The organism is Actinomadura oligospora ATCC 43269, assembly GCF_000518265.1.
GTDB lineage: Bacteria > Actinomycetota > Actinomycetes > Streptosporangiales > Streptosporangiaceae > Spirillospora > Spirillospora oligospora.
In genome coordinates this window covers 115,343-170,311 of sequence record NZ_JADG01000020.1, presented here as the reverse complement: position 1 = coordinate 170,311, position 54,969 = coordinate 115,343, and the positions used below count along the sequence as shown (strand labels likewise).

45 protein-coding genes and 1 rRNA gene (1 of these 46 running past the window's edge) are annotated in these 54,969 nt (G+C 74.3%); 13 read left to right on the top strand and 33 right to left on the bottom strand.

The features are described from left to right. Nucleotides 1-217: 217 nt before the first annotated feature. Nucleotides 218-334 (top strand): 5S ribosomal RNA (gene rrf / locus P696_RS0128445). Nucleotides 335-447: 113 nt separating this feature from the next. Here rrf and P696_RS0128440 read toward each other — a convergent pair. Further along, entirely contained in the window at nt 448-819 is a 372-nt protein-coding gene (locus P696_RS0128440) for a hypothetical protein (protein WP_026414979.1), read from the bottom strand. Nucleotides 820-921: 102 nt separating this feature from the next. On the opposite strand from P696_RS0128440, the gene P696_RS0128435 reads away from it, so the two are divergent. After that, on the top strand, nt 922-1,302 hold the full coding sequence (locus P696_RS0128435; RefSeq protein WP_026414978.1) for a VOC family protein: 381 nt from the start codon (nt 922-924) through the stop codon (nt 1,300-1,302). Between the two features lie 10 nt (nt 1,303-1,312). Here P696_RS0128435 and P696_RS0128430 read toward each other — a convergent pair whose 3' ends face one another. The 7 genes from P696_RS0128430 to P696_RS0128400 form a co-directional block, all read right to left on the bottom strand. Next, nucleotides 1,313-1,552, bottom strand: coding sequence for a hypothetical protein (locus P696_RS0128430; protein ID WP_051468288.1), 240 nt, complete (start codon nt 1,550-1,552; stop codon nt 1,313-1,315). A 123-nt stretch (nt 1,553-1,675) separates the two neighbouring features. After that, nucleotides 1,676-2,851, bottom strand: coding sequence for a tetratricopeptide repeat protein (locus P696_RS0128425; RefSeq protein WP_157429971.1), 1,176 nt, complete (start codon nt 2,849-2,851; stop codon nt 1,676-1,678). 110 nt (nt 2,852-2,961) lie between these two features. Continuing rightward, a complete protein-coding gene (locus P696_RS0128420) occupies nt 2,962-4,149 on the bottom strand; it encodes an MFS transporter (RefSeq protein WP_026414975.1) in 1,188 nt (395 codons plus the stop codon). 92 nt (nt 4,150-4,241) lie between these two features. Then, on the bottom strand, nt 4,242-5,234 hold the full coding sequence (locus P696_RS53055; RefSeq protein WP_026414974.1) for a hypothetical protein: 993 nt from the start codon (nt 5,232-5,234) through the stop codon (nt 4,242-4,244). After that, nucleotides 5,231-6,127, bottom strand: coding sequence for an ABC transporter ATP-binding protein (locus P696_RS0128410; RefSeq protein ID WP_026414973.1), 897 nt, complete (start codon nt 6,125-6,127; stop codon nt 5,231-5,233). The genes P696_RS53055 and P696_RS0128410 overlap by 4 nt, the downstream gene beginning before the upstream one ends. Next, nucleotides 6,124-6,573 (bottom strand): GntR family transcriptional regulator, encoded by a 450-nt coding sequence (locus P696_RS0128405; RefSeq protein ID WP_026414972.1) that lies wholly within the window; start codon nt 6,571-6,573, stop codon nt 6,124-6,126. Before P696_RS0128405 ends, P696_RS0128410 begins: the two co-directional genes overlap by 4 nt. Nucleotides 6,574-6,645: 72 nt before the next feature. After that, on the bottom strand, nt 6,646-7,311 hold the full coding sequence (locus P696_RS0128400; RefSeq protein WP_034487476.1) for a helix-turn-helix transcriptional regulator: 666 nt from the start codon (nt 7,309-7,311) through the stop codon (nt 6,646-6,648). A gap of 127 nt (nt 7,312-7,438) precedes the next feature. Here P696_RS0128400 and P696_RS0128395 point away from each other — a divergent pair, with 127 nt between their 5' ends. Then, the gene (locus P696_RS0128395) at nt 7,439-8,287 is read left to right on the top strand and encodes an oxidoreductase (protein WP_026414970.1); all 849 of its coding nucleotides are present in this window, start codon (nt 7,439-7,441) and stop codon (nt 8,285-8,287) included. Nucleotides 8,288-8,324: 37 nt separating this feature from the next. Here the strand turns inward: P696_RS0128395 and P696_RS0128390 are convergent, their stop codons facing one another. Continuing rightward, nucleotides 8,325-9,296, bottom strand: coding sequence for a diacylglycerol/lipid kinase family protein (locus P696_RS0128390; protein WP_034487360.1), 972 nt, complete (start codon nt 9,294-9,296; stop codon nt 8,325-8,327). Nucleotides 9,297-9,386: 90 nt separating this feature from the next. Here P696_RS0128390 and P696_RS0128385 point away from each other — a divergent pair, with 90 nt between their 5' ends. Both P696_RS0128385 and P696_RS0128380 read left to right on the top strand, forming a co-directional pair. Next, complete coding sequence (locus P696_RS0128385; protein ID WP_051468287.1) at nt 9,387-10,424, top strand: alpha/beta hydrolase; 1,038 nt, start codon at nt 9,387-9,389, stop codon at nt 10,422-10,424. Between the two features lie 51 nt (nt 10,425-10,475). Beyond that, the gene (locus tag P696_RS0128380) at nt 10,476-11,363 is read left to right on the top strand and encodes an amidohydrolase family protein (RefSeq protein WP_026414967.1); all 888 of its coding nucleotides are present in this window, start codon (nt 10,476-10,478) and stop codon (nt 11,361-11,363) included. Nucleotides 11,364-11,376: 13 nt separating this feature from the next. Here P696_RS0128380 and P696_RS48755 read toward each other — a convergent pair whose 3' ends face one another. The 3 genes from P696_RS48755 to P696_RS53050 are packed head-to-tail and all read right to left on the bottom strand — an operon-like array spanning nt 11,377 to nt 14,043. Then, nucleotides 11,377-12,447 carry a cation diffusion facilitator family transporter gene (locus P696_RS48755; protein ID WP_084338287.1) on the bottom strand — a complete coding sequence of 357 codons (1,071 nt, stop codon included), beginning with the start codon at nt 12,445-12,447 and terminating at the stop codon, nt 11,377-11,379. Next, nucleotides 12,444-12,830, bottom strand: a complete 387-nt coding sequence (locus P696_RS0128370) for an ArsR/SmtB family transcription factor (RefSeq protein ID WP_026414966.1) — start codon at nt 12,828-12,830, stop codon at nt 12,444-12,446. Before P696_RS0128370 ends, P696_RS48755 begins: the two co-directional genes overlap by 4 nt. 25 nt (nt 12,831-12,855) lie before the next feature. After that, nucleotides 12,856-14,043: a DUF6777 domain-containing protein gene (locus P696_RS53050; protein WP_051468286.1), complete on the bottom strand. Its 1,188-nt coding sequence runs from the start codon at nt 14,041-14,043 to the stop codon at nt 12,856-12,858. A 108-nt stretch (nt 14,044-14,151) separates the two neighbouring features. Between P696_RS53050 and P696_RS53045 the strand changes: the two genes are divergently transcribed. After that, nucleotides 14,152-15,450 carry a serine/threonine-protein kinase gene (locus P696_RS53045; protein WP_051468285.1) on the top strand — a complete coding sequence of 433 codons (1,299 nt, stop codon included), beginning with the start codon at nt 14,152-14,154 and terminating at the stop codon, nt 15,448-15,450. A 6-nt stretch (nt 15,451-15,456) separates the two neighbouring features. On the opposite strand, the gene P696_RS0128355 is transcribed toward P696_RS53045, so the two are convergent. The 5 genes from P696_RS0128355 to P696_RS48735 are packed head-to-tail and all read right to left on the bottom strand — an operon-like array spanning nt 15,457 to nt 22,664. Further along, entirely contained in the window at nt 15,457-16,638 is a 1,182-nt protein-coding gene (locus P696_RS0128355; protein WP_026414965.1) for a VWA domain-containing protein, read from the bottom strand. After that, nucleotides 16,635-18,959 (bottom strand): DUF5682 family protein, encoded by a 2,325-nt coding sequence (locus P696_RS0128350; protein WP_026414964.1) that lies wholly within the window; start codon nt 18,957-18,959, stop codon nt 16,635-16,637. The genes P696_RS0128355 and P696_RS0128350 overlap by 4 nt, the downstream gene beginning before the upstream one ends. Next, the gene (locus tag P696_RS0128345) at nt 18,956-20,086 is read right to left on the bottom strand and encodes an AAA family ATPase (RefSeq protein WP_157429973.1); all 1,131 of its coding nucleotides are present in this window, start codon (nt 20,084-20,086) and stop codon (nt 18,956-18,958) included. Before P696_RS0128345 ends, P696_RS0128350 begins: the two co-directional genes overlap by 4 nt. A gap of 2 nt (nt 20,087-20,088) precedes the next feature. Further along, entirely contained in the window at nt 20,089-21,642 is a 1,554-nt protein-coding gene (locus P696_RS48740; RefSeq protein ID WP_051468284.1) for a DUF5691 domain-containing protein, read from the bottom strand. Next, nucleotides 21,639-22,664 (bottom strand): hypothetical protein, encoded by a 1,026-nt coding sequence (locus P696_RS48735; RefSeq protein ID WP_051468283.1) that lies wholly within the window; start codon nt 22,662-22,664, stop codon nt 21,639-21,641. Before P696_RS48735 ends, P696_RS48740 begins: the two co-directional genes overlap by 4 nt. A 340-nt stretch (nt 22,665-23,004) precedes the next feature. Here P696_RS48735 and P696_RS48730 point away from each other — a divergent pair, with 340 nt between their 5' ends. Continuing rightward, the gene (locus P696_RS48730) at nt 23,005-24,144 is read left to right on the top strand and encodes a serine hydrolase domain-containing protein (RefSeq protein ID WP_170026603.1); all 1,140 of its coding nucleotides are present in this window, start codon (nt 23,005-23,007) and stop codon (nt 24,142-24,144) included. A gap of 66 nt (nt 24,145-24,210) precedes the next feature. On the opposite strand, the gene P696_RS0128325 is transcribed toward P696_RS48730, so the two are convergent. Then, entirely contained in the window at nt 24,211-24,921 is a 711-nt protein-coding gene (locus P696_RS0128325; RefSeq protein ID WP_034487452.1) for a M50 family metallopeptidase, read from the bottom strand. Between the two features lie 169 nt (nt 24,922-25,090). Here P696_RS0128325 and P696_RS0128320 point away from each other — a divergent pair, with 169 nt between their 5' ends. Continuing rightward, nucleotides 25,091-25,765, top strand: coding sequence for a hypothetical protein (locus P696_RS0128320; protein WP_026414961.1), 675 nt, complete (start codon nt 25,091-25,093; stop codon nt 25,763-25,765). A 142-nt stretch (nt 25,766-25,907) separates the two neighbouring features. Here the strand turns inward: P696_RS0128320 and P696_RS48725 are convergent, their stop codons facing one another. Then, the gene (locus tag P696_RS48725) at nt 25,908-26,837 is read right to left on the bottom strand and encodes a DUF5996 family protein (RefSeq protein ID WP_034487356.1); all 930 of its coding nucleotides are present in this window, start codon (nt 26,835-26,837) and stop codon (nt 25,908-25,910) included. A gap of 91 nt (nt 26,838-26,928) precedes the next feature. On the opposite strand from P696_RS48725, the gene P696_RS0128310 reads away from it, so the two are divergent. The 4 genes from P696_RS0128310 to P696_RS0128295 all read left to right on the top strand — a co-directional run bounded on the left by P696_RS0128310 (nt 26,929) and on the right by P696_RS0128295 (nt 32,921). After that, entirely contained in the window at nt 26,929-27,900 is a 972-nt protein-coding gene (locus P696_RS0128310) for a threonine ammonia-lyase (RefSeq protein ID WP_026414960.1), read from the top strand. Between the two features lie 203 nt (nt 27,901-28,103). Beyond that, nucleotides 28,104-29,765: a hypothetical protein gene (locus P696_RS0128305; protein ID WP_026414959.1), complete on the top strand. Its 1,662-nt coding sequence runs from the start codon at nt 28,104-28,106 to the stop codon at nt 29,763-29,765. A gap of 31 nt (nt 29,766-29,796) precedes the next feature. Next, a complete protein-coding gene (locus P696_RS0128300) occupies nt 29,797-31,662 on the top strand; it encodes a hypothetical protein (protein WP_157429969.1) in 1,866 nt (621 codons plus the stop codon). A 110-nt stretch (nt 31,663-31,772) separates the two neighbouring features. Then, complete coding sequence (locus P696_RS0128295; RefSeq protein WP_026414957.1) at nt 31,773-32,921, top strand: CaiB/BaiF CoA transferase family protein; 1,149 nt, start codon at nt 31,773-31,775, stop codon at nt 32,919-32,921. Between the two features lie 51 nt (nt 32,922-32,972). Here P696_RS0128295 and P696_RS48720 read toward each other — a convergent pair whose 3' ends face one another. Continuing rightward, complete coding sequence (locus P696_RS48720; RefSeq protein WP_034487350.1) at nt 32,973-33,623, bottom strand: TetR/AcrR family transcriptional regulator; 651 nt, start codon at nt 33,621-33,623, stop codon at nt 32,973-32,975. 70 nt (nt 33,624-33,693) lie between these two features. Here P696_RS48720 and P696_RS0128285 point away from each other — a divergent pair, with 70 nt between their 5' ends. Next, the gene (locus P696_RS0128285; RefSeq protein ID WP_026414956.1) at nt 33,694-33,999 is read left to right on the top strand and encodes a hypothetical protein; all 306 of its coding nucleotides are present in this window, start codon (nt 33,694-33,696) and stop codon (nt 33,997-33,999) included. Here P696_RS0128285 and P696_RS0128280 read toward each other — a convergent pair. From P696_RS0128280 to P696_RS0128220, 13 genes are all read right to left on the bottom strand, one after another. After that, on the bottom strand, nt 33,996-34,643 hold the full coding sequence (locus P696_RS0128280) for a DUF1707 SHOCT-like domain-containing protein (RefSeq protein WP_034487348.1): 648 nt from the start codon (nt 34,641-34,643) through the stop codon (nt 33,996-33,998). The two genes, P696_RS0128285 and P696_RS0128280, sit on opposite strands and share 4 nt — an antisense overlap. 55 nt (nt 34,644-34,698) lie before the next feature. After that, the gene (locus tag P696_RS0128275; protein ID WP_026414954.1) at nt 34,699-37,101 is read right to left on the bottom strand and encodes an ATP-binding protein; all 2,403 of its coding nucleotides are present in this window, start codon (nt 37,099-37,101) and stop codon (nt 34,699-34,701) included. Between the two features lie 334 nt (nt 37,102-37,435). Then, nucleotides 37,436-39,778: an FdhF/YdeP family oxidoreductase gene (locus tag P696_RS48715; protein ID WP_051468294.1), complete on the bottom strand. Its 2,343-nt coding sequence runs from the start codon at nt 39,776-39,778 to the stop codon at nt 37,436-37,438. 143 nt (nt 39,779-39,921) lie between these two features. Further along, on the bottom strand, nt 39,922-42,087 hold the full coding sequence (locus tag P696_RS48710; protein WP_051468281.1) for an ATP-binding protein: 2,166 nt from the start codon (nt 42,085-42,087) through the stop codon (nt 39,922-39,924). Nucleotides 42,088-42,519: 432 nt separating this feature from the next. Further along, nucleotides 42,520-43,668, bottom strand: coding sequence for a S1C family serine protease (locus P696_RS0128260; RefSeq protein WP_034487345.1), 1,149 nt, complete (start codon nt 43,666-43,668; stop codon nt 42,520-42,522). Nucleotides 43,669-43,837: 169 nt separating this feature from the next. After that, nucleotides 43,838-44,821 (bottom strand): phosphotriesterase family protein, encoded by a 984-nt coding sequence (locus tag P696_RS0128255; RefSeq protein WP_026414952.1) that lies wholly within the window; start codon nt 44,819-44,821, stop codon nt 43,838-43,840. 141 nt (nt 44,822-44,962) lie between these two features. Continuing rightward, on the bottom strand, nt 44,963-45,586 hold the full coding sequence (locus P696_RS0128250) for a malonic semialdehyde reductase (protein WP_051468280.1): 624 nt from the start codon (nt 45,584-45,586) through the stop codon (nt 44,963-44,965). A gap of 136 nt (nt 45,587-45,722) precedes the next feature. Continuing rightward, nucleotides 45,723-46,112, bottom strand: a complete 390-nt coding sequence (locus P696_RS0128245; RefSeq protein WP_026414950.1) for a PASTA domain-containing protein — start codon at nt 46,110-46,112, stop codon at nt 45,723-45,725. Nucleotides 46,113-46,242: 130 nt separating this feature from the next. After that, nucleotides 46,243-47,994, bottom strand: coding sequence for a TRAFAC clade GTPase domain-containing protein (locus P696_RS56295; RefSeq protein ID WP_026414949.1), 1,752 nt, complete (start codon nt 47,992-47,994; stop codon nt 46,243-46,245). Nucleotides 47,995-47,998: 4 nt separating this feature from the next. Continuing rightward, nucleotides 47,999-50,302 carry a GAP1-N2 domain-containing protein gene (locus P696_RS0128235; protein ID WP_026414948.1) on the bottom strand — a complete coding sequence of 768 codons (2,304 nt, stop codon included), beginning with the start codon at nt 50,300-50,302 and terminating at the stop codon, nt 47,999-48,001. Between the two features lie 6 nt (nt 50,303-50,308). Continuing rightward, a complete protein-coding gene (locus tag P696_RS0128230) occupies nt 50,309-51,556 on the bottom strand; it encodes a GTPase (protein ID WP_051468279.1) in 1,248 nt (415 codons plus the stop codon). 20 nt (nt 51,557-51,576) lie between these two features. Continuing rightward, nucleotides 51,577-54,408 (bottom strand): SaeA-related protein, encoded by a 2,832-nt coding sequence (locus P696_RS0128225; protein ID WP_026414946.1) that lies wholly within the window; start codon nt 54,406-54,408, stop codon nt 51,577-51,579. A gap of 7 nt (nt 54,409-54,415) precedes the next feature. Then, a protein-coding gene (locus P696_RS0128220) for an Hsp70 family protein (protein WP_026414945.1) crosses the window boundary here: on the bottom strand, nt 54,416-54,969 show its 3' end. The gene runs 1,030 nt beyond the window's last position; the window shows 554 of its 1,584 coding nt (coding positions 1,031-1,584); the start codon falls outside the window, past its right edge; its stop codon occupies nt 54,416-54,418.

Genomic DNA, 54,969 nt, shown 5'->3' with positions numbered 1-54,969 from the left:
AGCACGGTAACGTGTGGAGTCGACCGGTACTAATAGGCCGAGTGGCTTGAACACACTGAACGTTCAAACCAATCGCTGCAAGAAACACGAGATGATTCGCGTCCCTGTGTGGTTCCCAGAAAACAATCCTGGTTGAACCGCTATAAAGTGAATATCCGAGCTTTGACGGCTCGAACGAGACTTGCCAACCTGGTGTTTCAGGGTTGTGCGTTGATCGTTCGGTGGTTATGGCGAGGGGGAAACACCCGGTCCCATCCCGAACCCGGTAGTTAAGCCCCTCAGCGCCGATGGTACTGCATGGGAGACTGTGTGGGAGAGTAGGACGCCGCCGGACACATATTGGGTGAGGCCCCGCCAGAAATGGCGGGGCCTCACTACTTTTTCATGGGCCCCGCCACGGTAGTGGCGGGGCCTTACTGCGTTTCAAGGGTGAATTGGCGGGGCGGGTCAGGTGTAATTCTCGATGCTCAGCGGACGGGATGTGTACTGGGGCTGCGGGTCGTCGACCTGAGGGGTCGGCGGTTCGGTCCGCGGTTGGGGCTCCTTGGCCGTGGAGCGGGCCGAACGTCCGGACGCGGTCGTGCGGGAGGGGCGGCGGAGCCCGAGACGCTTGAGTTCCTTGGGCGTCCAGCCGAGGCGCTCCGCCTCCGCCCAGTCCCGGGTGCGTTCGGCCTGTACCTGGGCGAGCCGTGCCTGGAGGTCCTCTTCGTCATCCTGCGACCGGACGAGCTTCTCGATGACGGCCAGCCGCTCCGCCATCTGCTGCTCGATCAGCTCCCGAGCGGCGTCCCGGACGTCGTTGATCTTCGAGGGGTCCATGGCCGGGCAGCTTAGCGACGGGCGGGCGAGGCCGGAAGCGGCGGACGACCGTGAGGGGCGGGCTCTTGATCATCGGGACGCGGGGCGTCCTAGGGTTGGGGAATGCGTATCGACCGGCTTGATCACCTTGTGCTGACCGTTGCCGACATCGACGTCACGGTGGATTTCTACACCCGCGTCCTCGGCATGGAGGCGGTGACGTTCGGCGCCGGGCGCACCGCTCTCACCTTCGGGAACAGCAAGATCAACCTGCATGGGGCGGGGCGGGAGTTCGAGCCCAAGGCGCATCGTCCGACGCCGGGGAGCGCCGATCTGTGCCTGGTCAGTGCGGAGTCGCTCGAGCAGGTCATCGCGGACTTCGCCGCGCACGGCGTCGAGATCGAGGAAGGGCCGGTGGAGCGTACGGGCGCCACCGGGCCGATCCGCAGCGTCTACGTTCGTGACCCCGACCGGAATCTGATCGAGGTCAGCGTCTACCTCTGAGCGCGGGCGGCTACTCGTAGGAGTCGAGGAGGTCGCGGCGGAGCATGTCGGTGCGGACGGTGAGGGCGCCGAGGAGTTCCTCCTCGTTCAGGCCGTCGGTGACGCGGAAGGACCAGGACGGGTGACCCTTGTCGTCGAGGCATTTCACGAGGACGATCGCCTCGAGGCCGGTCCAGCCCTCGGGGAGGGGGACCACCTTGAGGCCCGTCAACGCCTCGCCGATGTCGACGGGTTTCTCTTCCTTGTTCATGACTTCCGACCTGGGTTGGTTCGTACCGCCTCATGATGCGGGGGTCGCGGGAGCGGCGGCAATCCAATTTGGGGGAGTTCGTGGGGTGGGCGGTTGCCCTCTGGGGCTCTGCCTGCGGAGTTCCTAGGCGGGGAGTGTGGCGGCTTCGCCGGTTGCCGCTGACGCCTCGGCGGCGCGGCCGAGCTGCTGTAGGCAGGCACTCAAGGTGAGCAGGGCGTCGTGCAGGTCCTGTTCGGCTTGACGGACCTCCTTCCGGGAGGACCTCAGCTCCTCGCGTCGCCGCTTGAGCAGGTACGCCTCGGAGTAGCGGTGGTCGTCATCCCAGTCGTCCGCCGCCTCCAGTTTCTGGTGCCGCTCCTGGTGGGCGCGCGTCCGTTCGCGGTAGAGCCGTACCGCTTCCTCACCGGCGGTCAGGGCCGCTTCGGGCGTGCCCAGCGCGAGTAGGCGGACGCCGAAGCTGTGCCAAGCCCTCGCCTGGTAGGTGTCGTGCTTGCGGTGCCGCATCTTTGCGATCGCCTCGACGATGCACGCTTGCGCCTTTTCGGGCTGCCCGCTGCGGACCAGCCGATCGCTGTGCACGTCCACTGCCAGGAGGAAATGGATGGTGGCGTCGGGCTGCTTCCACCAGCCCGCCGTGATCTCGGCGCTCACTTCGGCGGCCTCCGCTACGCGGCCGACCTTGTCCAGACCGTCGGCATAGGCCATCAGTGCGTGGATGAGGTCGAGGCTTGCTGATGGGGCGCCGGAGCGCTGCGGCCGGTTGCGGATCTCGGTCACAGTCTCGGCCGCTGACTCCAATGCCTGCCGGTCGCGGCCGAGTCTGGTGAGGAGCAACGTCCGCCAGGAGCGTGCTTCCGGGGCTTTCGCACGGGCGGAGTGGTGGGATTCCGCCAGCCGCAGGAGTTCCTCGATGACCTCGAGTGCCTCCTCGTACCGCTTGCACTCCACGAGGCTGTCGCGCAGCGCGACCAGGGCGTGGACGACTTGGTCGGTGAACGGGCCTGGCCGTTCGGGGGACAGTGTCCGGTAGACCGCCAGCTGTTCGCGGAGGGCCAGGCAGGTGAGGTCGTCCCATCCCAGTTCGGTCAGCCAGCCGGCGAGCCGGCCCAGCGACTCGGGCAGGGCGTTCCGCTTCGGCCACGTGTCGGGGGACCGCCCGCGCATCAGTGTGACCTGGTCGAGTTCGTCCCTCGCCCATCGCACGGTCTTGTCCTCGCGGACGACACCCCGGTAGCGGGCCGAGTCCACTGGACGCTCGAGCATCACGGGCTGAATCACTTCAGCGTCCGGCTCGTTCATCGTCCGTGTATACCACCGCCCTGAGGGCGTGGCGGGGGCGAGCGGCCAGGGCGGTGCTTTCGGCGGGGGACGGGCGCAGGACGACGGGTTCGATGTGGGACTGCGGGGGGCTATGAGGACTTGGCGGTGCGGAGGGCATGGGGAGTGAGGAGGACCAGGAGCATCAGGGTGGCGGTGGCGCCGCCCAGGAGCATGACCGTGGAGGGGGACGTTCGGTCCACGACCAGGCCGCCTGCCAGCGCTCCGGTGGAGAGGGTGGCCTGGAAGGACGCGGTGAACAGGACCGATGCGGCTTCGGGCGTGCCCGGTGTGGCGGCGGCGAACCATGCCTGTGAGCAGACAGGGACGGCTCCGTAGCCGACTCCCCAGAGCGTGAGGAGGACGGCCGCGGCGGCGTTGCTGTGGCCGACGGCCGGGAGGGCGAGTGTGGCCGTGGCGGTCAGGGCGACCGCGACGGCGGAGGTCAGGGTCGGGCGGTGGGCGATCATCAGGCCGGACAGGAAGTTCCCGGCCACGCCCGCGACGCCGTAGAGCAGGAGGAACGGCGTTGCGGGGGCGCGGGTGACCTCGTCCAGGAAGGGCGTCACGTAGGTGTAGGCGCCGAAATGGGCCAGGACGATCAGGACGGTCAGCACGAGGGCCCGCCAGGTTCCGCGGGTGCGGAGGGCCGAGCCCAGGACCGACAGGCGGGTGGCCTGTTCGGCGGGCAGGGGCGGCAGGAGGACGGCCAGCGCGGCCAGGACGGCCAGGGAGAGCGCGGCCATGGCGGCGAAGCTGGTGCGCCAGCCCGCCGCGTCCCCGATGAGGGTGCCCAGCGGGACGCCGAAGACCGAGCCCAGCGGGACGGACGAGAAGATCACCGCGGTCGCGCGGCGGACGCGGGGCGGGTCGACCAGGCGGCCCGCGAGACCGGCGGCGATCGACCAGAAGCCGCCGATGACGACGCCGACGAGGACGCGGGAGAGCAGCATCGCCCAGAACGCGGGGGCGGTCGCGGCGAGGACGTTGGCGATGGCCAGCAGGAACAGGCACGCGCACAGCATCCGGCGGCGGTCGAGCCGTGCGGTCGCGACGGTCAGGACGGGGGCCGCGACGGCGGCGAGGTAGCCGGGCATGGTCATCATCAGTCCGGCCGTCCCGTCCGAGATGGTGAAGCCGGAGCCGATGGACGTGAGCAGGCCGACGGGCAGGATCTCGGTCGTGACGATGGTGAAGATGCCCATCGTGACCGCGAGCACCGCGGGCCAGCCGGGGGTGCGGGAGCGGGGTGGGGCGGTCGGGGCGGTCGTGGACGTCATGGCCCCGAGCCAACCGCTGCGCGGCCGTCCGGGCTGGCGGGATCACGACCTCATAGTGGGCCCGCGGGGCTGGGCGCGGGCCCGTCGCCCGGTCAGGCGGTGCGGCGGCGCACCATCCAGACGGTCGTGGCGGCGAGGACGGCGGCGAGGGCGAGCATCCAGCCGGCCTCGATGAGCTGGAAGGACCAGAAGCGTCCGGACGGCTGGTAGTGGGTCACGATGCGGTAGTCCCGGGCGGCCAGCCAGTCGCGGAAGCGGGCGTTCGGCCGGTTGAGGTTCTGGGCCTGGAACTGGACGAAGAGCTGGTGCGCTTCGGGCGAGGAGACGGGCCCGCCGGACGGGTTCTGATAGGTGGTGCCGACGCCCCAGTCCCCTCGGCCGATCTTGCCGAGGGTCGTCCGGGCGGGCATGTAGTGCGGGCGGACGAGGAACACGGTCAGCATGCTCAGGCCGAAGGTGATGAGGAAGGACGCGCCGATCCCGACGAGCGTCCGCCGGGCCAGGACGCCCATGAAGACGCCGACGGCGAAGCCGAGGACGGTCTGCGCGGGGAACGCGAGCCCGCCGAACTCGAACGGCAGGTAGGAGCCGAAGCCGCTCGGGAGGGTGCGCTCGAAGGGCGCGTTCCAGTACTTGTAGGCGGGACTGAACGCGGCGCTGACGGCGGCGAGCGCGAGGGTGAGCACCGCCAGCTTGGTAACGAGCCAGCGGGTGCGGCCCGCGCCCTGCGTCCAGGCGAAGCGGAACGTGCCGGTCTCCAGCTCGCGGGCGATGAGGGGGCCGCCGACGAACGCGCCGATCGCCGCGGGCAGCACCAGCAGGAAGATGAGCAGGAGGCTCGCGGTGGCGTACTGGTTGTTGAACTCGATGGAGATCTGGTCGCAGCGCGTGCCCGGGGTGAAGGACGCGCACTTGTCCAGGCCGAGCCGGTGGTAGTCGTCGCGGGCGGTCAGGCCGCCGAGGAGGAGGAGCACGGCGAGGGCGGCCAGCAGCAGGGCGGTGGCGCCGAGCGCGAAGCGGTGCTGCCGCCAGGTGACCCAGGCGGGGCCGAAGCGGGGGAGCGCGGCGGACGGCAGGGTGGTCATCGGGCGACCGCCTTCGGGCCGGGCAGCGCGGCCGCGGCCGGTTCGCGCATGTAGGTCAGGACGATCTCCTCGAGGGTGACCGGGTGGCGCTGCCAGCCCGGCGGGACGGGGACGCTCCGCGGGGTGCGGACGAGCAGGTGCGCCTGCGCGTGGGCGCGCCGCGACCGGACGACCGGGAGCAGGCCGGCGATCTCGTCGGCCTGGTCGGCGGGCCCGACCAGGACGTGGTGCTCGGCGGTCAGGTCCTCGACGTCGCCGGAGACCTGGACCCGGCCGTCCTGCAGGACGACCAGGTGGTCGCAGACGCGCTCCAGCTCGGCGACGACGTGGGACGAGAAGACGACCGAGACGCCGTCCTCGGCGACCGCCGTCATCAGCGAGGCCATGAACTCGTGCCGGGCGAGCGGGTCGAGCGCGGCGAGCGGCTCGTCCAGGACCAGCAGGCCGGGGCGCTTGGCGAGGGCGAGGGACAGCGCGACCTGCGAGCGCTGCCCTCCGGACAGGGCGCCGACGCGGCGGTCGAGCGGGATGCCGAGTTCGGCGAGCCGCTCGCGGGCGGTCCGCTCGTCCCAGCGGCGGTTGAGGCCGCGTCCGACGCGGAGCATGTCGGAGACCGACAGGTTCCGGTAGAGCGCGGCGTCCTGCGCGACGAACGCGACCATGTCGAGCGCGTCGGGGGAGCCCGCCCGGTGCCTGCCGAGCAGGCGGACCTCGCCGGTCGTGGGCGTGGACAGGCCGACGGCCATGTTGAGGAAGGTCGTCTTGCCCGCGCCGTTCGGACCGACCAGCCCGACGACGTGCCCGGCGGGGATGCTCAGGGAGCAGTCGCGGAGCGCCCAGGAGCGGCCGTAGCGCTTGCCGAGGCCGGACGCCTCGATGGCGGCGCCGTTCACGCGATGCCCTCCGCCCGCCCGTCGCGGCCCTCGGGCTCGGTGGCCTTGTGCCGGTCCTGGAGGGCCGCGGTGAACAGGGCGGACATGCCCGCGTCGTCCAGCCCGGCGGCGGACGCGGCGCGCATCCACTCGTTCAGGGACCGGCGCAGGTCGGCCTGCTCGCGGAGCCCGGCGCGGTCGAGGGTGCGCTCGACGAAGGTGCCCTGGCCGCGGCGTCCGGCGACCAGGCCACGGTGCTCGAGCTCGCGGTAGGCCTTCAGGACGGTGTTCGGGTTGATCGCGAGCCCGGCGACGACGTCCCGGACGCGCGGCAGCTGGTCGCCCAGCTGCAGGTGGCCGAGCCGGAGCGCCTGCTCCACCTGCTGGACGAGCTGGAGGTACGTCGGCACCCCCGAGCCGGGGTCGAGCCGGAACACGATCGGCGACGGCCCTTTATCTATAGTCATAGTTATAGAGTTAAATGGCGGAGGTCGAGCGGTGTCAAGCCGGACCGGGACGCGGGGGCCGCCGCGGGGGCGCTACGGGACGAGGCCGAGCGAGCGCGCGCGCAGGCCCGCCTGGAAGCGGGAGTCGGCGTCCAGCAGCTCCATCAGCTCGGCGACCCGGCGGCGGTAGGTGCGCAGGGAGATGCCGAGCCGGTGGCATGCCGCCTCGTCCTTCATGCCGTCCGCGAGCAGGGCGAGGATCTCGCGGCTCTGCTCACCCAGCGCCGGGATCCCGGCGGCGGTGCGCTCGGCGAGGTCGACGGCGGCGTGCCAGGTCGTCCAGTACAGCGCGAGGATGCCCGCGACGACGGCCGGGGTGCGGACGACCGTGAACTCGCGTTCGCCGCCGCGCGCCTCCCCGGCGATCACCGCGACGCGGCGGTCCACGACGATCGTCTCGTGCGGGATCGGGCCGTCCAGGATCCGCACCCGCGGGCCGTGCCCGGCGATGTCGGTCAGCAGCCGGACGGCCGTGTCGTCCGCCAGCACCTCGCTTCCGTACAGCTTGTACGCGCGGACGCCGGGATGCTCGCGCCGTGCGGCGACGATCTGCTCGCGCGCGCCCGGCAGCGCCCACGTGCGCGGATGCGCCGCCGCGCACACGAACTCCTCACGCGCGCCCGCGAACAGCGGCGCGGCGCGCTCCACCAGCTCGCGCTCTCCGCGCAGGACGACGTTCTGATCAAGGTCGGTACTCATCACCACCAGTGTCGGTCAGCGTCCGGGACCTCGCCAGTGGCACCGTCCCGGCAAGGCCCGGACGATGGTTTGGCAGCTTGGTGCCAGCGGCTCGCCGAAACCCGTGCGAGCCGCGAGGCTCTTTCCCATGACGACCTTCGACATCGGTGATGACCTGCGCGTTCGGCGAATGGGCTTCGGCGCCATGCGGCTTCCGGCGAGCGAGCGCGGAGGCCCCGCCAACGACCGCGAGACCGGTCTCGCCGTGCTCCGCCGCGCGGTGGAGCTCGGCGTGAACCACATCGACACCGCCGCGTTCTACTTCTTCGGCGACCTCACCGCCAACGGCATGATCCGGGACGCACTGCACCCCTACTCCGGTGATCTGGTCATCGCGACCAAGGTCGGGCCGCGCCGCGAGCCCGGCGCCCCGATGCCGACCGGACAGCTCGCGGCGGACGAACTGCGCGGCGAGGTCGAGCGCAACCTGCGCGACCTCGGACTGGACCGGCTCGACCTGGTGTACCTGCGGCCCGGCGGGATCGAGGCTCCGGGCGGCGAGTCGATCGCCGAGCGGTTCGAGGTGCTCGCCGCGCTGCGCGAGGAGGGCCTGATCCGGCACCTCGGCGTGAGCCACGTGGACGCGGCGCAGCTCGCCGAGGCGAGCGCGATCGCGCCGGTCGCGGCCCTGCAGAACCGTTTCGACGTCACCCAGCCCGCCGACGTCGAGATGCTCCGGACGTGTGAGCGCGACGGCATCGCCTACGTGCCGTACTTCCCGCTCGGCGGATTCGGGGTGCCGGACGACGCGCGCCTCAAGGCCGTCGCCGCGCGGCGTGATGCCTCGCCCGCGCAGGTGCTGCTGGCCGGGCTGCTGGCGCTGTCGCCGGTGACGCTCGCGATCCCGGGCACGTCCTCGCTCGCGCACCTGGAGGAGAACGTGGCGGCCGGAGGGCTGACGCTCGCCGAGGAGGATCTGCGCGCGCTCCGCTCGTGACCCCGTGCCGTTGTTCTTCTGCTCGGCGGGGACGGTTCTAGGTGTCGACGAAGGACTGCGGGACGATCACGCGCAGCGCGTTGCCGAGCAGCCGGATCGTGACGGGCGTCCGGGCGCGGATCTCGCCGTCGACGTCCACGGGCAGGGGCGGGTCGGTCGCGATCCGGACGTGCTGGGTGGTCAGGAACGCGTCCTCCTCCAGCGTCCGCCACGGCCCGGTCAGGACGTGGCGGGCGGTCGCGGACGCGAGGCGCAGCCGCCGCCCGTCGCCGAGCCGGTAGACCGCGAGGAGCCGGTCGTCGGGGCTCGCGTCCCGGGCGATGCGCTGGCCGCTGTGGTGCGCGCCGTTGGCGATGTTCAGCTGGTGCGTCTCGACCTCGGTGGTCTCGCCGTCGATCTCGATCGTGGCGCGGAAGGCCCGGTGCCGGGGGAGCAGCCGCGCGGCCGTCAGCGCGTAGGCCGGGCGGCCCAGCAGCCGCTTCAGTTCGTGCGGGACGTGCCGCGCGACCTCCACCGACAGGCCCAGGCTGACCATGTTCGCGAACACGTGCCCATCGGACGAGGCGTCGGACGAGGCGTCGGCGGTGCCCTCGAACCAGCCGACGTCCACGTCCGCGACCTTGCCCGAGGCGAGGACGCCGACCGCGCCGCCGAGGTCCATGGGCAGTTCGAGGCTGCGCGCGAAGTTGTTGGTGGTGCCGAGCGGCAGGACGCCGAGCGCCGCGTCCCGGTGCGTCAGGTGCCGGACGGCCTCGGCGACCGTGCCGTCCCCGCCGCCGACGACGACCAGGTCGGGGTCGTCCGCGAGGACGCGGTGGAACACCGGCCGCAGCCCGGCGGGGTCGGTGACCGGGACGACCTCGGCGAACTCCAGGCCCGCGTCCGAGAGCAGCGTCCGCGCCCGGTCGTGCAGGCGGCGGCCGCGCCGGGACCTGGCGTTGACGATCAGCACGGCGCGCCCCGACCCGTCCCGGATCGCGGTCTCCAACTCGGCCTTCGAACGCGGCAAAACAACCCTTTCCGTGATTACCCTGCGTTATAACACCCTTGGCTCGGGGAATAAGTCCCCCAGGGTAGAAGGTTTTGAGCGGGGCGGAACATGCGACGGCGTGGCTGGCTCGGGGCCGGACTGGTCACCGGTGCGGCCCTCGCGGGGCTCGCGGTGACCTCGAGATCGCTGCTGCCACTGACCTCGACGCTGTCCATCGCCCCTGGTGGGCCCGCCCCCGCGTCCGCGCCCGCGGCCGACGACGGCGCGACCGTGGTGGGCGAGCGGCGGCGCGGCGAAAGGGTGCTCGACCTGGCCGTCCGGTCGCCGGTGCTTCCCGACGTCGCGCGCGTCAGGCTGCTGCTGCCGCCCGGCTGGCGGCGCGGCTCGGCGCGCGCCTGGCCGGTGCTGTGGCTGCTGCACGGCATGCGCGGCGACCACGGATCCTGGACCGACCACACCGACGTCGAGCAGCTCACCGCCGATCTCGACGTGCTCGTCGTGATGCCGGACGGCGGGGCCTGCGGCCTCCACACCGACTGGTGGAACGGGGGCGCGGGCGGCCCGCCGAGCTGGGAGACCTTCCACCTGACCGAGCTGCGGCAGATCCTCGAACGCGGGTACGGGGCCGGGACGGCCCGCGCGGTCGCGGGCGCCGGGCACGGCGGACTGGGCGCGCTCGCCTACGCCGCGCGGCATCGCGGACTCTTCCGCGCCGCGGCGTCCTTCAGCGGCCCGCTCCACACCCTCCACAACGACCCGGGCGGCCTGGACGTGTCCGATCTCGTCGAACTCGCCGTCACGATCGGATCGCGCGGCGCCGACTGGACGGACGTCTGGGGCGATCCGGTCGAACAGCGCATCGTGTGGCGCCAGCACAACCCCTACGACCTGGCCGACCGGCTGGCGGGCGTCCGGCTGCACGTGGCGTCCGGCGACGGCGCGCCCGGTCCGTTCGACCCGCTCCCCGCGCCTGGCCCGGACGTCCTGGAGGGCCTGTCCCGCCTGCTCAGCGGCGAGTTCGCCGGGAAGCTGAAGAAACTCGGGATCCCGGTCTCCACGCACTTCTACCGGGGCACGCAGGGCTGGGCCTACTGGCAGCGCGAACTGCGCGCCGCCCTGCCGCTGCTGGTCGCGGAGATCACCTGACTCCGTGAGCCTGAGCACGGGGTTCTCGCCCCGCCCGGCTAGGCTCGCCGCATGACTGAACCGCGTTCGGATTCGTGGGTCGCCGGGGTCTGGCGGGAGCTCGGACTGCCCGGACTGATCGACGTCCACGTCCACTTCATGCCGCCGCGCCTGACCGAGGCCGTCTGGCGCTACTTCGACGCGGCCGGGCCGCTGATCGGGACCGAATGGCCGATCCGCTACAAGTGGCCGGAGGACGAGCGGGTCGAACACCTGCGCTCCCTAGGCGTCCGGGCGTTCACGTCGCTGCTCTACCCGCACAAGCCGGGCATGGCCGACGCGCTGAACGCGTGGGCGTCCGAGTTCGCGGCGCGCGTGCCGGAGTGCGTGCCCACCGGGACGTTCTATCCCGAGCCGTCCGCGGCGTCCTATGTGCGGCGCGCCCTGGACGCCGGGACGAAGGTCTTCAAGGTGCACCTGCAGGTCGGCGGCTTCGACCCGCGCGTGGACGAGTTGGACGAGGTGTGGGGCATGCTCGCCGACTCCGGCGCGATCGCCCTCGTCCACGCGGGATCGGGACCGGTGGGGAACCCCTTCACCGGGCCCGGGCCGTTCGGCGACGTCCTGGAGCGGCACCCCGGCCTCCGGACGATCGTCGCCCACCTCGGCGCGCCCGAGTTCACCGGCTTCTTCGACCTCGCGGACCGGTTCCCGAACGTCCACCTGGACACGACCATGACGTTCGTCGACTTCACCGGCGAACTCGGGGTGTTCCCGGCCGCCGAGGTCCCGCGCCTGCGCGACCTCGGGCTGGCCGGGCGGATCCTGTTCGGGACGGACTTCCCGAACATCCCCTACGCCTACGCCCACCAGCTCGAGGGGCTCGTCCGGCTCGATCTCGGCGACGAGTGGCTGCGCGCCGTCTGCTGGGACGGCGCCGCCAAACTCCTCGGTATCTGACCGGCCGGGCGCTCTAGTGCCCGCAGGGCGGCTGGGCGCCGCTCGCGGTCGCGGGCTGCTCGGGGGAGGTGTCCGGGACGTGCCGGGGGCCGTGCGGGTCCTCGCAGTGGAACTCGTCGTCGACGTGGTCGACCTCGAGCGTGGTGTGGGTGACGCCATAGTCGTCGCGCAGCAGCTCCTGGAGATCGCGCCGGACGCCGTGGCAGTCGCCCTCCCGGTCCACCAGGACGTGCGCCGACAGGGCCGGGTAGCCCGAGCTGAGCTCCCAGACGTGCAGGTCGTGCACCTCGCGGACGGACGGACGCTCCGCCAGCCTGGATCCGATCTCGGTCGGGTCCAGGCCCGCCGGGGCCGCCTCCATGAGCACCCGCCCGGCCTCCTTCAGCAGGCTCCAGCCCGCCTTCAGCATCAGCGCGGCGACGACCAGCGAGGCGATCGCGTCCGCGCGGGCGAACCCGGTCAGCCAGACGACCGCGCCCGCGATCGTGGTGGAGATGAACGCGTACAGGTCGTTCAGGATGTGCTGGAACGCGCCCTCGACGTTCAGGCTGGACCGGTTCGCCTTGCTGAGCAGCCAGGTCGCCGCGACGTTGACCGCGATCCCGGCGAGCGACGTCCAGAACACCAGGGCGCCCTGGACCTCGGGCGGGTTGGCCAGCCGCACCGCGCTCTCGTACACGAAGTACGCCGCGAGCAGGATCAGCGTCAGCCCGTTGAGCTGCGCCGACAGGATCTCGGCGCGGCGCAGCCCGTAGGTGTAGCCGCCGCGCGGCGGGCGCGCCGCGATCCGCATCGCGACCAGCGCCAGCACGATCGCGAACGCGTCGGTGAGCATGTGCGCCGCGTCCGACAGCAGGGCGAGGGACTCGGCGACCAGGCCGATCAGGACCTCGCCCGCCATGAACGCCAGGATCAGCGCCAGCGCGCCCATGAGGTACCTGCGGTCCGCCCCGGCCGACACGCCGTGGCCGTGCCCGTGACCGCCGCCGCCCGCCGCCGCCTGGCCGTGGCCATGCCCGCGATCATGGGCGCGATCATGGGCGCGGGGCCCGTGCCGCTCGCCGGTGGTGTGCTCGCCGCTCATGCGCGTCCCTCCGTGTGGCCGACGTGGGTCAGGGCGAGGTCCAGCAGCATGCGGACGTGCGAGTCGTCCAGCCGGTAGTAGGCCATCCGGCCCGCGCGCCGCACCCGGACGACCCGGCTCGCGCGCAGCAGCCGCAGCGCGTGCGACACGGCCGACTCCGAGTGACCGCACGCCGCGGCGATGTCGCAGACGCACATCTCGCCCCCTTCGAGCAGCGCCGTGATGACGCGCAGCCGCCCCGGATCCGCCAGCAGCCCGAACACCTGCGTCAGCTCGGTGATCGCGTCGGCGTCCGGCATGGCCGCCGAGACGTAGGCGACCTTCTCGGGGTCGACGACGCGGACGGCGCAGGCGGCGGGCTCATCATATGAAGCACTGCTCATATGAACAAAGATAGCGCATCGGCGATCAGGGACGCACCCGCCCGCCGGGATCGGCGTTCCCCGAGGGGGAGGAGGGGAGCCGGGCGTCCGCCGTGGGGCTCTCCGTCTGCTGTGCCGGTTCTGTCCGGGCCGTGGGCCCGGTCGCAGTGGCGTGGGACGGGCCCGGCGGGGTCTCGCCGCCCGTCGGAAGGGGGCTATCGGGGCCGGTCGGGTCGCTGCCCGGCCCGCCGCCGGGTGGCGGGCCCGACGGCGGCTCGCCGGTCTTGGGCGGGCTGGGCTGGCCGTGGCCGGAGGGCGTCCCGGGTGCTGGGAGACCGGGCGTCGGCAGGTCGGGCGAGGGGCGCGTCGGCGGGGCGGGAGCGGGCTGCGGGGAGAAGTGGCTCTCCGTCGAGAACGTGGATCTGGGGGACTTCTGGACGGAGCGGGGCCGTGGCGAGCCGGGCCGCGGCGTGAACGTCGCGACCGGGGGCTCGGGGACGCGCGGGCCGTCCACGTTGCCCTGCGTGCCGCGCGGGCGGATGAACGATCCCCGGCCGTTCGGGTCGGAAAGGACGAATCCCTCCGCGGGCGCACGGCCGGGCTGGATTCTCGTCACCTTTCCGGCATGGAAATCCGGCCAGGACGGCCCGGTATAGCGCGAAGCGTGAAGTGAGAGTTTCCGATCTGGCGGAGTCAGCGGATTGCCGCAATTGCACTTTACGACGGGAACGCCGTACTCATTGATCAGGACGCCCATTCCGGCCTCCAGGACGGCGGGCGAGCCGGTCGCCCTCCCGGCGCGGAACCCGTGGTTGGTGACCAGCGTGTCCGAGCGCAGGTGCACCGGGGTCAGCTGGGCCACGAACGCGGCGATGGCGGACGGCTTGATGTGCTGCACCGAGGCCCACGCGGCGGCCCGGTCGGGGTGCTCGCGCAGGAACGTGACCAGGCGCTCCGCGTCGCAGCGCGACGTCCGGCGCGTCCCGCCGTACAGGCCGGGGGCGTCGCCCGGACGGGCCCCGCCGGGGTCCGGGCCGCCCGCCCGCGCCGAGGTGAGCCGCCGGTCGGTCCCGGCCCTCGGGGCGTACGGGTCGGGGCCCGGATCGCCGACCGTCATGCGCGCGATGGCCGTCCCCGGGTCGCTGCATCCCGCCACGCCGGAAAGGGCCACCGCGGACGCCGCGAACGCCGCGGAGAACGCCCGTCCACGCCGCCGGAAATGGATCTCCGTCATCACCGTTCCCTCACTGAGCGTCGAACGCACATATACTCTCCGACGAGACGGAGCGGCCGGCGGATCGCATTCAATTGGTCGTGATTTTGTAACCGGAGAGTACGCGCGATGACCGTTCCGAACCCCCGTTCCCCCATGGGCCCGCTGCTTCCGGCGGATCCGGAGCGGCTCGGCGCGCACCGGCTGGTCGGCCGCCTCGGCGCGGGCGGGCAGGGCGTGGTCTACCTCGGCGAGGGCCCGGACGGCCCCGTCGCGATCAAGCTGCTCCACGAGCGGCTGCTGGACGACGCGCCGGCGCGGGCGCGCTTCCTGCGCGAGCTGGCGCTGCTGCCGCGCGTCGCCGGGTTCTGCACGGCACGGTTCCTCGGCACGGGCGAGCACGGCGACCGGCCCTACCTCGTCAGCGAGTACGTGCCCGGGCCGTCCCTGCGCGAGCTGGTCGACGCGCACGGGCCCCGGCGCGGCACCGACCTCGACCGCCTCGCGGTCAGTTCGATCACCGCGCTGGCCGCCATCCACCGCGCCGGGATCGTCCACCGCGACCTGAACCCGCGCAACATCCTCGTCGGCCCGGACGGCCCGCGCGTGATCGACTTCGGCGTCGCGCGCGCCCTCGACGGCACCACCCCCGCGATCACCGGGCCGACCCCGGTCAGCCCGGGCCGTGGCCTTCCGCTGTCCGGGGCCCTGGTCGGGACCCCCGCCTACATGGCGCCCGAGCAGTTCGCCGGCGGGGCGGTCGGGCCCGCCGCCGACCTGTTCTGCTGGGCCGCGACCCTGCTGTTCGCCGCCACCGGCGCCGACCCGTTCGGCAGCGGGCCCACCACGGCGGTCATCTACAAGATCCTGTGCGAGACCCCGGACCTGTCGGCGCTCCCGCCGCACCTGGCCGCGCCCGCCGCGGCCTGCCTGTCCAAGGACGTGGCGTCCCGGCCCACCGCCGAGGCGGTCCTGCTGGGGCTGCTCGGGACGCCCGCCCCGACCGTCGCGTCGGCCCCCGCCGCCCCTCAGGCCCCCGCGGCGGAGCCGGAGGAGAAGCGGCGGCGATCACGGGCGCTGGTGGCGGGTCTCGGGCTCGCGAGCGTCCAGGCCGCCGGGGACGTGGTGGGCCTGGCGGCCTTCGTCGCGCAGCCCACCCTCAGCGCCGGACGCGCCGGACCGCTGCTGGTCGCGGTCGCCGTGTCCTTCGCGGTGCTCGCGGTCGTGACGTTCGTCGCCATCGTGCCCGCCTGGCGCGGCGCCCGCGACGCGATCTGGACGGTCGCGGCCGTCCGGATCGCGCGGGTCGTGCTGTGGGCCGCGTGGAGCGTCCACGTCTCGGTGCCGCCGCCGTCCCTGATCACGCAGGCGGCGCTGTCCGCGCTGGTCGCCGTCCTGCTGGTCTGGGGCGTGCCCGACCGGCGCTGACCGCGCTCACGGGGTCGGCGGGACGGCGGGTGCGGCGAACGAGGACACGTCGCGGCGCTCCAGGGCGGCGGCCATCAGGTCGGGGAAGGCGTCCGGAGTGCAGGCGAACGCGGGGATGCCGAGCGCGGCCAGCGCGGCGGCGTTGTCGTGGTCGTAGGACGGCGTGCCCTCGTCCGACAGCGCCAGCAGCACGACCACCTGGACGCCCGCGCCGGCCAGGGCGGCGGCGCGGCGCAGCATCTCGTCCCGGACGCCGCCCTCGTACAGGTCGGTGACCAGCACCAGGACGGTCTCGTTCGGGCGGGTCACCAGGGTCTGGCAGTAGGCGAGCGCCCGGTTGATGTCGGTGCCGCCACCGAGCTGCGTGCCGAACAGCAGCTCGACCGGGTCGTGCAGCTGGCCGGTGAGGTCGACGACGGAGGTGTCGAACGCGACCAGCGACGTGCGCAGCGACCGCGTCGACGCCAGGACGGCCCCGAACACGCTCGCGTACACCACCGACGCGGCCATCGACCCGGACTGGTCGACGCAGAGCACCACGTCACGCCGGACGGCCCGGCCGCGCCGCCCGTGCCCGACCAGCCGCTGCGGCACGAGCGTGCCCCGCTCGGGCTGGAAGTGGCGGAGGTTCGCGCGGATCGTCCGGTCCCAGTCCACCTCGGACGGACGGCGCGGACGGGCCGACCGCGCGGCCCGGTCGAGCGCGCCGCCGACCGCCGACCGGGTGCGCTCGGCGAGCCGCGCCTCCAGGTCACGGACCAGCGCGCGGACGACCGTCCGGGCCGACTCGCGGGCCCGGTCGGGCAGCACCCGGTTCAGCGACAGCAGCGTCCCGACCAGGTGGATGTCCGGTTCGACGGCGTCCAGCAGCTCGGGTTCGAGGAGCAGCCGGGTGAGATCGAGCCGGTCGATCGCGTCCTTCTGCATGACCTGGACGACCGGGGACGGGAAGTACTCCCGGATGTCGCCGAGCCAGCGCGCGACCGACGGCGCCGAGTCGCCGAGCCCGGCGCCGCGCCGTCCCGGCCGGGACCGTCCGCCGCCGTCGCCGGACCCGTAGAGCTTGGCGAGCGCGCCGTCCATGTGCGCGTCGTCGCCGGTCAGCGTCACGCCGGTGCCGTCGGCGGCGTCGCCGCCGAGCACCAGCCGCCACCGTCGCAGCCGCTCGGCCCCGGTGGTGTCGGTCATGATCCGGCCTCCGTTCCGAGGATGCGCAGGACGGTCGCCGTCGCGGGCCCGGCCCGCACGGGATCGACCGGGTCGTCGTGCGGGCGGGCGGGCGACGCGTCCGGCAGGTGCCGGACGCGGTCGCCGATCGCGCGCCGCTCGGCCGCCGCGAACTCGCCGAACGCGCGCCGCAGCAGCGGCAGGACGCCCGTGAACGCCTCGGCGGGCAGACCCGCGATCCACGCGTCCACGAGGCGGAGCAGCGCGTCGTCGTGGACGAGCACCAGCCCGCCCTCCGACAGGAACCCCTCGACCCACGCGGCGGCGCGCGCGGGCGCCGCCCCGGACGACACGGCGCGCGCCATCCTGTCGGGAACGTCGGTGAGGATGCCCGCGTCGAGCAGCAGCCGGGTGAGTCGTCCCTCGAGGAGACCGTGCAGGCCCTCGCGGTCGACGAGGGAGGCGAGCGTGGTGTGCCAGCGGGCGGTGTGCGCGGCGTCGTCGAGCAGCGCGAGCGCCGAGTGCGCGCGGTCGAGGCGGTCGAGCAGGTCGCGCGCGGCGTCGTCGTCCAGGCCGCGCGACGCCGGGACGATCCCCACGCACACCCGCACGACCAGGCCGTCCACGACCGTGCGGAGCGGGCCGGTGCCGGTCTCGCGCACGTCCCCGTACCGGAGCGCGCGCACGAGGGAGGGCAGGGCGTCCATGAGGTGCGCGACGTCGCCGTCCAGCGCGGCGCGGTCGGCGAGCGTCCGCATCACGCCGGGCAGGGCCGCGCTCAGCCCGGCGAGCAGGCAGCGCTCGACCACGGACGTCAGCTCGGCGAGCGACTCCGCCGCGTCGGCCATCGCGCCCGCGCGGGCGGCGGACGCCCCCGCGACCGTCGTGCCCCACGCGCTCGCCTCGATCAGCTCGACGTCGAACTCCGGACGCCAGCACAGCGTCCACGTCTCGCGGAACGTGCCCTTGCCACGGCTCTCCGCCGGGACGCCCCAGTCGACCTCCAGCAGCCGCAGCCGGTGCAGCAGGCGGCTGCGCGCGATATCGACGTCGCGGCGCAGGTCGAGCTCCAGGTCACGGGCGTCGGCGGACGGCGCGAGCCGCAGCCGCCGCTGCCGGTCCGACAGGTCGCGCTGAAGCGGCACCATCGGCGTGTCGTCGGGGACGGACCCGAGGCGCTCGCCGACGACCATCCGCCGCCGGATCAGCTCGACGGGCAGGTCGGCGCCCTCGCACAGCACCGCGCGCGTCGCCTCGGTCACCTCGTCCAGTCCCGCGAGCGGACGGCCGCGCAGCGCGGCCAGCGCCTCCGCCAGCCGGACGGCCTCGATGACGTGCGCGGACGAGACGTGCAGGTCCTCCTGTCGGAGGATCGCGGCGGCCTCGGTCAGCCACCGCTCGACCGGACGGTCCGGAGCCGCGAACAGGTGCGCGTACCAGCCCGGCGACCGCACGCCCGCGCCGTACCCGGACCGCTCGGCGAGCCGTCCGTGCGTCCACGGCACCCAGGTCATCGACACCTTCGCCTTGGGCAGGCCGCGCAGCGTCCGGTCGTCGCGCGCAACCGGGACCCGCGCCAGGATCGCCGGGACATGCCAGGCCCCGCACACCACGGCGACGCGTTCGAAACCGTCCTTGAGCGCGCGGCGCAACGTCCGCCGCATCGCCGCCTCACGCTGCTCCTCGCGGACGAGGTGGCCCGGCGGCAGCCCTGCCGGGGACGGCTGTTCGGCGACGCGTTCGCGCAGCTCGGACATCGCCTCGGCGATCGCGGGGAACGGCGACGGGCCGCCGTCCCGGTGCTCGACGACGTCGTCCCACCAGCGCTCGGCGTCCTCGTACCCGGCCGCCCGCGCGAGCCACCCCAGCGGATCGAGGCGGATTCTCGCGTCGTCCTCGGACGCGTCCTCCGGCTGGGAGTCGGAGTCGGGATCGGCGGGTGGGACGAGCTGGTTGGCGGCCGGAAGGTCGCAGAAGCGGACGGCGGCGCCCTCGTCCAGCGCGTACCGGACGGCCTGCCACTCCGGGCTGAACTCGGCGAACGGCCAGAACGCGGCCCGCCGGTCGGACCAGGACGCGGCGTCGTCACCGGGCAGGGGCGGCTCGGCGGGCGCGTAGGCGAGCAGCGCGACGGGCGGCACCATGCCGGGCTCGGCGGCGAGGTCGACGATCGCGTCGGCCTCCGGCGGGCCCTCGATCAGCACCGCGTCCGGCTTGAACTCGTCCAGCGCCCGCCGGACGGCCCGCGCCGACCCCGGCCCGTGGTGCCGGATCCCGAACACCTCGACCCGCGCCCCCGGCGCCGTCCCCGCGTCGGCGGCGTCCGGCGTGAGGTCCGTCAAGAGACCTCCCGGCAGGCGCGGTAGAAGTCGGCCCAGTCCGGACGGTCGCGCACGACGGTCTCCAGGTACTCCTGCCAGACGACCCGGTCGGACGCCGGGTCCTGGACGACGGCGCCGACGATGCCCCCGGCGACGTCCGGGGCGCGCAGGACGCCGTCGCCGAAGTGCGCGGCGAGCGCCAGGCCGCTGGTCACGACCGAGATCGCCTCGGCGGTGCTGAGCGTGCCGGACGGCGACTTCAGCTTCGTCCGGCCGTCGCCGGTCAGCCCGGCGCGCAGCTCCCGGAACACCGTGACGACGCGGCGGATCTCCTCCAGCCCGGCCGGGGCCTCGGGCAGCTCCAGCGCGCGGCCGAGCTGCGCCACCCGGCGCGCGACGATCTCCACCTCGTCCGCCTCGGACTCCGGCAGGGGCAGCACGACGGTGTTGAACCGGCGGCGCAGCGCGGACGACAGCTCGTTGACGCCCCGGTCGCGGTCGTTGGCCGTCGCGATGACCGTGAACCCGCGCCGCGCCTGCACCTCGGCGTTCAGCTCCGGCACCGGCAGCGTCTTCTCCGACAGCAGGGTGATCAGCGAGTCCTGGACGTCGCCGGGCATGCGGGTCAGCTCCTCGACGCGCGCGACCATGCCGTGCCGCATCGCGCGCATGAGCGGGCTCTCCACCAGCGCCCGCTCGGACGGCCCCTCGGCGAGCAGCCGCGCGTAGTTCCACCCGTACCGGACGGCCTCCTCGGGCGTCCCGGCCGTGCCCTGCACCAGCAGCGTCGAGTCGCCCGAGATCGCCGCCGCCAGGTGCTCCGACATCCACGTCTTCGCGGTGCCCGGGACGCCGAGCAGCAGCAGCGCCCGGTCGGTCGCGAGCGTCGCGACCGCGACCTCCACCAGGCGGCGCGGGCCGATGTACTTGGGCGAGATCTCGGTGCCGTCCGGGAGACCGCCGCCGAGCAGGTAGGTGGTCACCGCCCACGGCGACAGCCGCCAGCCGGGCGGACGCGGCCGGTCGTCGTGCTCGGCCAGCAGCGCCAGCTCGCCGGAGTACTGCTGCTCGGCGTGCGGCCGGAGGACGTCGTCAGGGCCGGGGGCGGGCGCGCTCCCGTTCTCGGGCACGGTCCCGTCGTCGGGCACGGTCACGGGTGGAGCTCCTTCAGCATCTCGGCGCGGAAGCGGAGGGTCTCGGTGAGGTCGGTGAGGACGGTCCCCGCCACCCCGCCGGGGTCGGCGGCCAGGTGGCGTCCGGCCAGCCCGTGGACGCGGGGCGCGAACGCGGGGGAGAGGCGCCGGTCGGCGAGGCGGCACAGCTGGGCCAGCGTGTGCTCGTGCCGGTGCGTCTGCCGGTCGGCGGCGTTCGAGAGCGTCGCCACCACGGCGTCGGCCAGCTCGCCCGTCCAGGGGCCGGGGACGCGTTCCAGCACGCGTGGCAGCTCCGGACCGCCCGCGACCCAGCGGATCAGCCCGGCCGCCGCGCCCTCGCGCTCGTCGTCCGGCAGGACGGTCAGCAGGTCGGCCAGGGCGTCCGGCTCGTCCACGACGACGCCGCCTTTCAGCAGCGCCCGCGCCCACGCGGGATCGCGCTGCCGCAGCGCCGCGCGCGCCCACCCGATGTGGACGTCGCGCGCGGCCCGTCCGGAGTCGCCCGCCGCGTCGCTGATCGGGAGGCAGACGACCTCCATCGGCGGCAGGGAGAACAGATCGGTCCAGGTGGCGAGGGGTGTGCGCGCGAGGATCTCGCGCAGCCAGGCCGCGCGCGTGCCGACCGGGCCGCCTCCCGCGCCCGCCGGGGCGAACGACCCGCTCGGATGGAACGGGACGCCGTCGCGCTCCAGGTCTCCGTCATGCGTCTCCGGCGGCTCGACCACGACCCACATCTGCCGCCGCTCCCGGACGGTGCGGAACTCGGCGTGCAGGCACGCGCGGGCGCGTGAGGCCATCCGCCGTCCGTAGGCCGAATCGGGAAGCCGGGCGAGGAGGTCGGACGCGAGCTGCCGGACGTCCTTGCCCCGGTCTTCGAGCGCCGACTCGAGGAAATCCTCGTCGTCCATCGACAGCCCGCGCGCGAACGTGGCCAGGAACGCCGCCCGGTCGGGCGCGGCCTCCTTCGCCCACACCGTGCCCAGCGTCTCGCGCGCCCCGGCCGGGTCGCTCCCGCGCAGGCGCGTGAGGAACGCGACGCGCTGCTGCCGGGTGCCGGTCTCCCACACCTCGTCGCCGCCGCCAGGATCGTCACCGGCCCCGACCAGGTACGCCCAGTCGGTGTTCCGCAACGCCAGCCACACCCCGCGATGCCCGGCCGCGCGCGCGATGGCCGGGCGCAGCATCCGGTCGCCGCGTCCCTTCTCCAGCAGGTCGGGGAGCAGCCGCGCGGGCACCCGCCAGCCGCCGCGCGCCGCCGCGTCCAGCCACTCGGGCAACACCGTGACCTGCTCACCGGCGAGGATCCGGGTCAGCCGCCGCGCCGCCGCCCTCGGCACGACCGGCAGCTCTTCGTCAGGTGCAGCGGCGATCGCCTCCACGCCGTCACGGCGCGGCACCGCCCCGGCCCGCCGCCGGACGGCCAGCACGGCCGCCTGGTCGAGCAGGCGGCGCGCCGCGTCCCGGTCGCCGGACGGTGTCTCCCCGGGCGGCGGACGCCGCCGGTCGGTGCCCAGCAGCGCCGCGCTCACATGCTCCGGCCAGGTGCTCACAGCAGCACGACCCCTTCTTCGGGATGCCAGAGGGCGAGTGGGTGCAGGCCGTCCGGCGTCCACTCGCCGGACAGCGTCACCGGCCCGCCCCCCGACACCGCCAGCAGCGGCCACGGATCGCCCGTCCGGACCGGCAGCGCGTCTCCGTCGGCGTCGAGAACGTGCAGGTCACCGCGCCCGTCCCGGGCCGGACGGACCTGCTCCAGCACGGCGGGCCACCGGTCGAGCCACGGATCGCCTGCCAAGGCGGCCGCGTACTCCTCCAGCAGCCCGCGCACCGAGGTCCCACCCGGCGCCCGCCACCCCCCGGCCTGCGACGGCCCCGCCAGCTCTGAGCCGACCTGTGACGGCCCCGGCCCCCGCTCCGGTCGCCGCGGCGCGGTGCGCTTGGAGCGTTCGGCGACGAGGGCGCGCAGGCCGTCCGGATAGAACGACAGGGTGGCGTCCACATGCGCGCCGACCTTGAACGACGCGTCCAGCGGACGGCCGCGGGCCGCGAACGACAGCACCAGCGCCGAACGCCCGCTCTCCGCGCCACGCAACCAGACGCGGCGCGTCGTGAGCTGGTCGAGGGTCGTGTCACGCGCCCCGATCACGCACCACGTGTCGTGGACGCGCTCGCCGTGCGCGAGCACGTCGTCCTGCGGCATGGTGAAGCCGATGCGCGCGCGCACGATCTCACGCAGGCGCGGCGGCAGCGTGTCACGGCCCTGGTACGCGCGCACGAGGAGGCGCAGCAGCGCGTACTCGGCGAGCAGCCGGTCGGGCCAGCCCGCGCGGCGCGGCACCCCGGCCAGCGCCTTCACCTGCCCGGCGAGCGACCCGGCCGAGGCGTCGACCAGCCGCCGGGACGCGTCGTCCCACAGCCGGTAGGGAGCCCGCTCGGCCCGCGCCAGACCGTGCGCGACCTGGTCGCGCAGCCACTGGTCGAGCTCGGCGAGACCGTCCCCGACGCGCCGCTCACGGCGCTCGGCGGTCTTCGGATCGCGCCCCCGCCCACCCGCGTTCGAACCCTCGCTCACACCGTCGAACCTATCCGCCGGGTACGACATTCTCCGGCGTTCCCGACAGCGCGTCAGAAGGCCCGGTCAGTGCTGAAAGTCGCCCTTCAGCGACCCCTGCCCTTGCCCGCCGTCGGACGGCTGCGCTGCCTGCGCGCGCGGAGGCGGGCCTTGCGCTTGCGGTGATAGGACCCTCGGTCCAGCTTCTTCGCGGCCATGGCCCATGATCCGCCCGCACGCGCGCGATGGCGAGCGCGTGGCCGTGTACGGACAGGCATACGGACAGGTGTACTCAGGTACACCCGGGGCTCGGTGTCCAAGCCCATGGGGGTCCGAAGCGCCGGTCGGCAAGCTTGATCACGTGAAGAAGAACATGCGGCGCATCGCCCTCGCCTCCCTCGCCACCGCGGCCCTGACCGCCGCCGTCGTGCCGGTGACGGCCACCGCCTCCTCCGCGGCCACCCCGTCCGGCGCGTCCAGGCAGGCCGCGCTCCAGAAGGCCGTGGACCAGCTGGTCAAGGACGGCCAGCCCGGCGTCATCGCCCTCTCCCGGCGCGGCGACACGGTCACCCGCGTCACCGCCGGTGTCGCGAACACCGCCACGGGGCAGAAGATGACCCCTGACCTGAGGTTCCGCATCGCCAGCGTGACCAAGACCTTCACCGCGACGGTCGTCCTGCAGCTGGTCGCCGAGCACAGGATCTCCCTGGACGACACGGTCGCCCGCTGGCTGCCCGGCGTGCTCACCCGCAACGGCAACGACGGCCGGAGGATCACCGTCCGGCAGCTGCTCGCCCAGACGTCCGGCCTGAACGAGTACGTCCAGGACCCGCGCATCTGGCAGGACCCGGCCCGCGTGTGGAAGCCGCGCGAGCTGGTCGACATCGCGCAGGAGAAGGCCCCGCTCGGCAGGCCCGGCGCGACGTGGAACTACTCCAACACCAACTACGTCCTCGCCGGGATGATCGTGGAGAAGGCCACCGGCCACCCGTTCGGCGTCGAGCTCCAGCGCCGGATCGTGAAGCCGCTGAGGCTGCGCCACACCTTCCTGCCCACGGCCGACACCGGCTTCCACGGCTCCTACGTGCACGGGTACTTCGACCAGTACGGCGACGTCAGCACCATGATCAGCCCGTCCAGCGGGTGGACGTCCGGCGGCATGGTCTCCACCGTGGACGACGTGGCGCGCTTCCAGCGGGCCCTGGTCACCGGGAAGCTGCTGCCCGCGCGCGTCCAGAAGGCGATGATGACGACGCGTGCGGTCACCGACGACTGGATCAAGGAGGACTACGGCCTCGGCCTCGCGCGCGTCAAGACGTCCTGCGGGTTCGCGTGGGGCCACGACGGCGGCTGGCCCGGCTACCGCACCTGGTCGTACACCAGCCGGGACGGCGAGCGCCAGGCGGTGATCACCTACAACCAGTCCAGCCCTGAGCTGGAGGCCAAGCCCGCCTTCCGCGCCGACATCACCAAGGCGATCGACGCCGCCCTCTGCCGCTAGGCAAGGCGAACGGATAAAAGCGAAGGCCCCCTCCGGCGTCACGCGGGAGGGGGCCTTCGGACGACCTCAGAGGTGCGCCGTGGACGCGCCGTCCGGGAACAGCAGCGCACCGCCCGCCACCAGCGACAGCAGCGCGACCAGCCCGAACACCGTCACCCAGAACATGCCGGGCACGCCGGTCAGGTGCGCGAGCTGGTCGGCGTCGGAGCTCGGGGCCATCCGGCGCGTCCGCATCCGCTGCAGCTCGACGACCGGGCGGGTGCCCGCGAGCAGCAGGAACCAGGCGGCCAGGTAGCCGAACACCGCCTGGACGGTCTCACCGGCGAACCAGGAGACCGCGAACACCACCGCGCCGGTGAGGATCACCGACAGCGCGCCGTACGCGTTCCTGATCATCACCAGCGTCCCGGCGAGCAGGAGCAGCGAGAACCACAGCATGAGCGTGATCCGGCCGCCCGCCAGCAGCGCGGCGAACAGCAGCCCCAGCAGCGGCGGCGTGATGTACCCGGCCATCGCCGTGAACACCATGCCGGGCCCGTGCGGCCTGCCCCGCGACACGGTCACGCCGGACGTGTCGGAGTGCAGTTTGATGCCGTCCAGCTTCCGGCCGGTCAGCAGCGCGACCAGGGCGTGCCCGCCCTCGTGCGCGATGGTCACCACGTTGCGGGCGAGCCGCCAGGTCGGGCCGTGGGCCACGGCGGCCAGGGCCACGACGGCGGCCAGCGCCACCAGCCACCACGGCGGGGCCGCCTGCGTGCCGGTCAGCCGGTCGAACATGTCGGCGATGCTCACCTGGTCGTTCACGTCCACCTCGGGTCTTGTCGGTTCGCGCTGCCCAAGACTAGGACGTACGGGGTAAGCCCCGCGTTCGGTTACATCTGGTTCACCCCTCCGTGTGATCTCCCCGCGGTTTGCCAAAAGCCGATCTCTGGGGTGGGGTCTGGGCATGAAGTACTGGATCGCCGCAGGGGCCACGCTCGCCGGGGGAGCGGCGCTCTCGTCGGTCATGAACGGCGCCGAGGGAACGTTCAGCATGATCACCTTCGGGATTCCGGCGTTGCTCGTCGCGCTGCTCGTGGTGCAGGCGCTGTCCTCCACGCGTCCCGCGGTCGTCGCCGGGGGCGCGGGCCTGCTGGTCGCCGGGCTGCTGGTCCTGGCCGCGTTCGAGCTCAAGTTCGTGCTGCTCCTGGCCCTGCTGGGCATGCTGGGCCTGATGGTCGGATGGCCCGTGGTGGCCTCGGCCGCCTGCCTGATGGTGGTCGCGTCCGTCCGCTCGGGGCGGGTCCGGCAGGGCTCGCGCGTCTGGTCCCGGATGGCGTGGACCTGGGCGCTGGCCCTCGCCGCGACCTACGGCTTCGGCCTCAGCCACTTCTACGACGACGTTCTCGACCTGAAGGACGGCGGGTGCCGCTTCACCTCGGAGGTCGGCGCGGCCGGTTACGCGGGCGGCCATGAGGGCGGGCAGTCGCTGGTGCCGCTGAGCGACACGACCTGCGGGGCCGACACCGTCCCCGGCTTCGTGAATCCGCTGCTGGCGCTGCTCGCCGCGCTCGCCGTCGCGTGCCTCGCCGGGTACGCCGCCACGAGGCTGCGGACGGCCCGTCCCCGGCCCAGCGCCTGAGCGGCTGAGCGCCAAAACGCCTGAGCGGCTGAGCGCCAAAACGCCTGAGCGGCTGAGCGCCAAAACGCCTGAGCGCCAAAACGCCTGAGCGGCAGCGCCCCTTCTGCTTGGGCGCCGCCGCTCGAGCCGCTGGGTGATCTTGTCAGGTGGAGACGCGGCCTCGCGGCGGGCACCAGGACGAGTGGAAGTGCTGGAAGGGCCAGTCGGCGGTGCGGGCCCCGGCCGCGTAGGAGCTCTGCAGGAAGTCCAGCAGGGTGCCGCGCGGGTCGTCGGCCTTCCGGACGACGTCGTAGCGCAGCCGCGCCTGGTGGGTCGTCCCGGTCTGCTCCCAGGACGCCTCGGCGGGCAGGAGTCGCTGGCCGGTCAAGTCGTCCGGCTCGGGGTGGGTGTAGGAGTAGAACGCCGAGTACGGGTTGGCGCGGTCGCCCGCCCACCAGCCGCAGCTGATCACCTCGTGGCTGTAGGCCTCGGCGGTCACCGGGTCCACGCCCTCCATCGGAGGCGCGGACCGGCCGGAGAACCGCGCGGTCGCCAGGTCGAAGCTGTGCCAGAACAGCTGGACCGGGCTCGCCTTCCCGTCGAACCAGCTCTGGAACTCGCAGAACGCGTCGTCCACCCAGACCAGGGCGTCCCGGAACCGCTCGACGGCCGCCGCGTCGTAGGAGGCGTGCTCGGTGTCGTCCGCGAACGGCGTGGTCATCGGGACGCCGAACGGCTCCGCCTTGATCTTCACCTCGACGCCCAGCTCGCGCAGCAGCGCCTCGAGCTCGTAGTAGAACCCCGACACCGACAGGCCGTCCCGCAGCGGGATCGCCTCCTCGCGGTCGCGGGTGCGGACGACGAGCCGGTGCTGGACGAGGTCGAACGAGATCCGGAAGTGGACGCCGTCATGCAGCAGCCGCTGGGTGGAGTAGCCGTGCTCGTCCACCCGCAGCGTCACGTGCCACCAGTGGTTGCGGGGCGCGGTCGAGGCGAGCTGGATCTTCCCCACGATCTGCGTCCACAGGTGGAGGGTGTCCTTGGTGTCGGCCCAGTCGGCGTAGGCCGGAAGCTCGGGCGGTGCGGTGCTCATGCCTCGCCTTCTACCCCCGCGCGGATCTCCGGCACAACCCGGAGTTCCCTCCTGGGACGATCTTTGCGCCCCCGGTGCATATATTTCTCCCATGGTGTCCCCTTCGACGAATCCGGCCTCGGACGGCGCGACGCCGCGGCCCGTCCGCACTCCCACGGCGGCCGACCTGCGCGCCGCGGCCGGACGCGTCGCCGCGGCGCTCGACCCCACACCGGTGCTGCCCACCGCGCTCGCGCCCGGCGCGCTGCTCAAGGCCGAGACGCTCCAGCCGACCGGCTCGTTCAAGATCAGGGGCGCGGTCTCGGCGATCGCCGGGCTGACGGACGGGGCGCGTGCCGTCACCGCCAGCGCCGGGAACCACGGCCTCGGCTTCGCGCACGCCGCCGCCCGCTCCGGCGTGGACGCGACCGTCGTGGTGTCCGAGCACGCGTCCCCGGCGAAGGTCGCCAAGCTCGCGTCCTACCCGGTCGACCTCGTCCGGCACGGCGCGGACTACGACGCCGCCGAGGCGCACGCGCTGTCGCTGCCCGGCCGGTTCGTCTCGCCCTACAACGACCCGGACGTGATCGCCGGGCAGGGCACGATCGGCGTCGAACTGGACGCGCAGGCCGAGGGCTCGCTGACCGTCGTCGCTCCGGTCGGGGGCGGCGGCCTGCTCGCGGGCCTCGCGCTGTGGGCGTCCACGCGAGAGGACGTGCGGCTGGTCGGCGTCGAGTCGTCGGTGTCGCGCGCGGTGTCGGCCGCCGTCGCCGCGGGACGCGTCGTCCCGGTCGAGGTCGGTGACAGCATCGCCGACGGCCTGGTCGGCAACCTCGAGCCCGGCAGCGTCACCCCGGCCCTGATCGCCACCGCCGAGCCGGTCCTCACGCACGTGTCGGACGCCGAGATCCGCTCCGCGATGCGCTGGCTGTTCACCGAGCACGGCCTGGTCGCCGAGGGCTCGGGCGCGGCGGGCGTCGCGGCCGTCCTCGCCGGGAGGGTCGAGATCACCGGGCGGCTCGTGATCGTCCTGACCGGCCGTAACGTCACCATCGACACGTACCAGGAAGCTCTCGGCCAATGACGCCTCGGAGTCGCGCCCGGCATTGACGGGATAATCGACGGCATATCCGGCGACATCGTTAAGCGTTCTCTCAATTCCGCGTCGGCGGACCTTCGCGCTCCCTAGCTTTGGGTCGTCATCGGCCCCGGACCGGCATCGGCCCGGGCCGTCACCGACTCGGATCATCACCGATCCCCGGGAGAATTCGCAGAAGGAGTCCCGCGATGCCGGAAGACGTCACGACGAAGGCCCGGGCGGAGGCGCTGTACAGCGATCTCGTCCGCCTGGCGTATCTCGTCCTTCCGGGAACCGAGAAGCGCGTCTACCGTCTCGCGCTGGCCCGCCGCATCGTGGACGGCGTGCTGTCCGGGCGCATGGGCCTGGGCGTTCCGCCGGGCGCGGCGGACGGCGAGGTCGCGCAGGCGCAGCTGCGCGCGCGGGTCCTGCGCCGGGCGGCGCGTCCGTCCGGGCTGCTGCGCTTCGGGTTGAACCCCTGGCTCAAGGCGCTGCCCGGACGGCTTCCCGACCCGGCGCTGACCGCCGCGCTCGCGCGGCTGGAGATGCCGGTGCGGGTCGCCTGCGTGCTCCGCGCGGTCGACGGGATGCCCCGCTACCAGGTCCGGGACGCGCTGGTCGGGCTGGGCGTGAAGGACCCGTGGGCGGCGATGGAGGCGGCCGAGGAGGTCCGGCTGCCCGTGCCCGCCACGCCGTTCGAGCCCGCGTCGCCCCGTCCCGTCCGCCGCCGGTCCAAAGCGCCGATCGTCGGGGCCTCGGTCCTCACGGCCGGGCTGCTCGGCGCGCTGGTCGTGACCGAGAACGGAGCGGCGCTGGGCGAGCACGGCACCCGCGGCTTACGGCTCGTCTCCGCCGCCCCGGACGCCTGGACGAAGGGCCGGCGCACGCTCGAGACCTGGCCCGCGCGCGGCGACCTCACCACCGACCGCGCCCTCACGCGCGGCGCCCTGTCGGCGTGGGCCGCGTTGCGGACCGGAACCGTCCGGGGCGGCTCGGCGCAGCTCCTGTACGCCGGTCACCTGGACGGACGCACCGTCGCGGTGCTGCGCAACGGCGAGCGCGTCGCCCGCTACTCGGGTCCGGGGCGTCCGCTGGAGGTCACGGCGACCGGGACGGACCCGTCCGCCCCGGTCGCGCTCGGCGGCGGCCGGTACCTCCTCGCACCCTGGGACACCGAGGCGGCCGTCCCGGGCGGCGACGCCGTCCAGGTCAGGAACGGCGTGACCGAACCACTCGCGCCGCGCACCCACTGCGGACGCGGCCCGGTGCTCGACCTCACCGGCCCGGACGGCAGCCGCACCATCGGCGACCTCGGCGGCGCGCGGCCGGTCGTCCTGACCTACCGCACGGACGCGTCGTCCGCCGCGGAGCGCACGAGCACCTCGACGCGCCACAGGGCCGGACAAGTCGCCATGCCAGGACAACTCAGCGGCACCGGCCTGAAGTTGTGGGACCGGCTCGGCTGCGTCCTCCCGCAACCGGCCCGTCCGGTGGACCGGGCGGACGCGGCGGACTTCTGGTCCGGCTCGGTGCCCCACGGCGGCGGCAGCGCCGACTGGGTGTGCACAAGGCTCGACTTCGCGGGCGGCGGCAGCGCCGGGCAGGCAGCGCTGGTCGGGCACGCCGCCGACTCCACGCTGTCGGCGGGCGCGGGCGGCTGCGACGAGCGCCGCCCGGTCTCCGGACTCTGGTGGCGCGCCGACAGCGGCCACTGGTACTACCTCGCCGCCGCGGGCCGGGGCTTCACCCCGGAGGTGGAGGGACCGCTGCGGCACGTGAACGTCCGAGGCCGCCTCCTGGTCGCCTCCCCGCGCGGCGACGCCGACCACCGCCCGGACACGCCGGTCGACCTGACCGTGCGCGACACATGACATGGGAATTGAACGGTTCGAGGAGTTTCCCGTGACGGAGGAAATCAGCGCCAATTCCGTGGCGAACAAGCGTTATCGGCGACTCGCCCGGATCGCTTATCTCATCCTGCCGGAAGGACTCGAACGGCACGATCGGGTGGTGCTGGCGCACTGGATCGTCGGCCGCGCCCGGCATCGCCGGGACCACCGGGGCGACGCCGAGGTGATCTACGCCGGGCTGCGCCGCCGGGTGCTGCGCTCCGCGCTCCGCTCCGCCGTGCGCATCGACCAGCGCGGGCCGGGCGCCGAGCGCGTCCGGTCCGCCTCCTGGCTGCGCATCCAGCCGCTCGCCGACGGCGACCCCGCCGCCCTGGGCGTCCTCGCCGCGCTGTCACCCCGTGGCCGCGCCGCCTACGCGCTCCTGCGCCTGGAGGAGCTGCCCGAGGACGAGGCGCGCGCCGAACTCGCCGCCCTCGGGGTCCCGGGCCCGGACGACGCGCTCGCCGAGGCCGCCGCCGTCCCGCCGCTCGGTGAGGCCGTGGTCCGGGCGCTCGACCCGACCGTCGTCCGGCTGCACGCCCGCCGCACGTTCCGTCCGCTGGCCGCCGCCCGCGAGCTGCGCCGGCGGCGCGGCGCGCGGGTCGTCCTCGGCGCCGCCGTGGCCGTCGTGCCCGTGGCGACCGTCGGCGCGTTCGCGCTGGCCAACGGGGGGTTTCCGATCGCGGGCGTCCGGCTCGCCGGGCATCCGGCCGCCGAGCCGCGCGGCGGACGCGTCGTCGCCGCTCCCGACGACCTGTGGCGGCGCAGCGCCCGCCTCGAACTCACGGCCTGGCCCGCGCGCGGCGACCTCGTCCGCGACCGCGCCTTCGTGGCCCAGGCCGTCCGCGCGTGGGAGGCGGGCACGCCCGGCGCGGCGGCCAAGGCCGGAGGCCCGCAGCTGCTCTTCGCCGGGACGGTCGGGACGAGCCGGGTCGCGCTGCTCCGCGACGGCGCGACCGTCGCCCGGTTCACCGACGGACGCCTGGAGGTCTTCCCGGTCGGCCGGTCGCAGCCGGACGGCGCGACGCCGCTGAAGGTCGCGCCCGGCCGGTACCTGCTGCCGCCGTGGGTGAGCGGCGTGCGCGCCGCGGACCTGGCGTCCGGCGGGACGAAGGGGGCCGCGGCCTGGACGCCGGTGCCCGTCCGCGACGGTCTGACCGCGGACGTCCCGCAGCCGGTTCCGGCGCCCGCCGCGCGCGGCTGCTGGCGCGGGCCGGTGCTGGAGCTGTCGCAGCCGCAGGTCCCGGACGGCCGTCCGTACACGGTGGCCGACCTCGGCGGCCTGGTCTCGGCGAACCTGCTCTACCAGCCCGCTCCGCCCGGACCCGCCTGGCCGCACCCGGTGGGCGGCGGGCCGGACGCGCTGCCCGCCGGGTTCGCGCTGTGGCGGCGGATCGGGTGCAGCCCCGCCGGACCGGCCGCGCTCGACCGGCGCGGACGCGGCGACGTCGAGTCCGCGACCGCCCGCGAGTTCTGGACCGGCGCCCTCCCGGACGGCGCGGGCCCCGGCCACTGGATCTGCGCGCGCTACGCCTACACGGGCGGACGCGGCGCGACCTACGCCGTCCTGCTGGACGACCGGGGCGTGCACGTCACCGGCCGACGCCTCGACACGCCCGACTGCTCGTCCGCGGGCGGCGACCTGGCGAGCGCCGGATGGTGGCGGTCGCCGAAGGGCCGCTGGCACTACCTCGCCGCCGCGAGCCGCCGCGTGACCGTCCTCTCAGCGGAGGGCCCGTTCCAGCCGGCCGAGGCGGACCACGACTTCCTCGCCGGACGCGGGCCGGTCGCGGCGGTCCCGCCGTCCGGCCGGATCGTGGTGACCGCGCGCGACTTCAACCAGGTCCCGGTGCCGGTGTACCGCCGCCCGGGCGACTGACCGAACCGTCCACCGGGTCATGCACCGGGCCGATCACCGGACCCTGCCGTCAGTGACCGCTTACTCCGTCGGGCACAATGAGGGGCACCAACCGACGAGAGGGGCGCGAGATGGGACGAGGGCCGCTGGCCGGGGTCAGGGTGGTCGAACTGGCGGGCATCGGGCCCGGCCCGTTCGCCGCGATGCTGCTGGCCGACCTGGGGGCCGACGTCATCCGCGTCGACAGGGCCGCCGCCGCGCGCAGGGGCGGTGGCGCGACCGGCGGGACCGACTTCACCAACCGCGGCAAGCGCTCCGTCGCCGTGGACCTGAAGAGCGACAAGGGCCGCGAGCTCGTCCTGCGGATGGTGGAGAACTCCGACGTCCTGCTGGAAGGGTTCCGCCCGGGCGTCACCGAGCGGCTCGGCCTGGGGCCGGACGACTGCCTCGCCCGCAATCAGCGGCTCGTGTACGGCCGCATGACCGGCTGGGGTCAGGACGGGCCGCTCTCCCAGAGCGCCGGACACGACATCGGCTACATCGCGATCACCGGGACGCTGCACGCCATCGGCCGCGCGGGAGGCCCGCCGCAGGTCCCGATGAACCTGCTCGGCGACTTCGCGGGCGGCAGCATGTACCTGGTCGTCGGGATCCTCGCGGCGCTGCTGGAGTCCCGGACGAGCGGGCGCGGGCAGGTCGTCGACGCCGCGATCGTGGACGGCGCGTCCCACCTGTCCACGTTCATCCACGGCTTCATGGCGGGCGGCCTCTGGAAGGACGAGCGCGGCGTCAACATGCTCGACACCGGCGCGCCCTGGTACGACGTCTACGAGACCGCCGACGGAGAACACATGGCGGTCGGTGCGCTGGAGCCGCAGTTCTACGCCGAGTTCCTGCGCCTGCTCGGCCTCGCCGACGCGGGCCTTCCGAGCCAGCACGACCGCGACGCCTGGCCTGAGCTGCGCGAACGCTTCGCCGCCAGGTTCAAGGAACGCACCCGCGACGAGTGGGCCGAGATCTTCCTGCCGTCGGACGCGTGCGTCGCGCCCGTCCTGTCGATGACCGAGGCAGCCCGGCACCCTTACAACACCGAGCGGGAGGTGTTCGTCGAGCGTGACGGCCACCTTCAGCCCGCCCCGGCCCCCCGCTTCTCCCGCACCCCGGCGGACACCGACGGCAGGCCCGCCCTCCCCGGCGGCCACACCCGGGCCGTCCTCGCCGACCTGGGCATCGAGGACGCCGACGACCTCATCGCCTCGGGGGCCGTCGCCGAGAGCTGACCGTCCGAGAACCTTCCGGGGCCGTCGTCCGCAGCCGGACGGCGGCCCCGGTCACGTCGCGGCGGGCGGGCCCTCGGGCGGGACCGCCGCGATGTCGGCGATGTGGTGGCGCAGGGCCTCGGCGAGCTCGGGCGGCCCGATCCGGTCGGGTTGCAGGACGGCGTGCATCGTCAGGCCGTCCAGGAGCGCGTTCAGCCGGACGCGCTCGGCGCGCAGGTCGAGGCCGGGACGCAGCGCGCCGAGCCGGTCCGCGGCGGCGAGCAGGGTGTCGAGCATCCAGGCCAGCTCGTCGAACAGCTCCAGCGCGTAGGGCCGCAGGTCGGGACGGGTGCGCGCGGACGTGGTGAACGCCAGCCAGACCTCGGCCTCCTCGCGGCGGCGGTCGTCCAGCGGCAGGATCTCGGCGAGCAGCCGCTCCAGCGCCGCGACGTGCTCGGCCGCCGGGGCGTCCGCATCCGGGGTCTTCAGCGACCCCGCCGCCTCGCGGACGCGTTCCCCGGCCCGCTCGGCGAAGTACCTCATCGCGAAGATCATCAGGTCGGCCTGGCCGTCGAAGTAGTGCCGGACCGAGCCGATCGCCAGGCCCGCCTCGGCCGCGACCGCGCGCAGGGACGCCTGCTCCAGCCCGTCGCGCCGCGCCACCCGGAAGATGGCCTCGGCCACCTCGCGGCGGCGCTCCTCGGGATCCACCAGCTTGGGCATGCTCGCTTTATAACACACTCGTGCTACGTTGGGATTTAGCACGGAGATGCCAAATAAACGGGGAGGAACCGTGTCGACCGAGATCCTGACCTTTCTGCTGCTCCGCCTTCTGATCATCGGCGCGGGCGTGGTGCTGCTCGCCGTCGTCGCCGTCACGCTGCTCGTCATGCTGAAACGGCACGGCCGGCTGGAACGGGCGCGCTCGCTCGCCGAACCCGTCGTGCGCGGCTGGGCCGACCGGCCGCCGTCCGGCGGGGGAGGCACGCTGCGCCGGGCCGCCGTCCGCGGCGCGCTCGACCACCTCGACCGCCGCGAGAACCCCCACCACCCCACCGACGCCCACCAGGCACAGGAAGGGCGCTCGTCGGGGGGCTAGTCGCGGACCGCTCGCCTTCTGGGACGGCGCTTGACGTCCACGCCGCCCCAGAAGGCCAGCCCGGAGATGACGATCTCGGGCGCGCCCGGGACGCCGGGACCGCTCGCCAGATGGTCGAAGCCGCCCATGATCCCCACACCCGTCACCCGGACGTTGACGTCGTCCGGCACGATGATGTCGATCCCGCCCATGATCGCCACCGCGGTGATGTGGACGGTCTTCGAGGTGAACCGCGCCTCGCGCAGGTCGATGTCGCCGCCGCCCCAGTAGGCGAACGCGGTGAACGTCTCCGGGACGGTCCAGACGCCCTTCCGGTCGAACCCGCTCATGATCGCGACGCCGTTCGTCCACGTCGGCGTCTCGCCCGGCGCGATGACGAACCCGCCCGCCGTCCCGGCCGGACGCGCCGCCGGCGGCCCGACCGGCGCGGACCCGGAGACCGGCAGGTCGCGGGTCAGCGGTTCGAGGTCGGCGTACGTCCTCGCCTTGTAGACCGCGTCCAGCCGCTCGTCCACCTCGTCCAGCGTGAGCCGCCCCTCGCCCACGGCGTCCCGGAGGATCTGCGCGACCCGGTCGCGGTCGGCGTCGGAGGCCCGCATCTCCGGGGGGCGCGCGGGTTCTGGCTTCTCGGGCAGATTCGTCATGCCCGCAACCCTAGGCCCGAGCCCCCCGCGGGCCCAGCCCGGACAAGATACCGGTTCAGCCCCGGCGGACGCGGCGGACCCAGGCGGCGATCTGGTCGCGGGACGACAGCCCGAGCTTGGCCTGGATGTGCTCGACGGCCGTGTCGACCGTCCGCCGCGCCACCGAGAGGCGGTCGGCGATCTCGCGGTTCGACAGCCCGCGCGCGACCAGCACCGCGACCTCGCGTTCGCGGGCGGTGAGCGGCTGCCGTTCCGGCCTGGGCGCGGGCTCGCCGCGCGCCAGCGCGATCGCCTCGGCGACCGACAGCCGCGCGCCGCGCTCCTTGGCCGCCTGGAACCGCTCCGGCGGCAGCCGCTTGCGCAGCGCGTGCTCGGACGTGGCGCGCCGCCGCTTGTAGTCCGGCCCGTACAGCCGGGTCGCGCCGAGCCGCCGCCACATCGCCTCGGTCGCGCCGAGCAGCATCGCCGCCTGCTCGTACTCGCCGTGCACGACCGGCGCGGGTGTGAGCAGGTCGAGCGCGAGCGTGATGCCGAGCTGGTCGCCGAGCCGCTCCTTGATCCGCAGGCAGGCGAGCAGGTCGTCGGTCGCGGCCCGGTGCTCGCCGAGCCACCACAGCGCCGCGCCCCGCGCGTACAGCGCGAACGAGTGGCACCAGCGTTCGCCGGACGCCTCGCCGTCGCGGGCCGCGCCGTCCGCGAGCGCGAGCGCCTCCTGCTCCTTGCGCTGCAGCAGCAGGACGGTCGACAGGTGCGGGCCGGTCAGCAGCGCCAGCGGGTCCCGGTAGCCGAGCCGGTCGAACGCCTCGCGGGCCTGCTCCATGCGGGCGCGCGCCTCGTCCAGCTGGCCCTCGAACAGCGCGATCAGGCCCTCCCCGTGGACGACGTGCGCCAGCAGGTCGGGCGCCGACGCCACCTCGGCGGCCTCGGGCAGGACCGCCGCGGTCGCGGACACGTCCACGGTCGCCGTGGTGAACAGGTCGCGCGCCCGGTCGGTCTCGCCCTGCTGGACGGCGACCATGCCCGCGCCGTAGGCGATCCACGCCCGGTCGAGCGCGACGCGCGCCGCGTTCCCGGCGGACTCGGTCGGCGCCGCCAGCGCCCGGTCGTGCCAGCGCCGGGCCTCGCCGAACATGCCCAGGCAGATCCAGTAGTGCTGGAGGACGACCGTCAGGTGCAGCCCGGTCGCGACCTCCTCCGGCGTGGTGAGGGAGTACTCCAGCGCGACGCGCAGGTTCGGGTTCTCCTCGCCCAGCCGGGTCAGCCAGCCGAGCTGCTCGGCCCCGAGCGCCGCCTCGCGCGCGCGTTCGGCCAGCTCGAGGTAGTGGTCGCGGTGGCGTTGCCGCAGGCAGGGACCCTCGCCGAGCCCGGCGAGCCGCTCCGCGCCGTACTCGCGCAGCGTGTCGAGCATCCGGTAGCGGCGGCCGTCCCGCTCGACCTGGACGACCGACTTCTCCACGAGCCGTCCGAGCACCTCGAACAGCTCACCGCCGGGCAGGCCGTCGCCGCCGCAGACGCGTTCGGCGGCGGTCAGGTCGAAGTCGCCCGGGAACACCGACAGCCGCGCCCACAGCAGCCGCTCCTCGCCGGTGCACAGCTCGTGGCTCCACTCGATCGCGGCGCGGAGCGTCCGGTGCCGGTCGCCGCCCGCGCGCGCGGTGCCGAGCAGCCGGAACCGGTCGTCCATCCGCTCGGCGAGCTGCTCCACCGACATCGTCCGCATGCGGACGGCCGCCAGCTCGATCGCGAGGGGGATGCCGTCCAGCTGCGCGCACAGCCGCGCGACCACCGGCCGGTTCTCCTTGGTCAGCGCGAACCCCGGGACCATCGCCTCGGCCCGGTCGGCGAACAGCGCGACCGCGTCGTCCGCGCCCGCGTCCGCCGCGCGCCCCTGCCCGCCGCGCGCCCGGCCGCCCCCGGCGTCCGCGGTGTCGCCCGTCCCGGCGCCGGGATCCGCGGCGACGGCCAGCGGCGGGATCACCAGGTTGTGCTCGCCCATCACGTCCAGCGGCTCGCGGCTGGTGGCGAGCACCCGCAGCCGGGGCGCGGCCCGCAGCAGCGTCTCGACCAGGGCGGCCGTGCCCTCCACCAGGTGCTCGCAGGTGTCCAGGACGAGCAGCAGCTCGCGGTCGGACAGGTGCTCGCAGAGCCGGTCGGTCTGGTCGCCCGCCGCCTGGCCGGGCAGCCCGAGCTTGTCGGCGACGTGCCGGGCGAGCAGATCCGGCTCGCGCAGCGCCGACAGCTCGACCAGCCACGCGCCGCCCTCGAAGTCGCCGCGGGCCTCGGTGGCCAGCCGGAGCGCCAGCCGGGTCTTGCCGACCCCGCCCACGCCGGTCAGCGTGACCAGGCGCGAACGGGCCAGGACGCGCCTGGCCTCGGCCAGCTCGCGCCTCCGGCCGATGAACCGGGTCACCTCGGCGGGCAGGTTGCCGCCGTGCCGGTCGTCCGCCAGTGCCGTCACCGGTCACCTCGTTGGGGGAGGGAGCGTCGGGGATGTCTCGGGCCGGTCCGCGGGAGAGGACCGGTGAGACGTGATCTGCCTTGTGGGACGTGATCTGACTGTGAGATGGGATCTGTCGGATGGAAGCGTCAGGATGGGTGCATCGTACGCCGTCGGCCGCCCGGCCACCGGCGTAACGCGGGTCGATACGGCCGGTTACGGACGGCCTTCCCGCTCCGCCCGCACAACCTCCGTCCGCATGCTCCACGCTCGCACATCCGCCGCCCTCGCGCCCTCACCTCGGGCGTCCTCGACCACGTGCGTCCCCGGCCCGCACGCCCTCCAGGCGTGCGTTTTACGCTTGCGCGGTCTCCGGGCGCGCGCCGTCCGGCCGCGCTCCCTCCGGACGCGACCCGGGACGCGGCGACTCCAGGCGGACGACCACCGACTTGGACGTCGGGGTGTTGCTGACCTCCGCCGTGCTGTCCAGCGGCACGAGCACGTTGGCCTCGGGGAAGTAGGCCGCCGCGCAGCCGCGCGCGGTCGGGTAGGCGATGGTCCGGAAGCCGGGCGCGCGGCGCTCGGTGCCGTCCGTCCACTCCGACACCAGGTCGACCATCGCGCCGTCGGCGAACCCGAGCGCCCGGAGGTCGTCCGGGTGGACGAACACGACGCGGCGCCCGGCCTTGACGCCCCGGTACCTGTCGTCCAGGCCGTAGATCGTGGTGTTGTACTGGTCGTGGCTGCGGACGGTCTGGAGCAGCAGCCGCCCCTCCGGGACGCGCAGCACCTCCAGCGCGTTCGCGGTGAAGTTCGCCTTGCCCGTCGCGGTCGGGAAGCGGCGTTCGTCGCGCGGGGCGTGCGGCAGCGTGAACCCGTCCGGCTCACGCACGCGCGCGTTGTAGTCGTCGAACCCGGGGACGACCCGCTCCACATGGTCGCGGATCACGTCGTAGTCGCGTCCCATCGCGTCCCAGGCGATGCCGTGCCGGTCGCCGAGGACCCGCCGGGCCAGTCCGGTGACGATCGCTACCTCCGACCTGAGCTGCGGCGACGTGGGCGCGAGGCGTCCGCGCGAGGCGTGCACCATGCCCATGGAGTCCTCGACGGAGACGAACTGCTCGCCGCCCGCCTGGACGTCCCGCTCGGTGCGGCCCAGCGCGGGCAGGATCAGCGCCCGCCCGCCGGTGACCGCGTGCGACCGGTTCAGCTTCGTCGACACCTGGACGGTCAGCCGGCAGCGGCGCATCGCCGCCTCCGTCACGTCCGAGTCGGGGGTGGCGCGGATGAAGTTGCCGCCCATCGCGAAGAACACCTTCGCGCCGCCGTCCCGCATCGCGCGGATCGCGTCGACGGTGTCCAGGCCGTGCTCGCGCGGCGGCTCGAACCCGAACTCGGCGGCGAGCGCGTCCAGGAACGCGGGCTTCGGCTTCTCGTAGATCCCCATCGTCCGGTCGCCCTGGACGTTGGAGTGGCCGCGCACCGGGCACACGCCCGCGCCCGGACGGCCGATGTTGCCGCGCAGCAGCAGGAAGTTCACGACCTCGCGGATCGTCGGGACCGAGTTGCGGTGCTGCGTCAGGCCCATCGCCCAGCACACCACGATCCGCTTCGCCGCGAGGACGTCGCCGAGCGCCGCGGCGATCTCCCCGCGCGTCAGGCCGGTCGCGGCCAGCACGTCGTCCCAGTCCAGGTCCTTGACGTGGTCGGAGAACGCGTCGAACCCGTGGGTGTGCTCCTCGATGAACGCGCGGTCGACGGCGTCCGGGACGTCCGATTCGAGCAGCAGCCGGTTGAGCGCCTGGAACAGGGCCAGGTCGCCGTTCACCCGGATCTGCAGGAACCGGTCGGCGAGCCTGGTGCCCTTCCCGACCACCCCGGATGGCAGCTGCGGGTTCTTGAACCGGATCAGCCCGGCCTCCGGCAGCGGGTTCACCGCGACGATCCGCGCGCCCGCCTTCTTCGCCTTCTCCAGCGCCGACAGCATGCGCGGGTGGTTCGTCCCGGGGTTCTGCCCGACGACGAGGATCAGATCGGCCTGGTAGAGGTCGTCCAGCAGCACCGAGCCCTTGCCGATGCCGATCGTCTCGGTCAGCGCCGACCCGGACGACTCGTGGCACATGTTCGAGCAGTCCGGCAGGTTGTTCGTGCCGAACGCCCGGACGAACAGCTGGTAGGCGAACGCGGCCTCGTTGCTGGTGCGGCCGGAGGTGTAGAAGACCGCCTCGTCGGGGGAGTCCAGGGCGTTCAGCTCGTCCGCGACCAGGCCGAACGCCTCGTCCCAGGAGATCGGCTCGTAGTGCTCCGACCCCGGGTGCCTCACCATCGGCTCGGTCAGGCGGCCCTGCTGGCCGAGCCAGTGGTCGGTGCGTCCGGCCAGCTCGTCCACGGTGTGCTCGGCGAAGAACTCCCGGGTGATCCGGTGGGTCGTGGCCTCCTCGGCGACGGCCTTCGCGCCGTTCTCGCAGAACTCGGCGGTGTGGCGGTGGCCGGGCTCGGGCCACGCGCAGCCGGGACAGTCGAACCCGTCCTTCTGGTTGACCTTGAGCAGGGTCAGCGCGGTGCGCTTCACGCCCATCTGCTCGTAGGAGTCGCGCAAGGCGGCCGTCACGCCTGGCACGCCCGCGGCCCACCGCTTCGGCTTCACGACCTTCATTCCGGAGTCGTCGAAGTCCTCGCGCGGCGCCTCACGGCTCATCGTCCACACCCATTCTCCACCGGGAACTGCTCCCTCCCACTCTCGCACCTTTTCGCCCCGAAGCAGCACGACCCACCCCCCGACCTGCCCGAACGCCCTTCCGCGCCGGGGTTCGCCGGATGCCGCCGCCCAGGCCGGACGCCTTATGGGCGGGGGGCTTGGGGGTTGCCGGGGCGGTCGGCGGCCGCGTCGGAGGCGAAGGCGAGGATCTCGGCGAGGGGGAGCGCGTGGCCGCGGGCGCGCAGCTCGCGCATGCGCGGTTCGCCCAGGGAGTGGGCAATGATCGAGACGCCGCGTTCACGCAGGTCGGCGTAGTGGGGGCCGCGCGGCGCGGGCATGCCGAGCGTCTCCCGGAGCCGGTCGGACGCGCCCGCCAGCACGGCCGCGCGCTCGTACCCGCCGTCGGTGGCCGCGCAGGCCGTCAGCAGGTCCAAGGCCAGCGCGACCCCGCCGAGATCATCGAACGCGGCCCCCGTCGCGAGGCTCTCCAGGGCGTCCGCGAGGGCCGGGCCGGTGTCCCCGGCGAGCCAGCGGGACGCGCCGCGCGTCCACACCGCGACGCCCCGGCACCAGCTCTCGCCCTGTCCGTCGGAGATCTCCAGGGCCTGCGCGCACAGCGCGAGGGCCTCGTCCAGTTCGCCGCGCAGCGCGTGCGCCCAGGCCATGTCGGTCAGGACGGTGAGCGCCGCGACGTCCCGGTAACCCTCGGCGTCGTAGTGCGCGTGGGCCTCCCGGAACAGCTCCAGCGCCCCGGCCGGGTCGCCCGAGTGCTGCCGCAGCCGTCCCAGGCCCTGGACGGCGTGGGCCCGAAGATCGGCATCGCCGGACGCGTCGGCGGACGCGACCGCGTCGTCCAGAAGGGCCCCGGCGGCGGCCAGATCGCCCTGGAGCAGCGTGAACATGCCCTTCGCGTACTGTGCGCGACCGCGTTCGGGCAGGTCGGGCGTGGTGGACGCGAGGGCCTGCCGGTACCGGCCGCGGGCCTCGCCGACCCGGCTCGTCAGGAACCAGTGGTCGAACAGCGCGACCGACAGCCGCAGGCCCGCGGCCTCCTCGCCGGGTGTGGTCAGCGACCATTCCAGCGCCGCGCGCAGGTTCCCCGCCTCGTCCCGCAGGCGGCGCGTCCACCAGGCCTGGCGCGGGCCGAGGTGCTCGCGCGCGGCCCGCCCGGCGAGCGCGCCGAAGTGGTCGCGGTGGCGGCGGCGCAGCAGCGCGGTCTCCCCGGCCTCGTCGAGCCGCTCCGCGCCGTACTCGCTGAGGGTGTCGAGCATCCGGTAGCGTCCGGCGGCCGGGTCGAACCGCACCACGGACTTGTCGACCAGCATGGTCAGGACGTCCACCAGCTCGTCCACGGGAAGGTGATCGTCGGTGCAGACGGCCTCGGCGGCGGCGAGGTCGAAGCCGCCGGGGAACACCGACAGCCGCGCCCACAGCATCCGCTCGGCGGGCATGCACAGGTCGTGGCTCCAGGTGATCGCCGTGCGCAGCGTCCGGTGCCGGTGCCCGCCCGTCCGGGACGCGCCGTACGTCCCGCCGAGCACGCGGAACCGGTCCGACAGCCGCTCCACGATCTCCTCGACCGGCATCGCGCGCAGCCGGACGGCCGCCAGCTCCAGCGCCAGCGGGATGCCCTCCAGGCGGCGGCAGAGCAGGCGGACCGCGGCCCGGTTGCCGGGCGCGACGGCGAAGCCGGGGCTGCTGGCGCCCGCCCGCTCGGCGAACAGCGTGACCGAGTCGCAGGCCGCCATCTCGTCGTCGGCCGCGCCGTCCGCCGCGCCGGGGACCGTCGGGTCCGAGCCGTCCCGGGGGCGGGGCACCGGCAGCGGCGGGACGGGCACGAGGTGTTCGGCGACGATGTTCAGCGACTCGCGGCTCGTGGTGAGGACGCGCAGGCCGGGCGCGGCCGTCAGCAGCCGCTCGGCCAGCATCGCGCTCGCGTGCACGAGATGCTCGCAGGTGTCGAGGACGAGCAGCAGCTCGCGCGCCGCGAGCCGGTCGGCGAGGAACCCGGCCGGGTCGTCCACGTGGCGGCCGGGCAGCCGGAGGGTCTCGGCGATCACGCGCGGCAGCGACTCGGGCGCGCGCACGCCGGACAGCTCCACCAGCCACACCCCGTCGGGGAACAGCGGCCGGGCCCGGTCGGCGGCGCGGAGCGCGAGCCGGGTCTTGCCGACCCCGCCCGGCCCGAGCAGGGTCACCAGGCGGGCCCGCTCCAGCGCGCGCAGCACCTGGTCCAGCTCGGCCCGGCGGCCGACGAAGCTGGTCGACTCGGCGGGCAGGTTGCCCGGCCGTCCTTGCGAACTCGCCACCGCTGGCCTCGGCTATCGAGTCGGGTTCGGGGGATTCGTGCGTGCGGAACGCGACGTTCCCCTCCACGAGGACCTGACCGGCGGACTCTCAAAGCGGAGCACGGACGGACCAGCACGGACGGACCGGCACGGACGGACCGGCACGGACGGACCGGCACGGACGGACCGGCACGGACGGACCGGCACGGACGGACCGGCACGGGCCGACCGGCACGGGCCGACCGGCACAGGCGAACCGGGACGGGCGAACCGGGACGGACGGACCGGCGGACGAACCGGCGCAGGCGGACCAGAAGGGTGGACCGGCCCAGCGGACCGGTGGGCAGACCGGCGCGGACGGGACCCGGCCATCCTACGCCGGTCGGCACCTTTCGTGACGACTCGATTACCGGTTCGCCGTCGCCCGTGCCCGCGCCGTCCGGCGCGAGCGGATCACTGCGGCGGGCCGGAGGCGAGTTCGACCCGCTGGGTGACGGCCTGGCCGCCCGGTGTCCGGTAGGTGAGCGCGACCGTGTCGCCGGGGTGGTGGAGCAGCAGGAGGTCGGTGAGCGTGGTCGGGGAGTCGACCGGCGTGCCGTCCAGCGCGGTGATCACCGCGTCGACGGGGACGTTCAGCCGCTCGGCCGGGGAGTCGGGCAGCGTGGACGCCACCAGCGCGCCGCCGCCCTGCCTGCCGCCCTGCCCGCCGCCCGCGCCCTGCGCGGCGTCGGCCGCGCGGACCTGGACGCCGAGCATCGCGGTCTGGCCGATGTGCACCTTGGGGGAGTCCTGCCCGGACCGGATCTGCTCGGCGATCGCCAGCGCCCGGTTGATCGGGATGGCGAACCCGCGCCCGCTGTCCTTCTTGGCCATCGTGAACCCGGCGGACGCGGCGGTGTCCATGCCGACCACCTCGCCTGAGGCGTTGAACAGCGGCCCGCCCGAGTCGCCGGGCTTGATCGCCGCGTCCGTCTCGATCAGCCCGGACAGCTTCTCGGACGACCCGTCGGAGTCGTCCTTCGCGACGACCGCCTGGTCCAGCGCCGTGACCTTGCCGTGGGCGACCTTCGGCGCGCCGCCCTTGCCGCCCGCGTTGCCCTTCGCCGTGACCGCGTCGCCCTCGGCGACCTTGCCCGAGTCGCCGAACGCGGCGGGCTTCAGCCCCACGTCCTTCGCCCCGGACAGCCGGATGACCGCGACGTCGTTCGACTTGTCGTAGCCGACCACGCGCGCGGTGTAGCTCTTGCGGGTGCGGGTGTCGGTCGCCTTGATCGAGGTCGCGCCCTGGATGACGTGGTTGTTGGTGAGCACCAGGCCGGTGCGGTCCAGGATGATGCCGGTGCCCGCGGCGAGCGTGCCGCGGTAGCCGAGCTCGGTGTCGACGTTGACGATGCCGCCGCCGCGCACGCCCCCGACGGGCCGGTGCACCGCGAACGGCGAGGAGGACCCTCCGACCGCTGACAGACCGCTTGCCGGACCCGCCAGGATCGGCCTGATCAGCAGGAAGGCCGCGAGACCGGCGAGCGCCAGCAGCACGAGCCAGCCCGCGGCCGAGCGGGAGCCGCCGGACTCGGGGACGTCGCGGTCCGGGACAGGGTGCATCAGGCCTCCTCCGCGCCGCGCGGACGCGGACGGGATACCCGCTGCGTCCCGTTCACACCTCGGCGGCTCTACTTCATGAAACGCACCGCGAAGCGGAAATGTTCGGGATGGCGTGACAAGGAGGGCCGGATCACCGGATCCGGCCGTCCCCGGCGCGTACCCGCGGGACTCAGGAGGCGGAGGTGAAGTAGCGGCGCGGGTTGGCGACGAGCATCAGGTCGATCTGCTCGCCGGTCACCCCGGCCTCGCGCAGCGCGGGCAGCACGTCGTCGGTGAGGTGCCCGTAGTGCCAGTTCGGCAGGACGGGACGCAGCGCCTCGGGGTCCGGCCCGAACCAGTCGATGTAACAGGACGCGTCGTGGCTGAGCACCATCCGGTCGGCGTACCCGCGGGCGCACAGGGCGGCGATGGTGGCGACCCGGTCGGGCGTCGGGTTGTAGGTGTCCAGGCCGAACCGGTCCATGCCGAGGATCGCCCCGGTGTCGGCCAGCTCCATCAGGTAGTCGAGGTCGTTGCTGTCCCCCGCGTGGCCGACGACGACCCGCGCGGGGTCCACGCCCTCCTTGCCCAGCAGGTCGAGCGCGCCGCGTCCGCTGCGGGACGGGCTGTGCGTGTGGACGGTCACGGGCGCGCCCGTCTCGCGGTGCGCGGCGGCGACCGCCCGCAGCACCCGCTCGACGCCGGGCGTGAGTCCGGGCTCGTCCACCGCGCACTTGAGGAAGGCGGCCCTCACGCCGGTGTCCGCGATGCCCTCGGTGAGGTCGCGGACGAAGTCGGCGACGAGCGGATCGGGCCCGCCGAGGATCGTGCCCGGCCCCCGGTAGTGCAGCGGGAACGGCAGGTCGGCGTAGGTGTAGAGCCCGGTCGCGACGATGATGCGCAGCCCGGGGACCAGGTCGGCGATCCGCTGGATGCGCGGGATGTACCGGCCGAGTCCCCACACCGTCGGGTCGGCGATCGCGGTGACCCCGCTCTCGGTGAGCGCGGTCAGCTTGGCGACCGCGTCGGCGACCCGCTCCTCCTCGTCCCACCAGTCCCCGGCGCCGTAGTTGCGCTGGTGGTAGTCGTCCAGGACGAAGACGTGCTCGTGCATGTACGTCCGGCCGAGGTCGGCGACGTCGACCGGGCCGCGCACGGTCTCCACGGCGGGCATGGGGCCTCCCGGCGTCCTGGGTGGACGTCCGGCCGGGGGTGCCGGAGCACGTCCGGCCGGTCGGTCCCTCGCAACCTAGGACGTCCGGTGGAGACCGTCAACGGACGGGCCTGACATGTCCGGGACGTAGGCGCCCGCCGGTCAGACCTCGGTCACGATCTGGTCGTATCCGAGGCGCGGGTTGCGCGGGAACCAGGCGTCCGGGCCGGGCCTGCCCACGTTGACGACGGCGACCACCTCGTGGCCGGTGCCCTTGAGGAACTCGGCGCGGACGCCCTCGGCGTCGAAGCCGGTCATCGGGCCCGCGGCGAGGCCCGCCGCGCGGATGCCGACGATGAGGTAGCCGAGCTGGAGGGCGGTGTTGAACGTCGCCATGCCCGCGCGGCCCGGGTTGGCCTCCATGGCGTCGCGCGCGCCCGGGGCGTGCGGGAACACGGTCGGCAGGTGCTCGTGGAAGCCGGTGTCGGCGGCGACGATCAGCGTGAGCGGCGCGGTCGCCGTCTTCGGCCGGTTGCCCTCCGACATGTGCCGGACCAGGCGCTCGCGGGCCTCCGGCGTGCGGACGGCCACCAGCCGCATCGGCTGGCTGTTCATCGCGGTCGGCCCGAACTTGACCAGGTCGTAGATCGCCTGGAGCTGCTCGTCGGACACCGGCTCGGCGTCGAAGGTGTTGGCGGTGCGGGCCTCGCGGAACAGCAGGTCCTGGGCGGTCGCGTCGAGCGCGAGCGTGTCGGTGGGCCGGACGTCGGGGTGCAGGGCGGTCATCGCGAAAGCCTTTCTCGCTGCTAACGGTTGAAAGTTCAACCAACCTAACGCAGCGCCGTCCCTGGTTATGCCGGGACGCGTGTGGTTCCCGTCACGTCACGTGATCATCCCTGGTGGACGGTGGCCCGCGGGCGGCTCAACCGCCCATTCCGGCGGACACGTAGAGGGTGACCGGCTCGCCCTCGGCCAGCGCCGTGCCGTCCCCGGGGTAGCTGCGCACCACCCTGCCGGACGGCCGGGACGACGGGACCCTGATCACCGCGCCCACCGGGAGGTGCCGCTCGGCCAGCCGGGCCGTCGCGGCCTCCGCGCCGAGCCCCGCCACCGGCGGCACCGTGACCCGGCCGTCCGCCCGTCCGACCTGGGCGGAGGTGACCGGCGTGGCCGGCCCGCCGGGACCGTCCCCGCCCGGCCCGCCGCCCACCAGCAGCGTCAGGCCGAGCACCAGCCCGGCCGCGGCCGTCGCGCCGCCGCCGAGCAGCAGCGTCGTCCTCCCCGGGATCCCCTGCGGCCGGCCCTCGGGCATCGCGCGCCCCCATCGCCGGGGGACGCCCCTGTCGCGTCCCCTCTGGCCCGTTGGGACTCCGCGTCCCGAGATCGAGTTCACCGCGCGCCCGACTCGGCATGAGCCGGGCCGGTTCGTCCCCCCGGACCGGTCAGAACGGCAGCAGGAAGTGGATCTTCGCCGAGTCCAGCATCAGCACCGCCGCCGTGCCGACCGCGGCGAGCAGCGCCAGGCCCGCCGCCGAGAGCCCGCCGAGCACCGACCAGCGGCCCACCTGGTATCCCAGCGGGACCAGCGCCGGGTCGCGTCCGCGCACCGGCCACGGCGCGCGCATCGGCGACGTCCCGGGCACCTCGTCGATCACGTCCGGGGACGGCGCGGCGGTGACCGGCGCGGGCGGTGTCGCGGACGCCAGCCCCGACGCCCACAGCAGCAGGTCCGCGACCTCGCCCGGGGCGGTCGACAGCCCCGACCCGAAGAACCGGACCTCGGCCGCGACCTGCTCCAGCGACCGCACCGAGTTGCCGAGCCCGACCCCGGCCAGCCAGTCGCGCAGCCCGGCCTCGGTGACGTCCCGGCCGACCTCGGTCTTGACCAGCAGGTCCAGCTTGGTGACGATCACCCCGATCCGCTTCTGGCGGCCCCGGTCCGGACGGGTGCGCAGCTCGTTCAGGACGCGTTGCAGCGTGTCGGCCGGATCCTCCTCCGACGTTCCCGCCGACTCCTCGATCAGGTGCAGCTCCGACTCGCCCAGCGAGTGCCGGACGTACGGCAGCGCGAACGGGTCGACCACGAACAGCAGCGCCTCGCCGTGGTCCAGGTAGCGCAGCGACTCCACCTCGGTCGCGCCCGTGTAGTGCTCGCCCGCCGGGTCGAACAGGTACAGGATGCGGCGGACGCGGCCGGGCAGCTCGATGTCCAGCATCGTCGCGAGCGGCAGCTCGGGGCCGGTCTTGGCGGGCCGTCCACCCGAGTTGAACACCTGCACCATCGCCGCGTACGCCTCGGCGTGCCGCCGCTCGACGAACGCCAGCCGCCCGTGCGCCGCGCGCGCACGCGTGTGCAGCGCCCGGATGCCGAGCACCATGAACGTGGTCTTCCCGGCGGCGGGCCCGCCGACGAACGGCAGCGGCTCGATCCGGACGCGGCCGATGCGCTCGGGCAGCCGTCCCTCACAGTGCGGGCAGTACGCCGCGAGCCGGAACCGGCCCAGCGGGACGGTCGTCGGCAGCCGCGTCCCGCACTTGCACACGTGCCGGAACGCGCCCGCCGCGCTCGGCGTCAGGCGCGGATGCCGCGCCCCGCATCCCGGACACGCGTACACCGGCAGCGCGATCCGCTCGTAACAGAACGGATGCGGGCAGGTCTGCAGGATCCGCCCGTAGACCATGAACCCGCGCTCGACCGCCGCCAGCGCCAGCACGCACACCGACCACGCCGCGAGCCCGACCGCCGCGACCAGCCCGTACAGGACGGTCAGCGCCAGCCCGAACACCGCCGCCGGGACGGCCGCGACCGCGATCCCCGCGCACAGCGCCAGCCAGAACGGGAACGTGAAGAACCCCCACAACCCGCGGAACTGCAACCGGGTCAGCCGCGTGATCGCCCGGCTCGCCGTCCCGTACACGCGCGGCACGACGGTCCTGGTGATCGTCCACCAGTCGCGCCACGCCTGCCCGAGCAGGTAGGTCCGGTACGACACCGCGGGCTCGGCGACCGGCGACGGGCCGCCGCGCTCCCGAGGCGTCAGCGCCCGGACGGCGTGCAGGTAGTACAACCCGAACGCGGCGAGCCCCGCGGCGGCCACCACCGCCGGGAACAGCAGGGGAAACACCAGGACGAACCCGGCGTACATGACGGCGAGCCAGACCAGGATCAGCAGTCCGATGACGACGGCGGGCATCCGGTCACCCCCGCCGCGCGTCGTCGAGCAGCGCCTTCAGCGCCGCGCGAAGCCCGGGATCGGACGCGAACCGCGACTCCAGGTGCCGTGCCGCCAGGAACCCCGACGCCGCGCCGCGGGCCCATTCCTCCAGCGCCGGTTCGCGCACGCCCCGCGCCCGCAACCGCAGCGCCACCTCCACCAGCTCGTCCCGGCGCTCACTGTCGCCGCCGCGCCTGCGCCGCGCGCCCGGACCACCCGTCCATTGCACGCCGAGCCGCGCCCGCGCCGTCGGGGACGCCGCCGCCAGAAGTTCCGCACGGAACGCCGCCCCACGCCGCTCCAGCCGCTCGGCCGCCGACTCGAACGCCCGCACCGCGAGCCGTCCCGCGCGCGGGAGCCCGTCGAGCGCACGCGCGGCGTCCACGGGCTTCTCCGCCGTCACCGCCTCCGCGTGGGCGCGCACGATCGCCGCGTCCGCGTCCGCCGCGCCGCCGGGGAGCACCGTCCGCACCCGCTCCGCGAGCCGCAGCGTCGAAGCCTCCGCCAGCTCGCCGTATCCGGCCGCGACCCGCATGAACGTCCGCGAAGGCAGCACCCCGAGCGCCGGATGCTCCGCACATGCCTCCGGATGCGCCGCCACCAGCTCCAGGCACATCACCGGATCCGGCGGATCCTCCCAGACCGAGCTCAACACCGGATCGAGCTCCACCACACTGAGCCCGAGTCCCAGAAGCCGCCCCGTCACCGCGACCCGCCGTTCCGGCACGCGCCGCCCGACGGACGCCAGCACCGCCGCCGCGACCTCCGCCGGAACCCCGCCCCCGCGGAACCCGTCGTCCACCTCACGCGGCGAGAACCAGCCCCCCGAGCCCTTGCCGAACGCCTTCGGGGGCGTGAACCCCTTGCCTGCTCTGAACGGCTTGGCCGCTGCGGCGTTCATGTAGAGCTCGTCGAAGAGCAGGTCGCAGGTGGCGTCGGTGAGGACGGCCTTGCGAGTCGGCCCGTCCGCCGCGTGCAGGCCCTTCAGGACGCCCTCCAACAAGGCCTCACGGTGCTCGGCGGGACACTCGGCGAACGCCTTGGGCAGGTCGGACGCCCCGGACCGCGCCCGCCCGGACGCGGCGGCGACGAGCTCGCCACGCGGGGTTCCCTCGGCGGCGAGCCGGACGACCGCCGTCAGATCGGGCGCCTGCGCGAGGGCACGCGCCGCGCACTGCCCGGCGACCTCGGAGGCGCCCGCCGCGTGCGCCCACCGGTGCACCGCCAGCGCCAGGTCGTACCCCATGGACGGGACGCCGCGCACCAGGTCGCCCCACACCCAGTCGGGGATCGCGGTGCCGTGCCGGGTGAGCAGATCCGCCGCCCCGGCCTCCTCGTCCTCCGGGACGCCGTGCTCGCCCCGGCACAAGGCGAGCAGCCCGGCCGCCCGGTCGAGGACGGCCGGATCCGGAGCGTCGGGGGACGCGCCCGACCCGAGCAGCGCCAGCTCGGCCAGCGCGTCCAGCCCGGCGAAGTCGGCGTCCCGCCAGCACGCCGCGACCGTCCGCGCGAACCGTCCGGCCTCGTCCGCGCCCTGGACGGGCAGGTCGAGCGGAACCGCGGGCGAGGTGCGCTGCGCGGACGCCCACACGTCCGGCGTCGTCCCGACCAGCCGCTGCGGCGCGCCGTCCGGGTCGGCGCTGTAGGTCACGAACGACAGCGCGGACGCCGCCGCGACCGGCAGCGAGTACGACACCACCGCGATCCACCGCGCGACGAGCTCGATGTCGGACGAGACCAGCACCACCCGCCCGTGCCCCCGCCCGAGGACGGCCACCACGGCGTCCACGATCCGCGCTAGCCGCCCGAAGGCCTCGTCCGGGTCGGCCTCGGACGCGAGCCAGGCCGCCAGGGACTCGGGGTCGAGACCCTCGTCCGGCACGAGCTCGTCCACCTCGGGCAGGTCGGTCTCGGACGCGGGGGAGTCGGTCCACAGCGGCGCGTGCCACAGCTCGACCGGGCGGACGCCCTCCAGCTCGTCCGGCTCGGCGACGACCGCGTGCGCGAAGAAGTTGCCGTACCGCCCGGAGTAGTCACGCCCCAGGTAGCGGCAGCGCAGCAGCAGCGGACGCCCGTCCACGCGGTCGTACAGCAGCGACACCGGGAACTGGTCGAGCTCGTCGTCGGCGGGCGACAGCGGGGCCTCCGGCGGCGGACGGTACGACACGTGCGGCGTGATGCGCGCCCGCGTCCCGTCCGGCAGCCCCGGAGTCTCCGCGACGAACTGGAACCCCGACCGGCCGGTCGGCCCCCGCCGCGCCGAGGTGTAGTGCAGCTGCCAGGCCACCTGAAGTCACTCCCCGTCGAGCATGCCGAATCGATAGAGGAGCCAGAGCAGTGGATCCTCCGCGCGGTAGGGGCGGACGCCGCCCGCGCCGACGCGGTCGCCTTCGGGCATGGAGCCGAGCGCGGACAGGCCGAACAGGGCGTAGTCGGCGTACTGCTGCGACAGGAACAGGTCGAGCTGGCCCGCGTTCCAGTCGTGCAGGAGGGCCCTGACCTGCTCGTTCACCGCCGACCGGTCGTCCAGGTCCAGAACGCCGGAACCGGAGCGGGAGCGGTGCAGGGCCGACTGCCGCGCCACCGCCGGGCCGAGCGCGTCGATCTTGGTGAGCGCGACCGCGACCGGGACCGGGAGGCGCTCGCCCGGACGCAGGCCGTGCCGGAGACGGAGCGCCTCGGTGACGCGCGCGATGATGTTGATCGGCTCGCTGTCCGGGTCCTCGCCGAGGGTGCCCTCGCGGTCCTGCGCCTCGTCGGCGATCGCGTTGTGCGCGCCGGGCAGCTCCAGCGGGTCGACGAGGAAGATGATCGCGTCGGCCGCCTCCAGGTACCGCAGGTGCAGGTCGCGGACCTCGCGGCTGCGCAGGTCCTCACCGGCGGTGTCGAACAGGACGAGCGCCAGCGCGTCGTGCTTGGCCCGCCCCATCCCGGCCAGCGGCGTGCGCGCCAGCTTCGACGGGCGGGTGCGGGTCAGCAGGTACACGAGGGGCTCGCGCGGCGCGGTCGCGGCGCTCGCCGTGGTCGGCAGCAGCCGCCGCTCCTCCAGCAGCGGACGCGCGAAGTCCCGCTTGTACCGCTCGATCGTCCGGTCGTCGCACGCGACGAGCGAGGTGTCGAGCTCGGTGCCGACCCGGTTCATCAGCTCGTGCAGCAGGACGGCGATGTAGGTCGACTTGCCCGCGTTCTTCGCGCCGACGAGCGCGACGATGCGTCCCGGGGAGTCGCAGTACGCGGTCGGCAGCGGGTTGTGGCACTCGGGGCAGACGCGGTTGTGCGTCGGCTGCCCGCAGTCGGGACAGTCGGCGCGCCCGCCCGACCGCGGCGGCGCGGCGAACACCGGCGGCAGGGACGCGCCCGCCGTCGAGCCGGTGTAGGCGGCGAGCTCCTCGTCGAGCACGGGAGCGCAGCCCTGCCTGCGGCCGACCTGGCCGCGGCAGCGGAACGGGATCCGCTGCGGACTGATCTCCACGAAACAGTACGGGCAGGTGATCTCCTGCCGGGCGAGGCCGGGCAGGCTCACCCGGGACGCTAGGGACACCGGCTCCTCCTGGGGGCGCGTTACCGGGGGCTGTGCAGATGACGGACCGGGGGATCGGTCAACTCGACCACGGTGTCATCCGTGAAGCAGCGTAGCCAGTACTCGCCCGCGGGCCGAGGCAGCGGCACGGTGAGTTCTCCCGGAACCGGCACCTGCGTCCACGATCCGAGCGTCTCGCCGTCGGTCGGACGGTGCGGCATCACCCGCCCGCGCCGCAGGACGAGCTCCAGCGAGCCGACCCGCAGCGGACGCTCCGCCGACAGTTTCACGGTGAGCGCCCGCTTCCACGGCGGCCCGGTCCGTTCCAGCTCGTACCGGACGAGCGTGCGCGCCTGCACCTCCACGGTGACCGGCGTGCCGACGACCCGCTGGTCGTCGGCGGTGCTCACGGCGGCGACCGCCAGCTCGACCGGTTCGGCCTCCGGCGCCTCCACGCGCAGCCCGCCCTGCGCCTCGTAGGCGGCGCGGGTGACCGACACCCGCTCGGGAGCGGCGGTCGGGAGCCGTCCGGCCTCGATCCGTCCGGCCGCGACCAGGTTCGCCTCGATCCGCCCGGTGGCGATCGCGTCCACGCCGATCCGCCAGCTCAGCTCGACCTCGGCGACCTCGTCGGGCCAGTCGAACCCGACGTGCACGACCCCGCCGCGACGCTCGGCGACCAGCCGTCGCGGCGGCGGCAGGTTCACGTGGCGGTGCTGCGCGCCGATCGCGGCCGTGCCCTCGGCGACGGTGACGGCGAGCAGCCAGCCGCCGCGTCCGGGCTTGACCAGGATCCCGTCGGACGTCACCGCGTTCGGGATCCGCCGGGACGCCTTCCGCACGTCCTCGACCGGGACGATCGCGCTGCGCGGCCACTCGGGCTGCGCGTCCAGCAGGACGACCTCGGGGCTGCCGTGCTCCGGACGCTCGAACCGGACGAGGATCTCGTCCTCCTCGCCCGCCGACGCGTCCACGGCGATGTCGTAGACCGGTTCCGGCGGCGCGGACGGCGTGACCGACAGCCGGACGCCCGGCGTGGTCACCTCGCGGCCCTGCTCGTCCAGGTAGACCGCGCAGATCCGGTAGTGGTGCGTCACGCCGTTCGGGACCCGCTCGGAGAACCCCTCGCGGCCCGCCGGGACGGCCCGCTCGCCGCCCCGCCCGGCGCGGAACACCGCGATCCGCGCGGCCTCCGGCGGGCACCGCCAGCGGCCGGTGACCGTGCCGTCGCCCGGAGCCAGCTCCACCTCGCGCGGCTCGGGCCGCACCAGGATCGGGCCCGCGACGGTCGGCGGCGCGTGGGCCTCGCCCCGCACCGCGATCACCGCGTAGTACAGGTGGACGTTGACCGGAGGGGAGTCGTCCCTGGTCAGCGGCACCGGCTCGCCGTCGGCGGGCCCGTGCGGCGGACGGTCCCGGCGGCGCACCATGTGGTACAGCACCTCGCCCGCCGTGGACGGCGACGCCTCCCACACGAGGCGCACCGACGGCTCCGGGTCGGCGTGCACGGTCGCGATCAGGGACTCCACCGGCTTCGGCGGCAGCCGCTTCTGGTGGTCGGCCGCGCCCGGCAGGTCCCGGACCAGCTTCAACGCGTCGGCGAGCAGCCGCCACGCGCGGTCGGTGTCCGGCTCGTCCGCCGCCGCCTCCCGCAACCGCGTCGCAGTCGCCACCCGGTGCCGGGCCTCGGCCGCCAGGACCGCCACGTCGTCGGGCAGGTCGCTCCCGGCGGCGGCGTGACGCCCGCTCGCGCGACCGCCGCCCTGCGCGTCGTCCGAGGCGGCCGGGTCCTGGCCGGGCGTGGACGGGCCGGGGTCGGTGAGGGCCCGGGCGAACTCGGCGGCGGCGTAGATCTCGCCCGCGTCGAGGAGCTCGCGGAGGCGGTCGGCGGGGCCGGGCTGCGGGGGACCGGCCGCGGCGGCCGGGGCCTGCTCGCGCAGGACGGCGAAGACGAGACGGCGCGCGTCCGACGCGTCCACGCCGAGTTCCTCGGTGGCGTGCCGCAGCAGCGCGCGCTCGGACGCGCGCTGACGGAGCCGCTCGCGCAGCCGGTCGACGACGTCGAAGCGGATCAGGTCGGTCAGGTGGGCGCCGGAGTCCTCGCCCTGCCCGGCGCGCAGCGCCGCCAGGACGGTCTGCGCGTGCGTGGTGCTCGTGTCCCGGCTGCGCCGCGCCCACTCGGCGGCGACGGCCGCGACCGCCTCAGCGGACGGGACCAGGGGATTGCCGTCCCGGCCCGCCGCGGCGAAGCCGTCCAGGACCCGCATCGGGCCGCCGAGCCGTCCGCCGAACAGGAAGTCGGCCAGGTTGCGGCGGCCGAGGACGTCCAGCGACTCGCGCACCTTGGGATAGGCGGCGTAGGGCGGCGCGGCGGGCAGCGCGTCCGGTTCGCGGACCTCGATCCGCCCGGACGCGAGCGCCGACAGCTCCGCGCCCGTCACCCCGGCGGTGCGGGCGATGTCCTCCAGCTCGCCGGGCGTGACCATCTGGATCAGGCCGCCCGCGTCGGCGAGCCGCGCCGCCGCGACCTCCATCCGGCGCCGGGACCGCGCCTGCCCGCCCGCGAGCCGCTGCCGCAGCGGGTTCAGGTCGCCGCGCTCGGCCGCCGCGAAGACCGGGGCGAGCTCGCGGTGCTCGGCCTCGAGCCGGTCCACGAGCTTGCGGTACTTCAGCTGGCCGCGCGCCCGCCGCCAGCACTGCCGGACCTGCTTGACCCGCGCCGCGACGGCCTCCGGCGTCGGCTGCTCCGGCAGCGCGTACCGGACCCGCAGGTCCTCCGGCGGCTGGTCGCCCGCCGCCCGCGCCGGCTCCAGCACCTCACGCTGGTAGGCGGCGTCGAAGCCCTGCCCGGACGGCTGGCCACCGGTCGTCATCGCGCGCTCAGCTCACCTTCACCCGGGAGAGCGCGGTGCGGGACCGCTCGACGTCCTCCTCGGACATCCCGCCGACGTCCACCTTCAGCTCCAGCCGCTCGCCCGTCTCCTTCTCCACGGCCGTGACGTTGAGCAGCCCGGACGCGTCGAGCTCGAAGGTCACCCCGATCGGCCAGCCCGCCTGCTTGCCGTCCGGGATCCGGATCTGCCCGGTCGCGATCTCGGAGTTGTCGACCAGCTCGGCCGACTCGACCGACCCGGCCTGCTCCATCACCCGGACGTCGGCGGAGGTCTGCTCGTCGTGGACGGTGTAGAAGTCCTCGGTGTGCGCGGCGGGCAGCTCGTCGTTGGCGTGCACCAGGTGCGCGACGTGCTCGGCCCCGCTGTCCCGGTCGACGACGACGATGCCGAACGCGTGCGAGGCGACGGTCAGGATCCGGCGGTTGGCGATCTGCGCCTTCTGGTCGGCCGACAGCCCGGCGCGTCCGGCCATCTCCTCGGCCCGCTCGTCCTCACCGGCGGCCAGCAGCCGCCGGTAGGTCTCCTCGAACGCGTACAGGG

Coding starts and splice junctions, on each gene's coding strand:
- P696_RS0128245 (WP_026414950.1), bottom strand. CDS start 46,112: ATGCCCGAGGGCCGGCCGCAGGGGATCCCGGGGAGGACGACGCTGCTG.
- P696_RS0128255 (WP_026414952.1), bottom strand. CDS start 44,821: ATGCCCGCCGTGGAGACCGTGCGCGGCCCGGTCGACGTCGCCGACCTC.
- P696_RS56295 (WP_026414949.1), bottom strand. CDS start 47,994: ATGCCCGCCGTCGTCATCGGACTGCTGATCCTGGTCTGGCTCGCCGTC.
- P696_RS0128325 (WP_034487452.1), bottom strand. CDS start 24,921: ATGTTCGACCGGCTGACCGGCACGCAGGCGGCCCCGCCGTGGTGGCTG.
- P696_RS53055 (WP_026414974.1), bottom strand. CDS start 5,234: ATGACCACCCTGCCGTCCGCCGCGCTCCCCCGCTTCGGCCCCGCCTGG.
- P696_RS0128420 (WP_026414975.1), bottom strand. CDS start 4,149: ATGACGTCCACGACCGCCCCGACCGCCCCACCCCGCTCCCGCACCCCC.
- P696_RS0128425 (WP_157429971.1), bottom strand. CDS start 2,851: ATGAACGAGCCGGACGCTGAAGTGATTCAGCCCGTGATGCTCGAGCGT.
- P696_RS48725 (WP_034487356.1), bottom strand. CDS start 26,837: ATGAGCACCGCACCGCCCGAGCTTCCGGCCTACGCCGACTGGGCCGAC.
- P696_RS53050 (WP_051468286.1), bottom strand. CDS start 14,043: ATGACGGAGATCCATTTCCGGCGGCGTGGACGGGCGTTCTCCGCGGCG.
- P696_RS0128225 (WP_026414946.1), bottom strand. CDS start 54,408: ATGACGACCGGTGGCCAGCCGTCCGGGCAGGGCTTCGACGCCGCCTAC.
- P696_RS48755 (WP_084338287.1), bottom strand. CDS start 12,447: ATGAGCGGCGAGCACACCACCGGCGAGCGGCACGGGCCCCGCGCCCAT.
- P696_RS0128355 (WP_026414965.1), bottom strand. CDS start 16,638: ATGACCGACACCACCGGGGCCGAGCGGCTGCGACGGTGGCGGCTGGTG.
- P696_RS0128250 (WP_051468280.1), bottom strand. CDS start 45,586: ATGACCGCCCTGCACCCCGACGTCCGGCCCACCGACACGCTCGCGCTC.
- P696_RS0128295 (WP_026414957.1), top strand. CDS start 31,773: ATGGGACGAGGGCCGCTGGCCGGGGTCAGGGTGGTCGAACTGGCGGGC.
- P696_RS0128305 (WP_026414959.1), top strand. CDS start 28,104: ATGCCGGAAGACGTCACGACGAAGGCCCGGGCGGAGGCGCTGTACAGC.
- P696_RS48715 (WP_051468294.1), bottom strand. CDS start 39,778: ATGAGCCGTGAGGCGCCGCGCGAGGACTTCGACGACTCCGGAATGAAG.
- P696_RS0128435 (WP_026414978.1), top strand. CDS start 922: ATGCGTATCGACCGGCTTGATCACCTTGTGCTGACCGTTGCCGACATC.
- P696_RS0128310 (WP_026414960.1), top strand. CDS start 26,929: ATGGTGTCCCCTTCGACGAATCCGGCCTCGGACGGCGCGACGCCGCGG.
- P696_RS0128400 (WP_034487476.1), bottom strand. CDS start 7,311: ATGAGTACCGACCTTGATCAGAACGTCGTCCTGCGCGGAGAGCGCGAG.
- P696_RS0128430 (WP_051468288.1), bottom strand. CDS start 1,552: ATGAACAAGGAAGAGAAACCCGTCGACATCGGCGAGGCGTTGACGGGC.
- P696_RS48720 (WP_034487350.1), bottom strand. CDS start 33,623: ATGCCCAAGCTGGTGGATCCCGAGGAGCGCCGCCGCGAGGTGGCCGAG.
- P696_RS0128280 (WP_034487348.1), bottom strand. CDS start 34,643: ATGACGAATCTGCCCGAGAAGCCAGAACCCGCGCGCCCCCCGGAGATG.
- P696_RS0128405 (WP_026414972.1), bottom strand. CDS start 6,573: ATGACTATAGATAAAGGGCCGTCGCCGATCGTGTTCCGGCTCGACCCC.
- P696_RS0128385 (WP_051468287.1), top strand. CDS start 9,387: ATGCGACGGCGTGGCTGGCTCGGGGCCGGACTGGTCACCGGTGCGGCC.
- P696_RS0128440 (WP_026414979.1), bottom strand. CDS start 819: ATGGACCCCTCGAAGATCAACGACGTCCGGGACGCCGCTCGGGAGCTG.
- P696_RS0128370 (WP_026414966.1), bottom strand. CDS start 12,830: ATGAGCAGTGCTTCATATGATGAGCCCGCCGCCTGCGCCGTCCGCGTC.
- P696_RS0128395 (WP_026414970.1), top strand. CDS start 7,439: ATGACGACCTTCGACATCGGTGATGACCTGCGCGTTCGGCGAATGGGC.
- P696_RS0128320 (WP_026414961.1), top strand. CDS start 25,091: ATGAAGTACTGGATCGCCGCAGGGGCCACGCTCGCCGGGGGAGCGGCG.
- P696_RS53045 (WP_051468285.1), top strand. CDS start 14,152: ATGACCGTTCCGAACCCCCGTTCCCCCATGGGCCCGCTGCTTCCGGCG.
- P696_RS0128380 (WP_026414967.1), top strand. CDS start 10,476: ATGACTGAACCGCGTTCGGATTCGTGGGTCGCCGGGGTCTGGCGGGAG.
- P696_RS0128260 (WP_034487345.1), bottom strand. CDS start 43,668: ATGCACCCTGTCCCGGACCGCGACGTCCCCGAGTCCGGCGGCTCCCGC.